The sequence below is a fragment of the Bacillus sp. 3G2 genome, from assembly GCF_044324725.1.
Lineage (GTDB): Bacteria > Bacillota > Bacilli > Bacillales > Bacillaceae_G > Bacillus_A > Bacillus_A mobilis.
In genome coordinates this window covers 5,156,545-5,211,238 of the sequence record NZ_CP172246.1, presented here as the reverse complement: position 1 = coordinate 5,211,238, position 54,694 = coordinate 5,156,545, and the positions used below count along the sequence as shown (strand labels likewise).

General features: G+C 36.0%; 51 protein-coding genes and 4 tRNA genes. 49 read left to right on the top strand and 6 right to left on the bottom strand.

What is annotated here, in order from left to right:
• The first annotated feature begins 508 nt into the window (after positions 1–508).
• The 10 genes from rpmH to spo0J all read left to right on the top strand — a co-directional run bounded on the left by rpmH (position 509) and on the right by spo0J (position 9,554).
• Positions 509–643, top strand: coding sequence for a 50S ribosomal protein L34 (rpmH, locus tag ACHZK0_RS26805; RefSeq protein WP_000831901.1), 135 nt, complete (start codon positions 509–511; stop codon positions 641–643).
• Positions 644–719: 76 nt separating this feature from the next.
• Complete coding sequence (gene rnpA / locus ACHZK0_RS26800; protein WP_000750813.1) at positions 720–1,067, top strand: ribonuclease P protein component; 348 nt, start codon at positions 720–722, stop codon at positions 1,065–1,067.
• 52 nt (positions 1,068–1,119) lie between these two features.
• Complete coding sequence (spoIIIJ, locus tag ACHZK0_RS26795; protein WP_061679591.1) at positions 1,120–1,887, top strand: YidC family membrane integrase SpoIIIJ; 768 nt, start codon at positions 1,120–1,122, stop codon at positions 1,885–1,887.
• Complete coding sequence (jag, locus tag ACHZK0_RS26790) at positions 1,884–2,501, top strand: RNA-binding cell elongation regulator Jag/EloR (protein ID WP_262742581.1); 618 nt, start codon at positions 1,884–1,886, stop codon at positions 2,499–2,501. The genes spoIIIJ and jag overlap by 4 nt, the downstream gene beginning before the upstream one ends.
• A gap of 226 nt (positions 2,502–2,727) precedes the next feature.
• Complete coding sequence (gene mnmE / locus ACHZK0_RS26785; RefSeq protein ID WP_000393765.1) at positions 2,728–4,104, top strand: tRNA uridine-5-carboxymethylaminomethyl(34) synthesis GTPase MnmE; 1,377 nt, start codon at positions 2,728–2,730, stop codon at positions 4,102–4,104.
• A 46-nt stretch (positions 4,105–4,150) separates the two neighbouring features.
• Positions 4,151–6,040, top strand: a complete 1,890-nt coding sequence (gene mnmG, locus ACHZK0_RS26780) for a tRNA uridine-5-carboxymethylaminomethyl(34) synthesis enzyme MnmG (RefSeq protein WP_262742583.1) — start codon at positions 4,151–4,153, stop codon at positions 6,038–6,040.
• Positions 6,041–6,061: 21 nt separating this feature from the next.
• Positions 6,062–6,781 (top strand): 16S rRNA (guanine(527)-N(7))-methyltransferase RsmG, encoded by a 720-nt coding sequence (rsmG, locus tag ACHZK0_RS26775; protein WP_001019622.1) that lies wholly within the window; start codon positions 6,062–6,064, stop codon positions 6,779–6,781.
• 105 nt (positions 6,782–6,886) lie between these two features.
• Entirely contained in the window at positions 6,887–7,759 is an 873-nt protein-coding gene (noc, locus tag ACHZK0_RS26770) for a nucleoid occlusion protein (protein WP_000799026.1), read from the top strand.
• Positions 7,760–7,948: 189 nt separating this feature from the next.
• A complete protein-coding gene (gene soj / locus ACHZK0_RS26765) occupies positions 7,949–8,710 on the top strand; it encodes a sporulation initiation inhibitor protein Soj (RefSeq protein ID WP_000516117.1) in 762 nt (253 codons plus the stop codon).
• Positions 8,703–9,554, top strand: a complete 852-nt coding sequence (spo0J, locus tag ACHZK0_RS26760; protein ID WP_262742585.1) for a stage 0 sporulation protein Spo0J — start codon at positions 8,703–8,705, stop codon at positions 9,552–9,554. The genes soj and spo0J overlap by 8 nt, the downstream gene beginning before the upstream one ends.
• A 20-nt stretch (positions 9,555–9,574) precedes the next feature.
• On the opposite strand, the gene yyaC is transcribed toward spo0J, so the two are convergent.
• A complete protein-coding gene (yyaC, locus tag ACHZK0_RS26755; RefSeq protein ID WP_262742586.1) occupies positions 9,575–10,171 on the bottom strand; it encodes a spore protease YyaC in 597 nt (198 codons plus the stop codon).
• 259 nt (positions 10,172–10,430) lie between these two features.
• Between yyaC and ACHZK0_RS26750 the strand changes: the two genes are divergently transcribed.
• The 30 genes from ACHZK0_RS26750 (at position 10,431) to ACHZK0_RS26605 (ending at position 37,828) form a co-directional block, all read left to right on the top strand.
• On the top strand, positions 10,431–11,312 hold the full coding sequence (locus tag ACHZK0_RS26750; RefSeq protein WP_395761062.1) for a mechanosensitive ion channel family protein: 882 nt from the start codon (positions 10,431–10,433) through the stop codon (positions 11,310–11,312).
• A gap of 29 nt (positions 11,313–11,341) precedes the next feature.
• Positions 11,342–11,539: a DUF951 domain-containing protein gene (locus tag ACHZK0_RS26745; RefSeq protein WP_000436051.1), complete on the top strand. Its 198-nt coding sequence runs from the start codon at positions 11,342–11,344 to the stop codon at positions 11,537–11,539.
• Positions 11,540–11,653: 114 nt separating this feature from the next.
• Complete coding sequence (gene ychF, locus ACHZK0_RS26740) at positions 11,654–12,754, top strand: redox-regulated ATPase YchF (protein ID WP_000524656.1); 1,101 nt, start codon at positions 11,654–11,656, stop codon at positions 12,752–12,754.
• Positions 12,755–12,945: 191 nt separating this feature from the next.
• Positions 12,946–13,236: a 30S ribosomal protein S6 gene (gene rpsF, locus ACHZK0_RS26735; protein WP_001233781.1), complete on the top strand. Its 291-nt coding sequence runs from the start codon at positions 12,946–12,948 to the stop codon at positions 13,234–13,236.
• 26 nt (positions 13,237–13,262) lie between these two features.
• Positions 13,263–13,784 (top strand): single-stranded DNA-binding protein, encoded by a 522-nt coding sequence (gene ssb, locus ACHZK0_RS26730; protein ID WP_395761061.1) that lies wholly within the window; start codon positions 13,263–13,265, stop codon positions 13,782–13,784.
• Between the two features lie 44 nt (positions 13,785–13,828).
• The gene (rpsR, locus tag ACHZK0_RS26725; RefSeq protein WP_000918874.1) at positions 13,829–14,062 is read left to right on the top strand and encodes a 30S ribosomal protein S18; all 234 of its coding nucleotides are present in this window, start codon (positions 13,829–13,831) and stop codon (positions 14,060–14,062) included.
• A gap of 80 nt (positions 14,063–14,142) precedes the next feature.
• On the top strand, positions 14,143–15,078 hold the full coding sequence (locus ACHZK0_RS26720) for a YybS family protein (protein ID WP_395761747.1): 936 nt from the start codon (positions 14,143–14,145) through the stop codon (positions 15,076–15,078).
• 78 nt (positions 15,079–15,156) lie between these two features.
• Entirely contained in the window at positions 15,157–17,130 is a 1,974-nt protein-coding gene (locus ACHZK0_RS26715; RefSeq protein WP_270606925.1) for a DHH family phosphoesterase, read from the top strand.
• On the top strand, positions 17,127–17,573 hold the full coding sequence (rplI, locus tag ACHZK0_RS26710; RefSeq protein WP_061679600.1) for a 50S ribosomal protein L9: 447 nt from the start codon (positions 17,127–17,129) through the stop codon (positions 17,571–17,573). The genes ACHZK0_RS26715 and rplI overlap by 4 nt, the downstream gene beginning before the upstream one ends.
• 27 nt (positions 17,574–17,600) lie before the next feature.
• Positions 17,601–18,962: a replicative DNA helicase gene (gene dnaB, locus ACHZK0_RS26705; protein WP_061679601.1), complete on the top strand. Its 1,362-nt coding sequence runs from the start codon at positions 17,601–17,603 to the stop codon at positions 18,960–18,962.
• A 215-nt stretch (positions 18,963–19,177) separates the two neighbouring features.
• Positions 19,178–20,467: an adenylosuccinate synthase gene (locus tag ACHZK0_RS26700; RefSeq protein WP_000100234.1), complete on the top strand. Its 1,290-nt coding sequence runs from the start codon at positions 19,178–19,180 to the stop codon at positions 20,465–20,467.
• A 142-nt stretch (positions 20,468–20,609) separates the two neighbouring features.
• A tRNA-Lys gene (locus ACHZK0_RS26695) sits at positions 20,610–20,685 on the top strand.
• A 13-nt stretch (positions 20,686–20,698) separates the two neighbouring features.
• Positions 20,699–20,770: transfer RNA gene (locus ACHZK0_RS26690), tRNA-Glu, on the top strand.
• 21 nt (positions 20,771–20,791) lie between these two features.
• Positions 20,792–20,867, top strand: a tRNA-Asp gene (locus ACHZK0_RS26685).
• A gap of 41 nt (positions 20,868–20,908) precedes the next feature.
• Positions 20,909–20,981, top strand: a tRNA-Phe gene (locus ACHZK0_RS26680).
• A gap of 429 nt (positions 20,982–21,410) precedes the next feature.
• Complete coding sequence (gene walR, locus ACHZK0_RS26675; protein ID WP_000971865.1) at positions 21,411–22,118, top strand: cell wall metabolism DNA-binding response regulator WalR; 708 nt, start codon at positions 21,411–21,413, stop codon at positions 22,116–22,118.
• Between the two features lie 3 nt (positions 22,119–22,121).
• Complete coding sequence (gene walK / locus ACHZK0_RS26670) at positions 22,122–23,963, top strand: cell wall metabolism sensor histidine kinase WalK (RefSeq protein WP_000755360.1); 1,842 nt, start codon at positions 22,122–22,124, stop codon at positions 23,961–23,963.
• The gene (locus tag ACHZK0_RS26665) at positions 23,960–25,276 is read left to right on the top strand and encodes a YycH family regulatory protein (protein ID WP_262741945.1); all 1,317 of its coding nucleotides are present in this window, start codon (positions 23,960–23,962) and stop codon (positions 25,274–25,276) included. Before walK ends, ACHZK0_RS26665 begins: the two co-directional genes overlap by 4 nt.
• A complete protein-coding gene (locus ACHZK0_RS26660; protein ID WP_061680119.1) occupies positions 25,257–26,099 on the top strand; it encodes a two-component system regulatory protein YycI in 843 nt (280 codons plus the stop codon). Before ACHZK0_RS26665 ends, ACHZK0_RS26660 begins: the two co-directional genes overlap by 20 nt.
• The gene (locus tag ACHZK0_RS26655) at positions 26,083–26,877 is read left to right on the top strand and encodes an MBL fold metallo-hydrolase (protein WP_000522836.1); all 795 of its coding nucleotides are present in this window, start codon (positions 26,083–26,085) and stop codon (positions 26,875–26,877) included. Before ACHZK0_RS26660 ends, ACHZK0_RS26655 begins: the two co-directional genes overlap by 17 nt.
• A gap of 63 nt (positions 26,878–26,940) precedes the next feature.
• A complete protein-coding gene (locus tag ACHZK0_RS26650; protein ID WP_063262413.1) occupies positions 26,941–28,116 on the top strand; it encodes a S1C family serine protease in 1,176 nt (391 codons plus the stop codon).
• Between the two features lie 53 nt (positions 28,117–28,169).
• Entirely contained in the window at positions 28,170–28,355 is a 186-nt protein-coding gene (locus tag ACHZK0_RS26645) for a CxxH/CxxC protein (RefSeq protein ID WP_144534438.1), read from the top strand.
• A gap of 59 nt (positions 28,356–28,414) precedes the next feature.
• Positions 28,415–28,894: a 23S rRNA (pseudouridine(1915)-N(3))-methyltransferase RlmH gene (gene rlmH, locus ACHZK0_RS26640; protein ID WP_001027003.1), complete on the top strand. Its 480-nt coding sequence runs from the start codon at positions 28,415–28,417 to the stop codon at positions 28,892–28,894.
• 359 nt (positions 28,895–29,253) lie between these two features.
• Complete coding sequence (locus tag ACHZK0_RS26635; protein ID WP_270606928.1) at positions 29,254–29,385, top strand: zinc ribbon domain-containing protein; 132 nt, start codon at positions 29,254–29,256, stop codon at positions 29,383–29,385.
• 977 nt (positions 29,386–30,362) lie between these two features.
• Positions 30,363–31,241: a hypothetical protein gene (locus tag ACHZK0_RS26630; RefSeq protein WP_395761060.1), complete on the top strand. Its 879-nt coding sequence runs from the start codon at positions 30,363–30,365 to the stop codon at positions 31,239–31,241.
• A gap of 52 nt (positions 31,242–31,293) precedes the next feature.
• On the top strand, positions 31,294–32,610 hold the full coding sequence (locus ACHZK0_RS26625; protein WP_270606932.1) for a type IV secretory system conjugative DNA transfer family protein: 1,317 nt from the start codon (positions 31,294–31,296) through the stop codon (positions 32,608–32,610).
• A gap of 31 nt (positions 32,611–32,641) precedes the next feature.
• Positions 32,642–33,241 carry a hypothetical protein gene (locus ACHZK0_RS26620; protein ID WP_395761059.1) on the top strand — a complete coding sequence of 200 codons (600 nt, stop codon included), beginning with the start codon at positions 32,642–32,644 and terminating at the stop codon, positions 33,239–33,241.
• Positions 33,231–33,779 carry a hypothetical protein gene (locus ACHZK0_RS26615; RefSeq protein ID WP_395761058.1) on the top strand — a complete coding sequence of 183 codons (549 nt, stop codon included), beginning with the start codon at positions 33,231–33,233 and terminating at the stop codon, positions 33,777–33,779. Before ACHZK0_RS26620 ends, ACHZK0_RS26615 begins: the two co-directional genes overlap by 11 nt.
• Before the next feature lie 10 nt (positions 33,780–33,789).
• The gene (locus ACHZK0_RS26610; RefSeq protein ID WP_395761057.1) at positions 33,790–36,615 is read left to right on the top strand and encodes a hypothetical protein; all 2,826 of its coding nucleotides are present in this window, start codon (positions 33,790–33,792) and stop codon (positions 36,613–36,615) included.
• A gap of 334 nt (positions 36,616–36,949) precedes the next feature.
• Complete coding sequence (locus ACHZK0_RS26605) at positions 36,950–37,828, top strand: radical SAM/SPASM domain-containing protein (RefSeq protein WP_064472508.1); 879 nt, start codon at positions 36,950–36,952, stop codon at positions 37,826–37,828.
• Positions 37,829–37,865: 37 nt separating this feature from the next.
• Here the strand turns inward: ACHZK0_RS26605 and pepF are convergent, their stop codons facing one another.
• Positions 37,866–39,683 (bottom strand): oligoendopeptidase F, encoded by a 1,818-nt coding sequence (gene pepF, locus ACHZK0_RS26600; RefSeq protein ID WP_395761056.1) that lies wholly within the window; start codon positions 39,681–39,683, stop codon positions 37,866–37,868.
• A gap of 137 nt (positions 39,684–39,820) precedes the next feature.
• The gene (gene guaC, locus ACHZK0_RS26595) at positions 39,821–40,804 is read right to left on the bottom strand and encodes a GMP reductase (RefSeq protein WP_262741936.1); all 984 of its coding nucleotides are present in this window, start codon (positions 40,802–40,804) and stop codon (positions 39,821–39,823) included.
• A gap of 240 nt (positions 40,805–41,044) precedes the next feature.
• On the opposite strand from guaC, the gene ACHZK0_RS26590 reads away from it, so the two are divergent.
• From ACHZK0_RS26590 to ACHZK0_RS26580, 3 genes are all read left to right on the top strand, one after another.
• Entirely contained in the window at positions 41,045–42,076 is a 1,032-nt protein-coding gene (locus ACHZK0_RS26590; protein ID WP_262741934.1) for an acyltransferase, read from the top strand.
• Positions 42,077–42,263: 187 nt separating this feature from the next.
• Positions 42,264–43,709: an ATP-dependent RNA helicase DbpA gene (gene dbpA / locus ACHZK0_RS26585; RefSeq protein WP_395761055.1), complete on the top strand. Its 1,446-nt coding sequence runs from the start codon at positions 42,264–42,266 to the stop codon at positions 43,707–43,709.
• A 242-nt stretch (positions 43,710–43,951) separates the two neighbouring features.
• Positions 43,952–45,190, top strand: coding sequence for a hypothetical protein (locus tag ACHZK0_RS26580; RefSeq protein WP_262741930.1), 1,239 nt, complete (start codon positions 43,952–43,954; stop codon positions 45,188–45,190).
• A 280-nt stretch (positions 45,191–45,470) separates the two neighbouring features.
• Here the strand turns inward: ACHZK0_RS26580 and ACHZK0_RS26575 are convergent, their stop codons facing one another.
• Complete coding sequence (locus tag ACHZK0_RS26575; protein ID WP_262741928.1) at positions 45,471–46,031, bottom strand: DUF1836 domain-containing protein; 561 nt, start codon at positions 46,029–46,031, stop codon at positions 45,471–45,473.
• A gap of 164 nt (positions 46,032–46,195) precedes the next feature.
• Here ACHZK0_RS26575 and trhA point away from each other — a divergent pair, with 164 nt between their 5' ends.
• Together trhA and galE are read left to right on the top strand one after the other, a co-directional pair.
• Positions 46,196–46,843 (top strand): PAQR family membrane homeostasis protein TrhA, encoded by a 648-nt coding sequence (gene trhA / locus ACHZK0_RS26570; protein ID WP_395761054.1) that lies wholly within the window; start codon positions 46,196–46,198, stop codon positions 46,841–46,843.
• 221 nt (positions 46,844–47,064) lie between these two features.
• Positions 47,065–48,081 carry a UDP-glucose 4-epimerase GalE gene (gene galE / locus ACHZK0_RS26565; RefSeq protein ID WP_262741925.1) on the top strand — a complete coding sequence of 339 codons (1,017 nt, stop codon included), beginning with the start codon at positions 47,065–47,067 and terminating at the stop codon, positions 48,079–48,081.
• 204 nt (positions 48,082–48,285) lie between these two features.
• Here galE and ACHZK0_RS26560 read toward each other — a convergent pair whose 3' ends face one another.
• A complete protein-coding gene (locus tag ACHZK0_RS26560) occupies positions 48,286–48,687 on the bottom strand; it encodes a hypothetical protein (protein WP_262741924.1) in 402 nt (133 codons plus the stop codon).
• A gap of 425 nt (positions 48,688–49,112) precedes the next feature.
• Between ACHZK0_RS26560 and ACHZK0_RS26555 the strand changes: the two genes are divergently transcribed.
• Positions 49,113–49,703, top strand: a complete 591-nt coding sequence (locus ACHZK0_RS26555; RefSeq protein ID WP_000542569.1) for an AmiS/UreI family transporter — start codon at positions 49,113–49,115, stop codon at positions 49,701–49,703.
• Positions 49,704–49,808: 105 nt separating this feature from the next.
• Positions 49,809–50,711, top strand: a complete 903-nt coding sequence (locus ACHZK0_RS26550; protein WP_395761053.1) for an NAD-dependent epimerase/dehydratase family protein — start codon at positions 49,809–49,811, stop codon at positions 50,709–50,711.
• 88 nt (positions 50,712–50,799) lie between these two features.
• Here the strand turns inward: ACHZK0_RS26550 and sodA are convergent, their stop codons facing one another.
• A complete protein-coding gene (gene sodA, locus ACHZK0_RS26545) occupies positions 50,800–51,426 on the bottom strand; it encodes a superoxide dismutase [Mn] (RefSeq protein WP_270340358.1) in 627 nt (208 codons plus the stop codon).
• Positions 51,427–51,641: 215 nt separating this feature from the next.
• On the opposite strand from sodA, the gene ACHZK0_RS26540 reads away from it, so the two are divergent.
• Both ACHZK0_RS26540 and ACHZK0_RS26535 read left to right on the top strand, forming a co-directional pair.
• Positions 51,642–52,712, top strand: a complete 1,071-nt coding sequence (locus tag ACHZK0_RS26540; RefSeq protein WP_270340359.1) for a nitric oxide synthase oxygenase — start codon at positions 51,642–51,644, stop codon at positions 52,710–52,712.
• A gap of 361 nt (positions 52,713–53,073) precedes the next feature.
• Positions 53,074–54,642 (top strand): BCCT family transporter, encoded by a 1,569-nt coding sequence (locus ACHZK0_RS26535; RefSeq protein ID WP_262741919.1) that lies wholly within the window; start codon positions 53,074–53,076, stop codon positions 54,640–54,642.
• Positions 54,643–54,694 lie beyond the last annotated feature (52 nt).

Genomic DNA, 54,694 nt, shown 5'->3' with positions numbered 1-54,694 from the left:
CCTAAATAAATATAAAATGTATATTTATACGAAACGTATTTTAAAACCTAAAAACGTCGTTTGTATATGAGATAGGGTTTTCGACAAAAAAAGCAAATGTGGATAATCATTTACCCACATGTGATTAAAACTGTCCACATGTTATACACAAATTGTGGATAAGATAAAGATGTGGAAAACTTATTCAAAGTGAAAACACAACTATAATATCAAAAAAAAGTGGCTATAGCAATGAATTTCAGAAAGTTATCCACAAAATCAATACCTTGTGGAATAAACTTGTCCACAACACGATATACTGTGTAAAAGTGTGGAAAAGGTTTGTGGATATAAAAAACAAGAAAAAACATTTATCCACAAGGAAATATAGGGTCTGTGAAAAAGTATGTGAATAGGTTCAAAATGAATATTTGATGAAAATTTCGAGAACCATTGACATTTTCCTAGTTGATTAACTATAATTTATAGGACTGTCTTTAACAGATATTCCTCAGGGAGGTGTCATATAATGAAAAGAACTTACCAACCAAATAAACGTAAGCGCAGCAAAGTACATGGTTTCCGCAGCCGTATGAGCACAGCGAACGGACGTAAAGTGCTAGCAGCTCGTCGTCGTAAAGGAAGAAAAGTATTATCTGCGTAGACCACTGATCGTTCAGTGGTCTTTTTTTCTAATAATAGTGAATTTCCACTGATGAACTACAGGAGTGTCAATTGATATGAAGAAAACACATCGTATAAAAAAGAATGATGAATTCCAGACGGTTTTTCAAAAAGGAAAATCGAATGCGAATCGTCAGCTTGTTGTCTATCAACTAGATAAGGCAGAGCAGCCAAACTTTCGTATTGGTCTTTCTGTCAGCAAAAAAATAGGAAATGCAGTAGTGCGTAACCGAATTAAACGTATGATTCGCCAGTCAATCACAGAATTAAAAGATGAGATAGATTCTGGAAAAGATTTTGTTATAATAGCAAGGAAGCCTTGTGCAGAGATGACATATGAAGAATTAAAGAAAAGCTTAATTCATGTCTTTAAACGCTCTGGTATGAAAAGAATAAAAAAGTAGCGTAAGGAAATGAATTACACTATATACATACCGAAACAAGGAGGAGCAGGCTTTGAAAAAGAAAATAGGTTTACTAGCCATGGTTATTGCATTAATGGCAATTGCTACTGGCTGTAGTGAAGTGAATCAGCCGATTACGCCGAAAAGTACTGGAATTTGGAATGAATATTTCGTATATCCGCTTTCTCAGTTAATTACGTATTTTGCCAACTTATTTGGTAGTAATTACGGTTTAGCAATCGTCGTTACAACGCTTATCATTCGTTTTGCATTATTACCATTAATGATTAAACAAACGAAGAGTACGAAAGCAATGCAGGCGTTACAACCAGAAATGGTGAAGTTAAAAGAGAAATATAGTTCTAAAGATCAAGCGACACAGCAAAAACTACAACAAGAAATGATGCAGTTATATCAAAAAAATGGTGTAAATCCATTAGCAGGATGTTTACCAATCTTTGTTCAGATGCCTATTTTATTCGCGTTTTACCATGCGATTATGAGAACAGCAGAAATTAGTAAGCATACATTCTTATGGTTCGACTTAGGGCAGGCAGATCCGTTCTATATCTTACCGGTTGTTGCGGCAATTACGACATTTATTCAGCAAAAGCTTGCAATGGCAGGAACAGCTGGTCAAAATCCGCAAATGGCAATGATGATTTGGCTTATGCCAATTATGATTTTAGTCTTTGCAATTAACTTCCCAGCTGCATTATCACTTTACTGGGTTGTTGGTAATATCTTTGGTATCGCTCAAATGTACTTGATCAAGGGGCCAGAAATTAAGGCTAGTAAGGCAGGAGGATCAAGCAAGTGAGTGTAATTACTGCTAAAGGACAAACAGTCGATCTGGCAGTACAAGATGCTTTAAGACAACTAAATGTTTCAAAAGACCGAGTAGATATAAATATTATCGATGAAGGTAAAAGAGGATTCCTAGGTTTATTTGGGAAGCGACCTGCAGTAGTAGAAGTTGTATTGAAGAAAGATCCGATTCAAGAATGTGAAGAATATTTAAAAAATGTGATTCACGATATGGGTGTGGAAGCTGAGATTAGTAAAATTGTAAAAGGACGCGAAGTTGAATTTACAATTTCTGGCGAAAATATAGGTGTTTTGATTGGAAAAAGAGGAAGCACCTTGAATTCTTTACAGTATTTAACAAAGCTTGTGGCGAATCGTAATACGAAGCAGTATATTGGCATCACACTAGATGCTGAAAATTATCGTAGTAAAAGAAAAGGTACATTAGAAGCCCTTTCTTATCGATTAGCAAAACAAGTAGTAAGTACGAAAAAAAGGGTTGTGTTGGAGCCTATGCCATCTTTTGAACGAAAGATTATCCATCAAGCATTATCTAATCATCAAAATATCATTACAACTTCTGAAGGAAAAGAACCACATCGACATGTTGTAATATCTTCCAAGTGACCGGTTACTCAATTGAGTGCCGGTTTTTTTGAGGGGAAAATAGGTGTGGATAACTAAAAAACACTAAACTTATCCACTGTGAATAAGTTTAGTGTTTTTTACATGAGGACATAATAAAATGAGTTATTATTCTTTTGTAGATAGGTTCGTTATGGTATTCTAATAATTTAGTGAAGAAAATAATCATGTTGAAATAGAGATAAATAAGCAAGTGAGGTGAAAGGACATGGAATTTGATACAATTGCCGCGATTTCCACAGCGCTTGGAGAGGGTGCAATTGCCATTGTTCGAGTAAGTGGGGATGATGCGGTTGAAAAAGTTAATCGTATTTTTAAAGGGAAGGATTTAACAGAGGTTCCTTCTCACACAATTCATTATGGTCATATTGTTGATTTAGATACAAATCAAGTTATTGAAGAAGTAATGGTGTCCATTCTGCGTGCACCGAGGACGTTTACACGTGAAAATATAGTAGAAATTAACTGTCACGGTGGACTTGTTTCGGTAAATAAAGTGTTGCAGCTTATTTTAGCACAAGGAGTACGATTAGCGGAGCCTGGTGAATTTACGAAACGTGCTTTTTTAAATGGCCGTATTGATTTATCACAAGCGGAAGCTGTTATGGACTTAATCCGTGCAAAAACGGATCGTGCAATGAACGTAGCGATTAATCAAATGGAAGGACGATTATCTAAATTGATTGGCCGTCTGCGTCAGGACATATTAGAAACGTTAGCTCATGTTGAGGTAAACATAGATTACCCGGAATATGATGATGTGGAAGAAATGACACATAATATTTTAATTGAGAAAGCTACACATGTCCGTGCTGAAATTGCAAAAATATTAGAAACATCGAAGCAAGGAAAAATTTTACGTGAAGGTATTGCTACTGCAATCATCGGTAGACCTAACGTTGGGAAGTCATCGCTATTAAATAGTCTCGTTCAGGAGAAAAAGGCAATTGTAACTGATATTGCAGGAACAACTCGTGATGTTATTGAAGAGTACGTTAATGTGCGTGGTGTACCACTTAAACTTATAGATACAGCCGGAATTCGTGAAACAGAAGATGTTGTTGAAAGAATCGGTGTAGAGCGTTCAAAAGAAATGATGAGCCAAGCTGATCTAGTGTTAGTTGTCGTTAATTATAGCGAGGCTTTAACGAATGAGGATGAAGATTTATTCCGTGCCGTACAAGGAAAAGATTTTATTGTTATTGTAAATAAGACTGATTTACCGCAAACAATTGATATGGAACGTGTTACAGAATTGGCAGCGGGAAATCGTGTTATTACAACATCGTTAATTGAGGAACAAGGAATAGATGAGCTTGAAAAGGCAATAGCTGATTTATTCTTTGAAGGAGCAATCGATTCTGCAGATGTGACATATGTTTCTAATGCAAGACATATTGGATTATTAACACAAGCAGGAAAAACAATTGGGGATGCGATTGAGGCGATAGAAAATGGTGTTCCAATTGATATGGTGCAAATTGATTTAACAAGAACGTGGGAAATACTTGGTGAAATTACTGGTGATACGGTCCATGAAAGCCTAATTGACCAGCTGTTCTCTCAATTTTGTTTAGGAAAATAATATAGTGATGTTTTAGAAAGATAGAGATTATTAGGAGGAATAAACAATGGGATACAATGCCGGTTCATACGATGTCATAGTAATCGGTGCAGGTCATGCAGGATGTGAAGCTGGTCTTGCGGCAGCACGAATGGGCTCCAACACATTAATGTTAACAATTAATTTAGATATGGTAGCGTTTATGCCATGTAACCCTTCTGTTGGTGGACCAGCAAAAGGGATTGTTGTTCGTGAAATTGATGCATTAGGCGGAGAAATGGGACGCAACATTGATAAAACACATATTCAAATGCGTATGTTAAATACGGGTAAAGGACCAGCTGTACGCGCACTTCGAGCGCAAGCAGATAAGTTCGCTTACCAGCATGAACTAAAGAAAACAATTGAAGAAACACCAAATCTAACACTGTTCCAAGGAATGGTAGAGCGTTTAATCGTTGAAGATGGCGAATGTAAAGGGGTAATTACGCAATCTGGTGCTGAATATACAGCAAAGACAGTAGTAATTACGACTGGAACATTTTTACGCGGTGAGATTATTATGGGGGATTTAAAATATTCGAGTGGTCCAAATAATCAACAACCATCTATTACTTTATCTGAACATTTAGAGGAGCTTGGATTTGATCTAGTTAGATTTAAAACAGGTACACCTCCGCGTGTAAATAGTAATACAATTGATTACAGTAAAACAGAAATTCAGCCAGGTGATGATAAACCACGAGCTTTCTCTTTTGAAACGACAAAATTTATTATGGATCAAATTCCATGTTGGTTGACGTATACAAGTACGGAAACACATCGTTTAATAGATGAAAACCTACATCGCTCAGCTATGTATTCTGGTATGATTAAGGGAACAGGTCCTAGATACTGCCCTTCAATTGAAGACAAAGTAGTAAGGTTTAATGATAAACCACGTCATCAAATTTTCTTAGAGCCAGAGGGACGTAATACACAAGAAGTGTATGTGCAAGGTTTATCCACAAGCTTACCAGAAGATGTGCAGCGTGATATGCTTAGAACAATCCCTGGTCTAGAAAACGTTGAAATGATGCGCACAGGTTATGCGATTGAATATGATGCGATTGTACCAACACAACTATGGCCAACACTTGAAACGAAAAAAATTAAGAATTTATATACAGCAGGACAGATTAACGGAACTTCTGGTTATGAAGAGGCCGCAGGACAAGGGCTTATGGCCGGGATTAATGCAGCATGTCGTTCTTTAGGCAAAAAAGAAGTTATTTTAGGCCGCGAGGATGCTTATATTGGTGTCTTAATTGATGATCTTGTAACGAAAGGTACAAATGAACCATATCGTTTATTAACGTCTCGTGCAGAATATCGCCTATTATTACGCCATGATAATGCTGATCTTCGTTTAACTGAAGTTGGTCGTGAAATTGGATTAATTAAAGAAGAGCGCTATGAGCGATTTACAAATAAAAAATTACAAATTGAACAGGAAAAGGAACGTTTAAGCAGCATCATTATTAAGCCACGTCCTGAAGTTCAAGAATTGATTCGTAGCATTGGCGGAAGTGAACTGAAAGATGGAATACGTGCAAGTGACTTATTACGTCGTCCAGAGATGACATATGAGCACATTCATCTTTTAGTACCAAGTGAAGTAGAATTAAGTGATGAAGTGACAGAACAAGTTGAAATTCAGATTAAGTACGAAGGATATATTGAAAAATCTTTACAGCAAGTAGAGCGTATGAAGAAAATGGAAAACAAAAAAATCCCTGTGGATATTGATTATGATGCGATTTCTAGCATTGCCTCAGAAGCTAGACAGAAATTGAAAGATGTTCGTCCACTTTCAATGGGGCAGGCTTCACGTATTTCTGGCGTAAACCCAGCGGATGTTTCCATTTTACTTGTGTATATTGAACAAGGAAAAATTGCGCGAGTATCGAACCAATAAATAGTAAGGAGATATTGCTAGATGAACATAGAACAATTTCAATCTATGCTAGAAGAGAAGGGGATCACCCTCTCTTCTAGACAGTTAGAGCAGTTCGAAATCTACTTCGAAACATTAGTAGAGTGGAATGAAAAAATGAATTTAACGGCTATTACGGAGAAAGAAGAAGTATATTTAAAACACTTTTTTGATTCTATTACAGCTGCTTTTTATTATGATTTTTCAAAACCATTCTCAATTTGTGATGTTGGTGCAGGAGCTGGATTCCCAAGTATTCCTTTAAAAATCTGTTTCCCGCACTTAAAAGTGACAATTGTAGACTCATTGCAAAAACGCATTAATTTCTTAAATCATTTAGCACAAAAGTTGGAATTAAGTGACGTTGCATTTTGTCATGATCGTGCTGAAACATTTGGGAAAAAAGAAGGTGTACGTGAATCGTACGATATTGTAATGGCACGTGCAGTTGCGCGTCTTTCGGTATTGAGTGAGCTATGTTTACCACTTGTAAAAGTTGGAGGAACATTCATTGCAATGAAAGGTGCTGCAGCAAACGAAGAAATTGAAAATGGCAAGTATGCTTTAGAGGTGCTAGGCGGGGATTTAAAAGAAATGTCTACGTTCCAATTACCGTTTGAAGAAAGTGAACGTAATATTTTATTAATCGAGAAAAAGCGCAAGACACCAAAGAAATATCCACGCAAACCGGGAACACCCAATAAATTACCTATTGAAAAATAAATCTTATTAGACGTAAGATTAAATTATATAAATGAAAACGTAAATGTTTCATAGGAAACATTTTATGGAGAATAGTCAATAGGCCTAAAAGGTGGTGGAATATGTATGAAAAATACGTTTTCTCGTTTATTTGGCTTTGGAGATAAAGAGAGCGAATTCGAATTACAAGACGAAAGCCATGAAGAAATAGATAAAAAGGTATATGAAGAAATACAAGAAATTCCGATAGTAAATATTACCCCTAACCGTTATCAACCACGAACAGTTTTTGATGATGCGCGTATTGAGGAGCTAGCATTAACGATTCGTACACATGGACTTATTCAGCCAATTGTTGTGAGGCAATATGAGGATGATAAGTACGAGATTATTGCTGGGGAAAGACGTTTCCGTGCGGCAACAAAGTTAGGCTGGGAAAAGGTTCCTGCAATTATAAAAAACTTAAATGATACAGAGACAGCTTCTGTAGCCTTAATTGAAAACTTGCAACGTGAGGAACTAACAGCAATCGAGGAAGCTGTGGCATATCAAAAGCTAATTGAGTTACATAATTTAACACAAGAAGCATTGGCACAACGACTTGGAAAAGGACAATCCACAATCGCAAATAAGTTGCGATTGTTAAAGTTGCCTGAAGAAATAAAAAGTGCGTTATTAGAAAAAAGTATTACAGAACGCCATGCCCGCGCGCTTATTCCTTTAAAGAATGAGGAATTACAACTGAAGGTTTTACAGGAAATTGTGGAGAAACAGCTGAATGTAAAGCAAACAGAGGAACGAATTGCGAAATTACTAGAGGAAGCAAAACCGAAGCGTAAGGCAAAGCAAAAAGCAGTAAGTCGAGATACGAGAATTGCCATGAATACAATTAGGCAGTCATTACAAATGGTTGCAGACAGTGGTTTAAATGTTAATTCTGAGGAAGAGGAATTTGATGAGTATTATCAAATTACAATTAAAATTCCGAAGAAAAAATAATAATGGCGTGTTAGAGACCTTATCCTATTGGATAGGTCTCTTTTACTATATTTTCTTGTTAGATGAAGAAGGAGTTTACAAATAAATTTTGAAGTTTAATAAGGACGTAAAAGAAAAACTTTTATTTCATGTTACAATAAACGTAATTATTACTAGAATAAGATAGAAAGGTTGAAAGTAGGTGACATCATGGGAAAAATCATTGCTATTGCCAATCAAAAAGGTGGCGTTGGGAAAACAACCACATCTGTTAATTTAGGGGCTGGATTGGCACAAGTAGGTAAAAAGGTCCTTCTTGTAGATATTGATGCTCAAGGAAATGCAACGACTGGTGTGGGAATTGAAAAATCCGAATTAGATCAATGTATTTACAATGTTCTTGTGGAAGATGCAGATGTTCAAGGGGTTATACGTAAAACCGCAACTGAAAACTTAGATGTTCTACCCGCTACAATTCAATTGGCAGGTGCTGAAATTGAATTGGTACCGACTATTTCCCGGGAAGTACGTTTACAAAGGGCATTACAGCCAGTTCGTGATGAATATGACTATATTATTATCGACTGTCCCCCGTCTTTAGGGTTATTAACGATTAATGCATTAACCGCAGCAGATTCTGTTATTATTCCTGTTCAATGCGAGTATTACGCACTAGAAGGATTAAGTCAGCTATTAAATACAGTTCGACTTGTGCAAAAGCACTTAAATAAAAATCTAGCAATTCAAGGTGTATTGCTAACAATGTTGGATGCCCGTACGAATTTAGGGATTCAGGTTATAGATGAAGTGAAAAAATACTTTAGAGATAAAGTATACCGTTCGATTATTCCTCGTAATGTTCGTTTAAGTGAGGCACCAAGTCATGGAAAACCAATTATGCAGTATGACGCTAAATCAAGAGGAGCAGAAGTATATATAGATTTAGCAGAGGAAGTGATTGCAGGTGGCTAAAGGATTAGGAAGAGGAATCAATGTGTTTTTTCCTGATTTAGATGTGAAAGAAGAAGAGGCAATTCAGGAGATTGCGATAACTGAATTAAGACCGAATCCATATCAACCACGTAAACACTTTAATAAAGAGGCAATTCAAGAATTATCGGCTTCTATTAAAGAGCATGGCATACTGCAACCGTTAATTGCTAGGAAGAGTATTAAAGGATATGAAATCGTTGCAGGTGAAAGAAGATATCGTGCTGCCAAAGAGGCGGGGCTCGAAAAGGTACCTGCTGTTGTAAGACAATTAAACGAGCAGCAAATGATGGAGTTTGCATTGCTTGAAAACTTACAACGAGAAGATTTAAATCCAATGGAAGAAGCAATGGCATATCAAATGTTAATGAATGAGCTAAATATAACACAAGAACAATTAGCAAAACGTCTTGGTAAGAGCAGACCTTACATTGCAAACTATACGCGGTTATTAAGCCTCCCTTCTTTCGTGCAAGATATGATTGCAAATGGCCAACTTTCAATGGCTCATGGGAGAACTTTGCTTACGATAAAAGATGAAGAACAATTAAAATCTTTATTAAAACGAATTGAAAAAGAAGGATTAAATGTTCGTCAATTAGAGAAGATTGTTCAGGAGATTAATCAACGCGTTTCACGTGAAACAAAACAAGTGAAAAAAGAGAGAAATATATTTTTTGTAGAGCGCGAAACGTTCTTAAGAGAAAAGTTTGGCACAGATGTGAAGATTAAAGAAACGAAAAAAGAAAAAGGTAAAATCGAAATTGAATTTTTTAATAAGGAAGATTTAAATCGTATTTTAGAATTATTAGCGCAGAAAAACTAAAAAGCAAACCATCTTATTATTTATAGATGGTTTGCTTTTTTTAATACAGATAATTTTTGGTCTGTTTCTTTTATACTTTGTGCAATTACATCAGCCATTTTCATGACTAAACTTAATCTTGTATTTTGCAGGACGAAAAACTCCATAAAACCATTTAGATTCACGATGCCATGAATATGTAAATCGCCAACTGCAGGTAACTTTTTATTCATCGCAGCTCCAGGTTTACTAGGCCCCATTCCGGTAGTGATGGAACCGATACTTTGAGACTTTCCTAAACAGGCATCGACCGCAATTATAAAAGAAGTAGGATTATCTTTCTGTATATTCTGAATTTTTTCTTCTAAATTTAGCGCATGTACTGGCTCATCTAGTGTGCCAAACACTTGGAAGTTTTTAATTCCTACTTGTTCTAGTTTCGTACCGACTAATGGACCGAGGGCATCGCCTGTAGAACGATCTGTTCCAATACAAACGAGAATAATCGGTATATTTGTTTTAATGGGCATATGGGAAAGTAAGAAGTTACTAATGGTCTCGGAGGCTTCTACGTCTTGGTGCATAACATTTTGAGTTTCTTTTTCGAAAAAGGGTAAGCGAAAACTTCCAATATTCATGAAGCATCCATCCTTTTAATAAATTTTCAAAATATGTTATATGGTGAGTAAAATGGAAAACTATAAGTGCGTACTTCTTGTAAAACTCGAGTGAAAACGGAAATAATAGTACTAGTATATATATATTTGTTCCATTTTATACCTGAACGGAAGTTAACAAATGTAATTAAAGTCATAAAATTTTTTCAGCAATTAGGAGACTTCTGATACAATAAGAAGGATAACTAAAAAGAAATTTTGGCTGGAGAGGTAGAGGTACATGGATTTATTAGCAAAGTGGTTTAATGCCACGAAACAGTATTTATTAAATGCTGATCGTTGGGCTGATATTGGAACAGCGACATTGAAAATATGTATTATTTTAATAATTGGTGCGGTTGTTGTACGAGTTGCGCGTGCAATTGTGCGAAATGCGTTTCGTATGGGAAGTCGTTCGCCAATTCAAATTTCAGAACGTCGTACAGTTACAGTAGCGAAGTTACTTGAAAATATTGTGGCATACGTTGTTATGTTCATTATGTTAATTGCGATTTTGGGTGTGTTTAATATTAATGCATCTGGTCTATTAGCGGGTGCTGGGGTAATTGGTTTAGCAGTCGGATTTGGTGCTCAAAGTTTAGTGAAAGATGTTATTACAGGGTTATTTATCTTGCTAGAAGATCAATTTTCAGTAGGTGACTATGTGAAAATTGGTCAGTTTGAAGGTGTCGTTCTAGAAATTGGACTTCGTACAACAAAAGTAAAGAGTTGGACAGGCGAAATTCATACTTTACCAAACGGAAGTATCATCCAAGTTACGAACTATTCAGTTAGTAATAGTGTAGCATTTGTTGATGTATCCATTTCGTATGAGGCTGATATAGCGAAAGCGGAGCAAGTCATTGAAGAGTTATTAGAAGAATTACCTGCAAAGTATACGCAAATGGTAGCAAGGCCTCAGTTATTAGGTGTTCAAACATTGGCTGCATCAGAAGTTATATTACGTGTTATTGCGGAAGTAGAGCCGATGCAACATGCGGTTGTTGCGAGAGCCCTTCGTAAAGAAATTAAAAATCGTCTAGATTTACATGGAATTGAAATTCCATATCCACGTATGGTTTTATATAATCGTGAAGAATTGGTGAGTGGAAAAGCAATTTAGTATGTTTAGTATGGAGAGGGGTTTGGAGAATGGAGCAAAAGCAGTATAACTTGTACGATGTTGTGGAAATGAAGAAAGCCCACCCATGTGGTGAGAATCGCTGGAAGATTATTCGTATGGGAATGGATATCCGCATTAAGTGCGAGGGATGTGACCATTCAGTAATGATTCCTCGAAGAGAATTTGATCGTAAGGTGAAAAAAATACTTGTGAAGCACGAAGAATAGAGAGAAAGTAACAGTTGCAATGGGTAGCTGTTACTTTTTTCGTTTGGAGGAAACTTGTCATTTTTTTCGTTACTATCTATAATGATGAAAGATTGAGACATAGGAGTGAAAAATATGGGATTAACGGCTGGGATTGTTGGATTACCTAACGTAGGGAAGTCCACTTTATTTAATGCAATTACACAAGCAGGAGCAGAATCTGCAAACTATCCATTCTGTACAATCGATCCAAACGTAGGGATTGTAGAAGTACCAGATGAGCGTTTAAATAAATTAACGGAATTAGTAGAACCGAAAAAAACTGTTCCGACTGTATTTGAGTTTACTGATATCGCGGGTATCGTAAAAGGTGCTAGTAAAGGTGAAGGTTTAGGAAATAAATTCTTATCTCACATTCGCCAAGTAGATGCAATTTGCCAAGTTGTTCGTTGTTTTGAAGACGAAAATATTACACACGTTTCAGGTAAAGTAGATCCGATTGATGATATTGAAACAATCAACTTGGAGCTAATCTTAGCGGATTTAGAATCTGTTGATAAACGTATCGAACGTGTTGCGAAATTAGCAAGACAAAAAGATAAAGAAGCAGTATATGAGCATGAAATTTTAGTTCGCTTAAAAGAAGCTTTTGAAGAGGGCAAACCAGCTCGTACTGTCGAATTCACAGAAGAGCAAATGAAGATTGTTAAAGGCCTTCATTTACTTACAACGAAAGAAATGTTATACGTAGCAAACGTAAGTGAGGACGATATTATCGATCCTTCTGAAAACAAATACGTACAAATGGTAAAAGAATTTGCTGCAAATGAAAATTCTCAAGTAATCGTTGTATGTGCAAAAATTGAAGAAGAAATCGCTGAGCTAGACGAGGAAGAGAAAAAAGTATTCCTTGAAGAACTAGGTATTGAAGAATCTGGTTTAGATCAATTAATTCGTGCTGCATATGATTTATTAGGACTTGCTACTTACTTCACAGCAGGTGTACAAGAAGTACGTGCATGGACGTTCAAACAGGGTATGAAAGCACCACAATGTGCTGGCGTAATTCATACAGACTTTGAGCGTGGATTTATTCGTGCGGAAACAGTTTCTTACGAAGACTTAATGACAAACGGTTCTATGACAGCTGCAAAAGAAGCTGGTAAAGTTCGTTTAGAAGGAAAAGAGTATATCGTAAAAGACGGAGACGTTATGCACTTCCGTTTCAACGTTTAATTTAATATTTCCTAGGAAAAATAAAGATATGAGCTTGGCAAATATATTATGTGTTTGCCAAGTTTTTTATGCATGGGTGAGTTGATTCATCTAACTTACTATGATATAATCTAAACTCGTGAGTAATTACTATAAATTAATTGCTCCTTGCCCATTATGGGCCGTTTAGACCAAAAGGAGGTGAAAGTGTAATGAGAAAGTACGAAATTATGTACATCATTCGTCCTGGCGTTGAAGAAGAAGCTCAAAAAGCTTTAGTTGAACGTTTCGCAGGTGTTTTAACAAACAATGGTGCAGAAATCATTAACACGAAAGAGTGGGGTAAGCGTCGTTTAGCTTACGAAATCAACGACTTACGTGAAGGTTTCTACATGATCTTAAACGTGAACTCTAACGCAGAAGCGATTAACGAATTCGACCGTTTAGCTAAGATCAACGAAGACATCCTTCGTCATATCGTTGTTAAAGAAGAAGAAAAATAATTGATATATAAGGGAGAGTGGTTCGATTGATGAATCGTGTTATCCTCGTTGGTCGTTTAACTAAGGACCCTGACTTACGTTACACGCCCAATGGTGTTGCAGTAGCTACTTTTACGTTAGCTGTGAATCGCGCATTTGCGAATCAACAAGGTGAGCGTGAAGCTGACTTTATTAATTGTGTAATATGGCGTAAACAAGCAGAAAACGTAGCAAATTATTTGAAAAAAGGTAGCTTAGCAGGCGTAGATGGACGTCTTCAAACTCGTAATTACGATGGACAAGATGGTAAACGTGTATATGTAACAGAAGTTCTTGCGGAAAGCGTACAATTTTTAGAGCCGCGTAATGGCGGTGGGGAGCAACGTGGTTCATTTAATCAGCAACCATCAGGAGCTGGTTTCGGTAACCAAAGCTCTAACCCATTTGGTCAATCTAGTAATTCAGGCAACCAAGGTAACCAAGGGAACTCTGGATTTACGAAGAATGACGATCCATTTTTAAATGTAGGTCAACCGATCGACATTTCCGACGACGATTTACCGTTCTAATACAGTAAATTAGTTAGTTTTAACAAAGAATGGAGGGAATAGACATGGCAGGACGCAAAGGTGGACGTGCGAAACGTCGTAAGGTGTGTTTCTTCACATCTAACGGCATCACTCGCATTGACTATAAAGATGTTGATTTATTAAAACGTTTCGTTTCTGAGCGTGGTAAAATTTTACCTCGTCGTGTAACAGGGACAAGCGCAAAATACCAACGCAAACTTACAGTTGCAATTAAACGTGCTCGTCAAATGGCACTTTTACCATATGTTGGTGAATAATAGCGTATGAAATGCACAGTAGAGTCGGACTCTACTGTGCATTTTGCTATGCTTTTCTTTTTTGAAAGAGAGGTTAGATGATGAAGAATACGAAATTTATTACTGAGGGTGCAGCACTGTTAGCAATATATGCAATGTTATTGCTTATATCTATGTATGTTCCGATTTTGGGTACAGTTGTAACGTTTGCGTTGCCATTGCCATTTATACTGTTAACGATAAGATATAGATTATCTAACGCCTTTGTAATTTTTACGGCGGCACTTTTTATTACTGTTATTGTCAGTCAACCGATGAACCTAGTAAAGACAACTATGTTTGGATTGATAGGTATCGTTTTAGGATATATGTATAAAAAACGAAAAAAGCCGGTAGAAATTTTGATGGCGGGGGCGCTTGCGTACTTAATTGGTATTATGCTCATTTATGTTGCGAGTATAAAGTTTTTTAACATAGATTTAATGAAGCAAATGCAAAATATGTTTAATGAAAGTATGGCGCAAAGTGAAAAGATAGTTAATGCTGCGGGTATGCCTATTAGTGAAGAACAAAAAGAGTTATTTACACAATTTAATGATGTGTTACAAACTTTATTCCCAAGTTTACTTGTAATGGTCTCGGTATGTTGTTCTTGGATTACAGTCATGATATCGGGTAGTGTTTTGAGGAAACTAAAGCATGACGTTATGCCCTGGCCTGAATTTAAAGATATACAATTACCAAAGAGTATTGTTTGGTATTACGTTATATTTATTCTGCTATCAACCTTTATAAAAGTAGAACCGACATCATATTTACATATGGTATTTTCTAACTTATATGTCATATTTGCTTTACTACTAGTACTGCAAGGTCTGACATTTATCGCCTTTATAGCGCATAGTAAAGGTTTTACGAAAGGGATTCCTATTATTAGTTTTATTGTCTGCATGTTTATTCCGATGCTGTTTCCTCTTGTGACAATCTTAGGTATAATTGATTTAGGGATTTCATTGCGTTCTAAAATAGGAGGATAAAGTAATATTCCTTATACTATTTTAATCTGTTTAACTAACTGGAAGGTGAGTTAGTTTTACTTTATAGGAGTTGTATACATGCCTGAATTTTATAAGAAACAGTGGTTTTTATATCCTGTTTATGTATTGGCATTTTTTGTGTTTGTGCTCATTTCGATCCTTTGTTATTTTCATTTAATGATGGGGATAGCTGCCTTTTTTATCTTTTGTATTGTACTTTTTGTTGTTGTACGATTTGAACTTACCTTTCAAAAGAACTTTGAAAAACATACGACAGAGATGATTACAAGGGTAAAGAAAGTGAGTAATGAGGCATTTAACCAAATGCCGATTGGTATTTTGTTATACAATAAGGATTATGGGATTGATTGGGCGAATCCTTATTTATCTTCATGCCTAGGACAGCATGCATTAGCTGGATGGCACCTTTATGATGTATCAGAAACGTTACTTCTTTTTATTAAAGGAGAAACTTCCGATGATATAGTCTCTTTAAATAATCGAAAGTTTCGCGTTTTTGTAAGGAAAGAAGAAAAGTTAATCTATTTCTTTGATGTAACAGAACAAACTGAGATTGAAAAGATGTACGAGGATCAACGCACTGTTTTAGCTGTCATTTATTTAGATAATTACGATGAAGTTACACAAGGATTAGATGATCAATTACGTACGAATATAACAAGTCTTGTAACGTCACGACTAAATGAATGGGCCGTTAAGTATGGGGCATATTTAAAACGTGCATCTTCAGAAAGATTCTTCGTTGTACTAAATGAAAGTATTTTAGCACAGATGGAGAAAGGAAAATTTAGCATTTTAGATCAGGTGCGTGAAGAAACATCTAAAAGGAATATACCACTTACCTTAAGCGTAGGTGTTGGATCAGGTGATTTACCTTTATCAGAGCTTGGGGCAATGGCTCAGTCCGGCTTAGACCTTGCGCTTGGCCGTGGTGGAGATCAAGTTGCAATTAAACAAGCGACAGGTAAAGTTAAATTTTATGGTGGTAAGACAAATCCGGTTGAAAAACGTACTCGTGTACGTGCTAGAGTTATTTCGCATGCATTAAAGGATTTAGTATTAGAAAGTAGCAATGTCATTATAATGGGGCATAGGGCTCCTGATATGGACGCAATCGGTGCTGCGATTGGTATTTTAAAGGTAGCGCAATTAAATGAGCGCAAAGGATATATTGTCCTAGATGAAAATGATTCTGATAAGGGAATTAAGCGTTTAATGGATAAAGTGAAACAAAACGAAGAGTTATGGTCTCACTTTATTACACCAGAACAAGCGATGGAATTTGCAAATGATGATTCATTACTTGTTGTTGTTGATACGCATAAACCTTCAATGGTGATGGAAGAAAAGCTGTTACACAAAATTGAAAATGTAGTTGTTATTGACCATCATCGCCGAGGAGAAGATTTTATTGAAGATCCATTGCTTGTTTACATGGAGCCATATGCTTCTTCCACGGCAGAACTTGTTACAGAATTACTTGAATACCAACCGAAAAATTTAAAAATGACAATGTTAGAAGCAACAGCATTGTTAGCGGGTATTATTGTTGATACGAAAAGCTTTACATTCCGGACGGGTGCTCGTACGTTTGATGCCGCTTCTTATTTACGCTCACATGGTGCAGATACTGTACTTGTACAAGAGCTTTTAAAAGAAGATATGGATCAGTACCTACGGGTTGCAAAAGCTATTAAAAATGCGTACATTTATACAAATGGAATTGCGATTGCAAAAGTGGATAGTGATGATTACTACGATCAAGTGCTTATTGCGCAATCGGCGGACACATTATTAACAATGACAGGAATTATTGCATCATTTGTTATTGCAAAACGTGGCGAGAATTTCATTGGAATTAGCGGCAGGTCTTTAGGTGAAGTGAATGTGCAGCTAATTATGGAGAATTTAGGTGGTGGTGGGCATTTAACGAATGCAGCCACACAAATGAAAAATGTTACAGTAGATGAAGCTGAGGAGAAGCTTCAATTTGTTATTGATGACTATTTACAGGGAGGCACACAATCATGAAAGTAATTTTTCTAAAAGACGTAAAAGGTAAAGGAAAAAAAGGAGAAGTAAAAAACGTACCAGATGGCTATGCAAATAACTTCTTACTAAAACAAGGATTAGCTGCTGAGGCGACAAATAGCAGTATGAAAACTTTAGAAGCTCAAAAACGAAAAGAAGAAAAAGATGCAGAGGCAGAGCTTGAAAGTGCAAAAGAGTTAAAAGAAACGTTAGAGAAACTAACTGTAGAAGTAAAGGCTAAATCTGGAGAAGGTGGCCGTCTATTTGGTTCAATCACAAGTAAACAAATCGTAGATGCAATGCAAAAATCACACAAGATTAAACTTGATAAGCGTAAATTTGAAATGGATGATGCAATTCGTGCATTAGGCTATACAAACGTTACTGTGAAATTGCATCCGCAAGTAACAGCAACAGTAAAAGTTCATGTTAGTGAACAATAAAAATAAGTTAAGCAAGGAGGATTGCGCATGAGTGATGTAATGGCTGATCGTACCCCTCCGCATAATATAGAGGCTGAGCAGGCTGTTTTAGGGGCCATATTAATTGATCAAGATGCATTAACGGCAGCATCGGAATTATTGGTACCTGACTCATTTTATCGAACGAAACATCAAAAGATTTTTGAAGTCATGCTTGGGTTATCTGATAAGGGAGAACCGATTGACTTAGTAATAATGACATCAGCAATGGCTGATCAAGGATTATTAGAAGAGGTTGGTGGGGTTTCTTACTTAGCAGAATTAGCAGAAGTTGTTCCAACTGCTGCTAACGTAGAATATTATGCACGAATCATCGCTGAAAAGGCGCTCTTACGTCGTTTGATTCGAACGGCGACTCATATCGTGTCTGATGGGTATGAGAGAGAAGATGATGTGGATGGCCTTTTAAATGAGGCTGAGAAAAAAATATTAGAAGTATCTCACCAAACGAATGCAAAAGCATTCCAAAACATTAAAGATGTTCTTGTAGATGCTTACGATAAAATTGAACTTTTGCATAATCAAAAAGGTGAAGTTACTGGGATACCAACTGGGTTTACTGAATTAGATAAGATGACCGCAGGTTTCCAGCGAAATGATTTAATTATCGTAGCGGCACGTCCATCAGTAGGGAAAACCGCATTTTCATTAAATATCGCACAAAACGTAGCGACGAAAACAGATGAAAATGTAGCGATTTTTAGTCTTGAGATGGGTTCTGATCAGCTTGTTATGCGTATGCTTTGTGCAGAAGGAAATATTGATGCACAAAGACTTCGTACCGGTTCATTGACTTCTGATGATTGGGCGAAATTAACGATGGCGATGGGTAGCCTTTCTAATGCTGGTATCTATATTGATGATACACCAGGGATTAAAGTAAATGAGATTCGAGCGAAATGTCGTAGATTAAAACAAGAACAAGGTCTTGGGATGGTTTTGATTGACTATTTACAGCTTATTCAAGGAAGCGGGAAATCAGGAGAAAACCGTCAGCAGGAAGTATCTGAGATCTCTCGTACATTAAAAGGGATTGCGCGTGAATTGCAAGTGCCTGTTATTGCCTTGTCACAGTTATCTCGTGGTGTAGAATCTCGTCAAGATAAACGTCCGATGATGTCTGATATTCGTGAATCGGGAAGTATTGAGCAGGATGCTGATATTGTAGCCTTCTTATATCGTGAGGATTACTATGACCGAGAAACGGAAAATAAAAATACGATTGAAATTATTATTGCAAAGCAGCGTAACGGTCCTGTAGGTTCAGTAGAGCTTGCATTCGTTAAAGAGTTCAATAAGTTCGTTAACTTAGAACGTCGCTTCGAGGATGGACATGCGCCGCCTGCATAAAGATAGTATAAAAAAGAAACGCATTTCTTATAATAAGATGTGTTTCTTTTTTTTTATAGGAAAGATAAGGCTTTCATAATGTAAAAATATAATTCTTACGAACGAAAATGTTTTTTTATAAAAAAATGTTCGCTTTTTGGTTGACTTCTTTTTCGGTTTTGGTACAATTATATTGTTTGAATAGATCGTTTGAAAATCGCGGAGGTGCTTTAATAATGTCTTCAGTAGTAGTTGTAGGAACACAATGGGGCGACGAAGGAAAAGGTAAAATCACTGATTTTCTTTCTGAGCATGCGGAAGTAGTTGCAAGATATCAAGGTGGAAATAACGCGGGACATACAATTGTTTTCGGCGGAGTTAAATATAAATTACACTTAATTCCATCTGGTATTTTCTATAAAGAGAAAATTTGTGTAATCGGAAATGGCTTAGTAGTAGATCCAAAAGCATTACTTGAAGAGTTAAAATACTTACACGATCGTGGTGTAAGTACTGATAATTTACGTGTAAGTAACCGTGCACACGTTATTTTACCTTATCACTTAAAACAAGATGAGTTAGAAGAAGCAAGTAAAGGTGATAACAAAATCGGTACAACGAAAAAAGGTATCGGTCCTGCATATATGGATAAAGCTGCTCGTATTGGTATTCGTATGGCTGATCTTTTAGACCGTGAAGCATTTAAAGAAAAGCTTGAGCGCAATTTAGTAGAAAAAAATCGTTTATTTGAAAAAATGTACGATACAGAAGGTTTCAGTGTAGAAGAAATCTTCGAAGAGTACTTCGAGTACGGACAACAAATCGCGCAATATGTATGTGATACGTCTGTTGTATTAAATGATGCACTAGATAACAATCACCGTGTATTATTTGAAGGTGCACAAGGTGTTATGCTTGATATCGACCACGGTACGTACCCGTTCGTTACATCTTCTAACCCGATTGCTGGTGGTGTAACAGTTGGAACTGGAGTTGGTCCTGCAAAAGTTACTCGCGTTGTAGGTGTATGTAAAGCATATACAAGCCGCGTAGGCGATGGTCCATTCCCTACTGAGCTTAATGATGAAATTGGTCATCAAATTCGTGAAGTTGGTCGTGAGTATGGAACGACAACTGGTCGTCCACGCCGCGTAGGTTGGTTCGATAGCGTTGTTGTAAGACATGCACGTCGTGTTAGTGGTTTAACAGATCTATCATTAAATTCTATCGACGTTCTAACAGGTATTCCGACTCTTAAAATTTGTGTTGCTTACAAATACAATGGCGAAGTTATCGATGAAGTTCCAGCAAACTTAAACATTTTAGCGAAATGTGAGCCTGTATACGAAGAGCTTTCAGGTTGGACAGAAGATATTACTGGTGTAAAATCATTAGACGAGCTTCCTGAAAATGCACGAAAATACGTAGAACGTGTTTCTGAGTTAACAGGAATTCAATTATCTATGTTCTCAGTTGGACCAGATCGTAACCAAACAAATATCGTTCGTAACGTATACGAAGCTTAATTGATATTTTTGAGAAAAAACTCATGTCCGCATGAGTTTTTTCTTATCTTTTATAAAAAAAATAAAAAAAGGTATTGCAAAAAATAAAGAAAACATGTTATGATACATCTTGTCGTCACGAAAATATGACGTTGGTGAGTATGAGCCATTAGCTCAGTTGGTAGAGCATCTGACTTTTAATCAGAGGGTCGAAGGTTCGAATCCTTCATGGCTCACCATTTTATTTTTCGTGGCCCGTTGGTCAAGTGGTTAAGACACCGCCCTTTCACGGCGGTAACACGGGTTCGAATCCCGTACGGGTCATGTTTTTTTATGTTCATTTTTGGTCCCGTGGTGTAGTGGTTAACATGCCTGCCTGTCACGCAGGAGATCGCCGGTTCGACCCCGGTCGGGACCGCCACTTTTGTTTATACCACCATTAGTGGTTTTATATATAGTTTTGGCTCGGTAGCTCAGTCGGTAGAGCAGAGGACTGAAAATCCTCGTGTCGGCGGTTCGATTCCGTCCCGAGCCACTCTCAGGATATTAAGTGGGCCCACTTAATATCCTTTTTATTTGTGTAATTTTACAAAATTGAGTAGTTATTTTAAAATAGAATGAGGAGCCTCTAGCAGTTGAAGCTAGAGGTTTTTCTATAGATCGTAGAGGATTCCGTGTAAAAGTGGATCATACATGAGTCTGTGAGAATAGAGGAGAAAGTACTTAAGCAAAAGATGCGGTCATATAGGGACATACTATGTAGACATCAATGTGTTTAGGGATATTGACCATATTTTTACCCCGCATCAACGGGCAGTAAGACCCTAACTCAAAATTCAGCGATGGTAAAGAAGTTAGGTGCGGGATTAACTCCCCGTAAGTGCCCGATTGGTTCAACTAATAATCGGTGGGGGATGAAACTCCCCACTGATTAAAGTTTCACTTTATAAGGAGGAAATAGACGATGATGGGAAAGAAAATTTTAGTAGTTGATGATGAAAAGCCGATTGCGGATATTTTGAAGTTCAACCTAGAAAAAGAAGGTTTTGAAATTGTAATGGCGCATGATGGTGATGAAGCGATTGAAAAAGCGAATGAAGAGCAGCCAGATATGGTTTTATTAGATATTATGCTACCAGGTAAGGATGGCTTAGAGGTTTGTCGTGAAATACGTAAAAGCTCAGAAATGCCGATTATTATGCTTACAGCAAAGGACTCTGAAATTGATAAAGTATTAGGGCTTGAGCTTGGGGCAGATGATTATGTAACGAAGCCATTTAGTACGAGGGAATTACTTGCTCGTGTGAAGGCGAATTTACGCCGCCATCAACAAGGTGGTGCTGCAGAAAAAGAAGAAAACACGGAAATGGTTATTGGACCAATTGTTATCAATCCAAATGCGTATAGTGTAACGAAACGTGAGGAAAATATTGAACTTACACATCGTGAATTTGAGCTACTACATTATTTAGCAAAACATTTAGGGCAAGTTATGACTCGCGAACATTTATTACAAACAGTTTGGGGTTATGACTATTTTGGAGATGTACGTACAGTAGATGTAACAGTACGTCGTTTACGTGAAAAAATTGAAGATAATCCGAGTCATCCTACTTTAATTGTAACTAGACGTGGAGTAGGGTATTACTTACGTGACCCAGAGCAGGAATAGTATATGAAGAAAGTCGGTTTTTTTCAATCTATTCATTTAAAATTTGTACTCATATATATGCTATTAATATTAATAGCTATGCAAGTTATTGGAGTATATTTCGTAAGGGAGTTAGAAAAGAGTCTTGTACAAGGCTTTAGAGATTCTTTAACGCAGCAAACGAATTTATTAGCATATAACTTGAAACAAGAGTTTAAAAAAAGTCATACAAAAGCAGAAACAGAATCAACAGATGAAACGATTAAAACTTCAATTCGAAAATTTGCCTCTGATCGAAAGAAAGATATTCAAGAGGTAAGTGTATTTGATTCGAATAGAAAGTTACTTGCTATTTCAGATGAGTCAAAGCAAAACAAGGTAAATAGAACCTCAACTGATATTGCTGTTCAACGGGTATTGGTACAAAAAAAGCCAGAAGTGAAAATTGAGAAGGATGGTCGTACAGGCCATCGTGTACAAGTTATGCTTACTCCTATTATAGATGATAACGGCAAGGATCCACTTGGTGTTATTTACATTGTTGCATCTATGGAAGATGTTTATAAACAGATGAAGGATATTAATCAAATTTTTGCGACTGGAACCGTTATTGCATTACTCGTAACAGCTGTACTTGGAATTTTGTTAGCTCAAACGATTACGAGACCAATCTCAGATATGCGAAGACAAGCGATTGAAATGGCAAAAGGAAACTATTCAAGAAAAGTAAAAGTGCATAGCCATGATGAAATTGGACAATTAGCATTATCTTTCAATAATTTATCAAAAAAATTACAACAAGCTCGTTCTTCAACGGAAAGTGAAAGACGTAAATTATCATCCGTTTTATCACATATGACAGATGGAGTAATTGCTACTGACCGAAAAGGGGACATTATTTTATTAAATGATCCTGCGGAAAAGATGCTAAATGTTTCGCGTGAAACGGCGCTCGATCAATCTGTTTTAGAAGTATTAGGGATACAAGAAGAATTTACGCTCGATCATTTATACGAAGAGCCTGATTCCGTGTTATTAGATTTTAGTACGAGAAATGAACCATATATTTTACGTGCTAGTTTCTCTGTTATTCAAAAAGAGACAGGGAAAGCAAATGGTTTAATAGCCGTATTATATGACGTAACTGAACAGGAGCGTATAGAAAGGGAACGCCGTGAGTTTGTGGCAAACGTTTCCCATGAATTAAGAACGCCATTAACAACGATGCGCAGTTACTTAGAGGCACTTACGGACGGCGCATGGCAAGATCCGAATATTGCACCACAATTTTTAACAGTTACACAAGAAGAAACAGAAAGAATGATTAGACTTGTAAATGCATTATTGCAACTTTCTAAACTTGATAGTACAGAACACCGTTTAATGAAAGAATGGGTTGACTTTACTGACTTCTTTAATAACATTATTGATCGTTTTGAAATGTCTAAAGAGCAAAACGTAAGTTTCAAACGATCTTTCTCTAAGAAATCCCGATTTATTGATATGGATACAGATAAAATTACGCAAGTTTTGTATAACATTATTTCGAATGCATTAAAGTATTCACCAGAAGGTGGAACAGTAACATATCGCTTACGTGATCGCGGGGAATTACTAGAGATTAGTGTAAGTGACCAAGGAATGGGTATTCCAAAAGAAAATGTCGATAAAATCTTTGAACGTTTTTATCGCGTAGATAAAGCACGTTCAAGACAAATGGGTGGTACAGGACTTGGATTAGCAATTGCGAAAGAAATGATTGAGGCACATGGTGGCTCGATTTGGGCGAAGAGTGAGGAAGGAAAAGGGACAACTATTTACTTCACATTGCCGATGGCAGCGGATGAAGAGGACGATTGGGAATGAGTATGGAAAATGTTAAAACGATAGTTTTAATTAATTTAGTTGTAATTAGCTTATTTCTTACTTTTAACTTATGGACGTATGTGCCAGATTCCACGTCTATGCAAAACGCAAAATTTGTGCAAGGGAATGAAGGAACTACTCAAACTAAAATCGCTGATGTTGTCCGTCCTACTTCTATCATCGTGCATAAAGATAAAAATCATTACGGGAGCAAAAGAGAGGGAGATATAGAATCAATCTATAAAACTTTGGAAGCAGGGGAGTTATATGATTTCAAAGAGATACCGATTGCTAAAGGTGATTTCCTTTCTTATGTGCATGGTGAAGGGAAAATTGAACTTGTTTTTCCTACCAACATCCCATTTGATGCAGTTAAATCTATGTTTAATATGAAAGAAAAAAGTATAGATAAACCTAAACATTTTAATCGAATTATTCTTGATCCTTCTAGAAGTAGAGATCAAGAAATTAAAATTAATTTTGTTTCTGATGGTGATAACTCTAGAATATATGAAGCAAAATTAAGTGGTGTATATTTAAAAGATGTTGTAAATGCACAAAATCAATTTATAGTATCGGCAAAACCTTATTTTGACTATCAAATTAATGATATGAAAAAGCTATTTTTACCAGATGGAACGACAGAATTAAGTAATATAACATATATTTCATCAAATTTAGCGGTTGATACATTTAAGAATGCTCTTTTTAGTGACCCACGTTATTTAAGCCCTATTACTGAGAAATCAAAAGAAACATTTACAGATGGTATTAGGTCCATGGAGATTGAAAACGACCAGCATATGTTAAAGTATAAAAATTCTTCGGTTTCAAGTGAGAAAACGACAGATAATTTAATGCTTTTACAAAAAAGTTTTGATTTTGTAAATGGTCACAGTGGGAGTTTGGATTCATATCGTTTGGACTATATGAATAAAGGACAGACGGTATTCCGTTTACACGAAGATGGATATTCCGTATTCAATACAGATGGATTAGCTGAATTGAGACAAGTATGGGGATCAGAAGACGTAATGGAATATGAAAGACCGTTGTTGTCTTTAAATACGAAAGGCATAGAACAGAAGGTTACTCTTCCATCAGGTCACGTTGTAATAGCATCCTTAGAAAATAACGCCGCGGTAGATAAAAGATTCATTAAAGACGTTGGTATTGGATACAAATTATCACTAGATGGGCAAGTAGCTAGGCTACAGCCAATTTGGTATGTAAAGTTTGTTGAAGATGAAGCTGGCAAACAAAAAATATATGAGTGGAGTGAAGGAGGACTAAATGGATTGGGATCGGATTAAAACCATATTTATTGTGACCTTTTTTGTTTTGGACCTCTTTCTCATTTTTCAATTCATTCAAAAGCAAGATAGTAATCAATTGGAGCTTATTGCAGAAACAAAGATAGATCAAGAATTAAAAGCAAACAAAATTACTATGGGTAATTTCCCTAAAGAACCGAAAAAAGAGTCATTTATTAGGGCGGAAAACAAGGCATTTAAAGAAGAAGATGTACAGTCTTTAAAAAATCAAACAGCGCATATACAAAATATGTACAAGATAGAAAGTAAGCTAAAAGAGCCCTTTTTGAATACAAAATCATTATCCAAAGATAAGTATAGTGATTTTTTGAAGAACTATGTATTGGATGGACAAAAGTATGAGTATGGGGCGATGAAAGACTCTAAAATTTACTTCTTCCAAAAGTATAAAGATAAGCCTATTTTCTATAACGATCAGGCAATGATTGTTGTGGAATTAAATGAAAAAAATGAACTTGTGTCGTACACACAGACGATGCTAACTGATTTAAAAGAAATGGGCGAAAGTGAAAAAACGAAACAGCAAGAAATTATTACTGCTCAAACGGCTTTAGAGAATCTGTATTTAAAAAATAAAGTTCATGGGAATACACATGTAAAAGAAGCACAAATTGGTTATGCCACCCTTACCGCATCTACTTCTAATAACCAAGTACTTGCTCCAACGTGGAATTTAAAAACGGAGCAGAAGCAGGACTTCTTTGTAAATGCAATTGAAGGACAAGTTATGGAATTAGGGGAAAGGGAAAATCAAGTGGTTGATGAACATACTGGAGTGAGAAAGAATGGGGTTGCATTTTAGCGTACTTGCAAGTGGAAGTACAGGGAATATGCTATATGTAGGAACAGATGAAAAAAAATTACTTGTCGATGCAGGTTTAAGTGGTAAAGCAACAGAGGCTTTATTTAAACAGGCAGAACTAAATATAAATGATGTATCAGGTATTCTTGTAACACATGAACATAGTGACCATATTAAAGGATTAGGTGTATTGGCACGTAAATATGATTTACCTGTTTATGCAAATGAGAAAACATGGAATGCAATGGAACATTTAATTGGAAATATCCCAACTGAGCAAAAGTTTATTTTCTCAGTTGGGGATGTAAAAACATTCGGTGATATTGAGGTCGAGTCATTTGGGGTTTCTCATGATGCGGCAGAGCCGATGTTTTATGCTTTTCATAACAATAATAGAAAGTTAGCCCTTATTACAGATACGGGATACGTGAGTGACCGTATGAAAGGTGTTATTAAGGGTGCTAATGCTTTCGTGTTTGAAAGTAATCATGACGTGGAAATGCTTCGTATGGGACGTTATCCATGGAGTATTAAGCGACGTATTTTAAGTGATGTGGGGCACGTTTGTAATGAAGATGCTGCATTAGCGATGGCGGATGTCATTACAGATGAGACAAAACATATTTATTTAGCCCATTTAAGTTTAGATAATAACATGAAAGAACTAGCACGTATGTCAGTATCACAAGTATTAGAAGAAAAAGGATTTGGAGTGGGAGAAGCCTTCGAAATTCATGATACGGATCCGAAAATGCCTACAAAAATTCAATACGTATAATTCTTCATTTTAGTAAACAATAAAGGTGAATATAGTTGTTTTCAGAAAGATGGGTGAACAAATATGTCCTTTATTGATGAAGAAAATTATCGTATGAAACGTGCAAGAAAAAAGAAGCATAAAGGTATTGTTATTTCTAGCATAGCAGGAACAATTGTAGGAGCTTCGTTATTTGCATTTGGAGCGCCTTTATTTGCGAATGATGCGGGCGCGCTTCCACAAGCTGAAGCAAGTGGAAGTAATATGGCCGAAGCTCAAGGAATTAAACAGATTAGCTTTGTTGATGCTGTTGATCGTGCGTCTGAAGCTGTTGTTGGGGTTATTAATATTCAACGAGATAATTTTTCAGAGGCAGATTCAGAAGCTGGTACAGGATCGGGTGTAATTTATAAAAAAGCAGATGGCCAAGCTTATATTGTAACGAATAATCATGTTGTTGCTGGAGCGAATCGTATTGAAGTAAGTTTAAGTGATGGTAAGAAGGTTCCGGGAAAAGTATTAGGAACGGATGTAGTCACAGATTTGGCTGTACTAGAAATAGATGCAAAGCATGTGAAAAAGGTAATTGAGATTGGCGATTCTAATACTGTTCGTAGAGGAGAACCGGTCATTGCGATTGGAAACCCACTCGGGCTGCAATTTTCTGGAACCGTCACACAAGGCATTATTTCGGCTAAGGAACGTATTGTTCCTGTAGATTTGGATCAAGATGGACATTATGATTGGCAAGTAGAAGTATTGCAAACAGACGCAGCAATTAATCCAGGTAATAGTGGTGGTGCGCTTGTAAATGCGGCAGGTCAATTAATTGGCATTAACTCAATGAAAATTGCAGCAAAAGAAGTAGAAGGAATTGGACTAGCTATTCCAGTTACTAGAGCTGTTCCAATTATGAATGAATTAGAGAAGTACGGAAAAGTAAGGAGACCGTATGTTGGAATTGAACTTAGATCGTTAAATGAGATTCCAAACTATCATTGGTCAAAAACATTGCATTTACCAGGCAATGTAACAGAGGGAGTTTGCATTTTAGATGTGAAAAGTCCTTCGCCAGGTGTAGATGCTGGTTTACGAGAACACGATGTGATTGTAGCAGTAGATGGAAAACCGGTTCGCGATATTATCGGATTCCGTACGGCCTTATATGATAAAAAAATTAATGATAAAATGACTCTTACGTTTTATCGTGGTACAAAACGAGCAACAACAACGGTTAAACTAGGCGTTCAAAAGTATTAAAAACAGGAGGGCCTACCTCCTGTTTTCTATTGTAGAAAAGTGAGGTGAAGAATATGAATTTACCTTGTTGTTTAGAACATGTTGAATTAGCTTTAGATATTATTGTGGATGAGTGTGAAGTTGCGCCGGTTATCAACAATGTGGATAACTCGGAAAAAGAGAAAAAAACATGTGAATTTTGTCAAAACAAGGCGACATATGTTGTATCGAACACAGATTCCCACACAATATGTGGGTAACATTTGTGGATATGTGGATAAGTTATGTGGATAACATGTTTGTAAGGTGGGGAATACGTGTGAATATCTCGATTATTTCAATTGGGAAATTAAAAGAAAAATATTTAAAACAAGGTATAGCAGAATACTTAAAACGATTATCTGCATACGCAAAAGTGGAAGTAATTGAATTGCCAGATGAAAAGGCACCAGAAAATTTAAGTGAAGCAGAAATGTTAATTGTAAAAGAAAAAGAAGGTATACGTATACTGGATAAAATTTCTGACGATACGCATGTCATTGCGTTAGCGATAGAAGGAAAGCAAAAATCATCAGAAGAATTTGCAGTAAGCTTAGATCGTCTTGCTACATATGGAAAGAGTAAAGTTGCATTTGTAATTGGTGGATCACTTGGACTAAGTTCAGAAGTAATGAAGCGTTCAAATGAATCTCTTTCTTTTTCAAAGATGACATTACCACACCAATTAATGCGATTAGTATTGCTTGAGCAAGTGTATAGAGCATTTCGTATTAATCGTGGGGAACCGTATCATAAGTAAGTGAGATTTTAATAAATGACAAAAAATAAGTGTAGGACTATATGAAATCGTAGTCCTACACTTATTTTTATTAAATTGTGAGAGCTAATTATAATATGAAACATAAAACTCACAAACCAAGATATAGAACAAAAACGACATGCTAGGAAATATAACTTGAATCCAATAAAACTTGAGATAAATAGTAATGTATCCGACATAATGGTGTCGGATTAAATGTGATAAATGAGGGATAATCATGTCAGTAGTGAACCTGTTACGAAAAAGAGAAAAATCCCTAACAGCTCCTCAACTAAAAAGATTCAAAAAGATCTATAAACTATTAGAAGCTTAATTGAAGGATATTTGGAGGCGATCGTATGAAAGAATATAAAAAATGTCAAAGTTGTGCCATGCCACTAAAAAAGATTGAAGATCGTGGTACGGAGAAGAATTTAGATCAAAGTAGCATGTACTGTAAGCATTGTTACCAAGTAGGGGAATTTACGTAAAAAGATATTTCTGTAGATGAGATGAAACAATTTGTAAAAGATAAATGCATCGAAATGGGTTTCCCGAAGTTTTTAGCAGGAGTGTTTGTAAAAAACCTTCATAAATTAGAGAGGTGGAAATAGGCACTACAATCCATGCTATATGTAATGCATATCTCATTTTGATCTGTTATGGTGAACCGTATTATAAGTAAAGGCGTTTTTTTCTGAATTAAATATGTATAAAGGTATGTGAGCTGATTTGTTTTGCATACCTTTGTTGGTTAAGTAGGTATCTCAATACAACGCATTGGATATATGTGTTGAATATATGTTTATTCAGTAAAAGGGCAGGATTTATTTAAGAATACAAATAGGCATTTTATGAAAACGAAGCAGCGTAACGAATGAAATTGACACAGAATGATTTTTCATAAATATCTAATCAATACCTAATTTACCTGCATTCTCCTGAAGTAGTGTTCTTAAAAAATATATATATTTTTTACATGTTTTACCTTATAATATGTTTATCGAAATGATAGATGGATAAGGTGGACAGGAATAAGATACGTGAAAATGCATCTTGTCAGGCATCGAATACAATCAATGCAAAATTTTGTGCTACATATGGGGGAAAGTTTGAAAACCCAACATCTAAGCTAAACTAGTTGGATCTTCTGAACCGACTACGCAAAAGCACGAGACCATTGTTAAAAAACCTTGGTTTATTTGGTTTGTCGTAATAATCGCATTATAGCTATAATTGACTTTATTGATAAATCGATGAAATACAATTCAGATTGTCTCGCAAAATCTTTACCGAAAATAACAGAAGCTGGAGATGTAGATGCGTTCTATGAGTAAATTGCTATTATGGAATATATCTGTTTGAGCGTGATAAAAAGTATCGATTAGTCTTTGATGAAAACAAGGGTAGTTGTGTGATTGAAATATTGAATTTCTCAATATAAATAAAACAATAGGAGGTTGTGTTAGTGAAAAGTGTACGTGGAGTTATGCTCGCAGAAGATGAAGTAATGATTCGTGAATATGAAGCGTCATATATTGATAACCCTAAATCAGAAGGGTATGTCATTGCAACAAATCGTCGTTTAATTTTTACAGGTAGCACATCAACAACGACGGGATCAAGTATTTTAGTACGTGATACAAAAATCGATACGATTACAGGTATTTATGGTGGTTTAACAAGAAAGAAAAGCATTATTCAGATTATTATCGGTGTGTTGATTGCAATAGTAAGTTTATACTTCTTAATAAATGAAGGTGGCCTTGTTGCTTTCATCGCTCTTTTATTAGGTGCTTTTATGGCGTATAGAGGATTCAATGCATCAGGTGTTCAAATGTACCTATATGTACTTAGTAGCCAAACTTCGCCTTCTATTAGTGTATCCGTAGAAGCAAGCCGTGGTCTATTTTCTCGTATTAATAATCATGATGCCGCAATGACGGTTGCTGCTTCAGGTCCAGGGAGACATACAGAGCAAATGATTAAAGAAATTAGTGCTCTAATTCAAGACATTCAAATCATGGGTGACTTAGCGATAAACAAATGGAATAATCAACAAATGGTCGATGAACCTGTTCAACCGAAACCGTCTACAAATGAGCAGTTTTCAACAGTTGTAGCTACAGTGAAACAAACAGCTAACAAAGTAAAAGAAACAGCAGTAACAGCTTCTGAGGTTGTATCTGAAGTGTCTAAAAAAGCAAAAGAAAATAAAGAAGAGAAATCAGTTGCTATCAAAAATACAAAAGCATGTAGCTGTGGTACTGTGTGTGCTGCAGATGCAGACTTCTGTACAGAATGTGGTAATAAGTTAGACAGTAAGTCAGAAGTTATTTTCGGATAAATATCAAAGTTGTTCTTCTTAGAGGAACAACTTTTTTTTGGAAGGAGCTATTATGAGTTATTTAAAAAATGAAGTATTAGATGGCCAACAATTATTAACATTACAAGAGGGCGAAGTAAGGTGGTTTGGTAGCGCGAAATATGGTATTCCTGGAAAAAATCTTACAGGAATTACGATTGATCCGTTATTATTACAACGTCATATGCTATTTGTTGGATCGATTGGTAGTGGGAAATCTGTTTCGCTATTTCATTTAATCGACGGTCTACGCAAAAATGCAACAGAAGATGATATGTTTGTGTTTTTTGATGCTAAAGGTGATTACATCGAAAAATTTTACCAAGAAGGGGACTATGTACTGACTAATGAGGCAGAAGTAGTACCTGGTATGGTGCGATGGAATATTTTTGATGATATTATGGCAACAATGCCATCGAAACGTGAAGAAGTCATTTGGGAAATTGCATCATCTTTATTTAAAGAGGATATTGAATCTTCAAGTTCACCTATTTTCGCCACAGGAGCCCGTGATTTATTTGCAGCGATTTTATGTGCGAAAGTTCGAGAAATCGAAAAAGAAGGAACAGTAGAAAACCATGCGACATTTATTTCATGGTTACAAGTTGCCACAGATGTAACGGTACGAAATTTACTATTAAATCACCAAGATTTGAAATGGGTTAAACATTATATTAATAAATCTAATGATCCAAAAACAAATCAATCATTCTTCATGCACCTGTACCAAAATTTATTCAATGTTTTTAATGGAACATTTAGAGAGGCTGGTAATTTTTCATTAACTCGTGCAGTAAAGGAACGGGGTCAACGTGCCGTATTTTTAGAGTATGACATTGCAAGTGCTAATGTAATGAAGCCAATTTATACATTGTTATTAGACATAGCAATGAAAAACGCACTTGGTCAGAAAGAAAAAGAAGCACGGGGCAATATTTTCTTCATTTTAGATGAGTTACCACTAATTCCGAAACTCAACTATATGGACAATGCACTGAACTTTGGTCGTTCTTTAGGAATTCGTGTCATTGCAGGAATCCAAAATGTTGGGCAAGTTCATCATGTATACACAGAAAGGTTAGGGGACAGTATTTTAAGTGGCTTCGGGACTGTTTTCGCATTCCGTTTATTTGATGAGGCAAGTCGCACATTTATTCGAAATCGTCATGGTATGAATAAAAAGATGATTGCTTATTCAGCATCTAATGCAAGCAAAGGTGTGCAAGATGCGATTATTGATGGGCATGTTATCGAAGATTGGGATTTAACAAAACTATCGATTGGCCAATGTATCGTATCACCGTTTAATGGGGGACCATTTAAATTTTATCCAATGAACTACACAAAATAAGTATCTAAATAAACTTAGAGGAGGCCACAATATGACAACAGAATTATTTGTACCTATCGGTCGAGATTTAGGGCTATACGATGAAAAAAATGGGGAACGTTTTTATGCAGTAGGCAGTAGCTTATCTCCAATTATTTTAACGCATGTCGAATATTTTGCATGGTCGAAATTACGCTACTATTCATCAATTTTTCAATGGCAAGAGGAGCTATCAGCGAAACTAAAGCCTAAATTTCCAAAGCTACAGTTTGAAGATATCCTCTTGAAATTATTGCGTTTCAATTTAATCATGCCTTGGTATTTTGAAGATGCTGAAAATAGTTTACTTGTCGAAACGTTTGCGACACGTAATGGTGTGGCTTATGGATGTGAGAATAACAAGTGGCGCATAGGCAGCGCCCTGAAAAGAGACAATCTACATTTAACGAGAGAGCAGTATGCCCTGTGGAATGCTGCAGCTGGTAGTGAAGCTTTAATTGAAATTTTATCAATAACAATGACTCAGCTAGGGATGAATGATACTGAAGTGCTAGCACTTCTAAATGAACAAGGTGCAAAATTAATAAAATTAGGTTTGTGGAATGTCGAATACTTACCATTTATGGCAGAGGGGGCAGACGATGTCGAATAAATATATTGCAATTGGTGAAGGATTAGGTCAGTTCCAAGATCTTTATCAAGCAAATACATATAAATTGAAGTTGCAAGAAATTGTAGAAGTAGATGATTTTTCGTATAGCCTGTGGGAAGTCATTAAGGCGCAACCAAGTACCCTACAGAAGTTGCTCAAAATCAATCCAGCAATAGAGGCGAATGCACTAAAAACAACCTTAGCAAATTTAGAATCAAAAGGGGCTATTGTGAAGTATCCGGATACGTATTCATCAGAGTTTTTTGATCGCTTTTCGCTAGTTCCAAAAGGACAAGCAGGAAAACAAACCGGAAATCTCTATACAGTAATGAGTTTCCCGAAGCATGATCCAGTGGAAATGCCGGTTGTCTCTTATTTGATCTGGTTCCATGCACATCCGATTATGCCATGTTCGAATGTATTACAAGCAGTTCATGATGATTCTGGGATAGCGTTAGGCAGCATTGTTGAAGAGTTTATGAATTGGATTCCGCTTCTAATTACATGCGATGTTCTTTCGCTTCGCCCATTAGGGTAGGGACTAAACGATGAGTCGTATTAAACAAATTGCTGGTAAATTCAAACAAATATACACAGAAAAAAGACAAACAGTCGTTTCAACATATCAAGATACAACTTCAGGAATTCAAGCATTAAAAGGAACATCTTTTGATGAAAAGAAACAATTAGCCTCTGCTTATATAGGCGAGAAATTTGGTATAAACACGGAAAAAAGCATCGCAGCAAAACAAGACCAAATTAAAGATTTAAGTAAAACTGTTGAGGCAAATCTTAATTTTGAACGAAATATAGCAGGGTCTATTGGGAAGTATGGAACCAGGTATGGCATCAAGTATGGCATCAAGGGAGTTAAGTCGATAATTGACATCCCATTTGTCGGGGGTATTGTAGAAACCGCTATTGAAGCAGCTATTGGAGAAGGATTTAAAGCAGGATTAAAAGATAAACTTGAACAGCTAGAAAACAAAGCGGGTGAAGTGACGAAAGAAGGTTACGATAAAATACTAGGTGGTCGGAGAAGAGAAAAGCTGCAAGAGAAATATGACAGTATGACCCCAGATGAAAAAGAGGGGCTTCGGGAAACGTTAAAAGAAAGCGTGGAAAAAGAAACATATAACAAGGGTGTTTTAGAAAAATTCCGAAATCAAAAAGAGCAAATTAAGCAGGAGAAATATGGGGTGGAAAAGGAATTCCCTAGTACAACTCTTATTAATCCAGATGATAATGGTAGTAACGGACCACCATCGCCACCACCAGAAGATGAAGGCATGATAGAAAGTCCAGTACAACAAGAGAAGGATGAGGGAACACGGGGTGCTGACGAATCCATCGCACAAGACGAACAAGAATATAATGATTCAGTAGATGGAGAGGTTGATAATTTAACAGGCCCACAGGAACAACCGGAATCCTTGTTGCGGGAGGACGGTGAGGCAGAGGCCGAGAAAGCCCACGAACAAGAAGTTACAGAAACTGATGTCATGCCACATACGGAAGAAAAGGATTTAGAATCTGAGGGAGACCGAGAGCCGGAGCAAGAAGAACCCGAGGAAGAGCGAGAACGTGAGCAAGAGGACTCAGAGGAAGAATCAGAGGAAGACCGAGAGCCGGAGCAAGAAGATCCAGAAGAAGAATCCGAGGAAATCCCAGAACTGGAGCGAGAAGATCTAGAGGAAGAATCTGAGGGAGACCGAGAGCCGGAGCAAGAGGACTCAGAGGAAGAATCTGAGGAAGAGCGAGAACGAGAGCAAGAGGACTCAGAGGAAGAATCTGAGGAAGAGCGAGAACGAGAGCAAGAGGACTCAGAGGAAGAGCCAGAACGAGAGCAAGAGGACTCAGAGGAAGAATCAGAGGAAGACCGAGAGCCGGAGCAAGAAGATCCAGAAGAAGAATCCGAGGAAATCCCAGAACTGGAGCGAGAAGATCTAGAGGAAGAATCTGAGGGAGACCGAGAACCGGAGCAAGAGGACCCAGAGGAAGAATCAGAGGAAGACCGAGAGCCGGAGCAAGAAGATCCAGAAGAAGAATCCGAGGAAATCCCAGAACTGGAGCGAGAAGATCTAGAGGAAGAATCAGAGGAAGACCGAGAACCGGAGCAAGAAGAACCCGAGGAAGAGCGAGAACGAGAGCAAGAGGACTCAGAGGAAGAGCGAGAACGAGAGCAAGAGGACTCAGAGGAAGAATCAGAGGAAGAGCCAGAACTGGAGCAAGAAGAATCCGAGGAAGAGCCAGAACTGGAGCAAGAAGAATCCGAGGAAGAGCCAGAACTGGAGCAAGAAGAATCAGAGGAAGAGCCAGAACTGGAGCAAGAAGAATCAGAGGAAGAGCCAGAACTGGAGCAAGAAGAATCAGAGGAAGAGCCAGAACTGGAGCAAGAAGAATCAGAGGAAGAGCCAGAACTGGAGCAAGAAGAATCCGAGGAAGAGCCAGAACTGGAGCAAGAAGAATCAGAGGAAGAGCCAGAACTGGAGCAAGAAGAATCCGAGGAAGAGCCAGAACTGGAGCAAGAAGAATCCGAGGAAGAGCCAGAACTGGAGCAAGAAGAATCCGAGGAAGAGCCAGAACTGGAGCAAGAAGAATCAGAGGAAGAGCCAGAACTGGAGCAAGAAGAATCAGAGGAAGAGCCAGAACTGGAGCAAGAAGAATCAGAGGAAGAGCCAGAACTGGAGCAAGAAGAATCAGAAGAAGAGCCAGAACTGGAACAAGAAATGCCAGAGGAAGAACCAGAACTGGAACAAGAAATGCCAGAAGAAGAGCCAGAACTGGAACAAGAAGTGCCAGAGGAAGAGCCAGAACTGGAGCAAGAAGAATTAGAAGAAGAGCCAGAACTGGAACAAGAAATGCCAGAGGAAGAGCCAGAACTGGAGCAAGAAGAATCAGAAGAAGAGCCAGAACTGGAACAAGAAATGCCAGAGGAAGAGCCAGAACTGGAGCAAGAAGAATTAGAAGAAGAGCCAGAACTGGAACAAGAAATGCCAGAGGAAGAGCCAGAACTGGAGCAAGAAGAATCAGAAGAAGAGCCAGAACTGGAACAAGAAATGCCAGAGGAAGAGCCAGAACTGGAGCAAGAAGAATCAGAAGAAGAGCCAGAACTGGAGCAAGAAGAATCAGAGGAAGAGCCAGAACTGGAGCAAGAAGAATCAGAGGAAGAGCCAGAACTGGAGCAAGAAGAATTAGAAGAAGAGCCAGAACTGGAACAAGAAATGCCAGAGGAAGAGCCAGAACTGGAGCAAGAAGAATCAGAAGAAGAGCCAGAACTGGAACAAGAAATGCCAGAGGAAGAACCTGAAACAGAAGAATCTGGAGAATCAGAGACGAACTATTATCAAGAGGATGAAGATGAAGGATACTAGCATATCAAATTGAATAACGAAGTTTTACAAGAGCTATACCTAGGAGTTGGAGAAATGTCTGAGTACATTTCTTCTACTTCTCTTTCTGTTTCAGTGGCAATGTAACAAATAAAATCTCACTTAATGTTATAACAGTGAACCGTATTATAAATAAATTTTTCATTTGTATATAAAGAGTAAAAAAGACCATTGGACAAAAATCACCGATGGTCTTTTACACATTAATAGGTGGTATATAGATTTTCTAAAATAAGTATGTTTCTATTTCTAAAAAAATATGATGTAATATGAAGAGGAAAAAAGTATAAGTAGTCATAGAAGTGAGGAATTAAAGGTGAAGAAGTTTAAAAAGTTTTACTTGGAGATTACGAGTGTATGTAATCTTGCGTGCAGCTTTTGTCCGCCGACGGAAAGGCAGAAGCAATTCATTTCTGTGGAGGATTTTGCGAAAAGATTAGACCAAATTAAACCTCACACAGACTACATTTATTTGCATGTGAAGGGTGAGCCATTGCTCCATCCAAAAATAGATCAATTGTTAGATTTAAGCCATGAAAAAGGGTTTAAAGTTAATATTACAACGAATGGAACGTTAATTAATAAGAGAAGGCATAGGCTGTTAAATAAACCTGCGTTAAGACAAATGAATTTTTCATTACACAGTTTTGATGGACATCCAGGTTCGCAAGATAAAGAGGGTTATGTAAGAAGTATACTTTCTTTTATTAGAGAGGCGACAAGTCAATCGGATTTAATTGTTTCACTACGGTTATGGAATTTAACTCAGGATAATAAAACGAATGCTGAAATCCAGAAAAATAGAGATTTATTATCCATCATTGAAAATGAGTTTGGTCTATCTTACCAAATCGAAGAGAAGCTTACACCAGGAAAAGGTATAAAAATTGCGGAACGTGTCTTTATTAATCAAGACTATGAATTCCAGTGGCCGGCATTACATGAAGAAGAGGATGATGGAAAAGGATTCTGTCATGGTCTTCGAAATCAAGCAGGTATTTTAGCGAACGGAACGGTTATTCCTTGTTGTTTAGATGGTGAAGGGATTATTAACCTTGGGAATATTAATACTGACTCATTTTCTAACATTATAGAAGGTGAAAGAGCAACAAACATTGTAGATGGATTTTCGAAAAGGGTTGCAGTCGAAGAGCTATGCAGGAAATGTGGATACCGTAAAAGATTTGGAAAATAAATAAAAAACAAGCCCTCATCAAGCGAGGGCTTGTTTTTTATTCTTGATAAGAGCGTTCTAATTCATCAATTAAGGAGCCGACGTAAGAAACGGCTTTACGGATTGCATCTGGTTTTGACATATCGACTCCGGCATGTTGCATTAATTCAAGTGGTTTCATCGTACCACCAGCGCGAAGTACATCCAACCAGCGATCAACGGCAGGTTGCCCTTCCTCTTTAATCATTTGAGCTACCGCAGTAGATGCAGTGAGGCCTGCAGAATAGGTGTAAGAATACAAGCCCATATAATAATGAGGTTGACGCATCCAAGTTAAGCCAGCGCCTTCGTCAATTTCTACAGAATTCCCCCAGAATGTCGAAAGTACATTTGTTTTTATTTCAGTTAAGGTTGTAGCTGTAAGTGCTCCTCCTTCTTCTGCTAGTGTGTATACTCTTCTTTGATATTCTCCCTCAAGTAAGTGAGTAACAAAGTTATGATAATATGTGCCGAGTAGTTGCAGAATTACCCATCTGCGCATTCTCTTATCGTCAGTTGTCGCTAATAAATGCTGGGCTAATAGTAATTCGTTCATCGTAGATGGTGCTTCGACAAAGTACATAGATGGACGTACATTCATAATACGCTGGTTTTTATTTGCTAAATAAAAATGACCAGCATGCCCAAATTCATGGGCTAATGTGAAGCATCCACGCATCGTATTTTGCCATGTAATTAAAATGTATGGATGAGAACCATATGGACTTGAGCAAAATGCCCCTGTTGATTTCCCAACATTATCTGCAAGATCGACCCATCTCTCTTTAAATCCTTTTTCGATAATGGAACCATATTCGTCGCCCAATACTTGTAAAGAGTCTTGAATGAGTTTTCCGGCTTCTTTGTATGTGATGGTTGGATTAAATTCGGGATCTAAAGGTGCATGTAAGTCACAGAACAGCATTTGATCGAGTCCTAGTACTTTCTTTTTTAAATCTGCAAAACGGCGCATATGAGGTGCCAATTCTTTGTATATAATATCAAGTTGATTGTCATACATTTCAAGTGGAACTTTTTGAGGTTCCAAAAGCATATGAGTAACAGATTCAAATTTGCGTAAACGAGAGAGTGTTACTTGTTTTTTTACTTCAGTCGCATATGTTGTGGCCACTGTATTTTTATATCGTTTTAAGGTAGAAACAAATGATGAGTACGCTTTTCTACGTATGTCTACGCTTGGAGAGAACTCATATTTACTTTCAAATAATGCAAATGATACAGGGAGTTCGTTCCCTTGTTCGTCTTGTATGGAGGTAAAATCCATATCGGCTAATTTAGTCATACCGTAAATTTTGTATGGAGAACTATGGACTTCACCAAGTGCAGCAAGAGCTTCTTCTGTTTCAGGAGAGAGCGTGTGCGGCCTTTTTTGTAGGATGTCTAGTAATGATTTACGGAAAGGTTCAAGTTTTATTTCTTCAGCTAAATACTTTTCAATTGTGCCTTCGTCGAATGAGAGGATTTCATTATGGATAAAGGATAATGCAGTATGTACTTTCGTCCATAAAGCAGCAATTTTGGAAGAGTGCGCTTGAATAACTGGATTTGTACGGTCAGTAGATTCTTTTAAATTTGCGTAGGAGTATAATTTTGTTAACTTCATTAAAAGCTCTTCTTCTAAAAGTAGGCAATGTAATAAGGTAGTGGAGCTAGTGTGTAATTGTCCTTTAAACGCATCAAGTTTTTTTATATCGTCTGTTAATACACGTAATGCAGTTTCCCACTCTTTATCAGATTCGTATAAATCAGAGAGGTCCCATGTTAGTTCAGTAGGGATTTCTGCGCGAATATGGCGTTTCTCAATTATATTTTTCATTTATTATATCCCCCTTATTATAAGTATCTAAAAACATGATACTAGAAAATTCAGTAAAATAAAAATATTATATATTTCTATATATATAAAAGAAGGACAAGCATAAAAATGCTTGTCCTTCGAGTTAAATTTAAAAATTAATATACTTTATCGCCGTTGAAAATAGAGTTTTTCACGACTACATAATCTACAGTACGAATTGAGTCTAATTTTGTTCCACCAGCGTAAGAGATAGAAGATTGAAGATCTTGTTCCATTTCGATTAAAGTGTCTTCTAAAGAACCTTTATGCTCAACGAACATTTTCTTACCTTCAACGTTTTTCTTCTCGCCTTTTTGGAATTCAGAAGCTGAACCAAAGTACTCTTTATAAAGTTTGCCGTCTTTTTCGATTGTTTCCCCTGGAGACTCTTCATGACCAGCGAATAGAGAACCGATCATAACCATAGTCGCCCCAAATCGAATAGATTTAGCTACGTCGCCGTGTGTACGAATACCACCGTCAGCGATAATTGGCTTACTTGCAGCTTTTGCACACCAGCGAAGTGCAGCTAGTTGCCAACCGCCAGTTCCAAAGCCTGTTTTAATTTTCGTAATACAAACTTTACCAGGTCCAATACCAACTTTTGTTGCGTCAGCACCAGCGTTTTCTAATTCTCTTACCGCTTCTGGAGTTCCAACATTTCCAGCGATAACGAAGCTTTCTGGTAAATGCTTTTTAATATGCTGAATCATGTTGATTACAGCATTAGAATGTCCGTGTGCGATATCAATCGTGATGTATTCAGGCGTAAGTTGCTCAGCAGCTAATTGTTGTACGAATTCATATTCGTCCTCTTTTACACCAACGCTAATAGAAGCGATTAATCCACGTGATTGCATATCTCTAATGAATGAGATACGTTTCTCTGGCTGGAAACGATGCATGATATAGAAGTAATTGTTTTCAGCTAAATAAGTTGCGATTCTTTCATCAATAATCGTTTGCATATTAGCAGGTACGACAGGTAATTTAAATTTATATTTACCTAAAGTGACAGTTGTATCACATTCAGAGCGGCTGTTCACAATACATTTTGCAGGAATTAATTGAATATCTTCATAGTCGAATACGTTTTCCATCATTTACACCCCTAAAATACGAATATTTTATTCATTTTGTTTAAAAATGTTCGTCCAAAGGATAATTTACATTATTTTCACTCATAAGTCAAAGGTTTTCATGTTTATATTTTAAAATTAAAATTTAGCCGCCTATGTTGTAAGTTCATATAACTAAAATGTGTTTAAACATAGCATTATTTGATGTAAAATGATGTTTGGAAAAGAAAAGTTAAATAGGTAAATTTAGGAGGGCTGTTAATGAAGCGCTTAGTATATATGGATTGGTTGCGTGTATTAGCAACAATCGCAGTGGTTACAATTCACGTTTCTGCTGGTTATGCTTCTATGCTAGATGCAAATAATGTATCACGCTGGATGGCTGGTAATCTATTTGAATCGATTTCACGTGCGAGTGTGCCGATTTTTGTAATGATTAGTGGAGCTTTATTGTTAAAAGGAACGAAAGATATTTCGGTTGGAGAATTTTTACAGAAGCGTGCAAGTAAAGTAATTATACCTTTTGTAGCTTGGAGTGCTATATTTTATGCATATGGAGCATATGCAGGATATTTCCCAGCATCTTTAAAGCAAGGGATAAAGCACTTTTTAACGGATACAATTGGAGGACATTTATGGTTCTTATACATGATTGTAGGGATATATTTAATTACACCGTTACTGAAAATCTTTGTGAAGAACGCCAAAAAAAGAGAGATAGAATACTTTTTAATTTTATGGTTATATGCGTCTGTTGTAGTCAATTTAGTTAAATATTATTATCCTATCAACTTTAATATTGAATTATTTTACGTTACAAATTATGTAGGGTATTTCTTACTTGGTTATTATTTATCTAATTTTGATATTTCGAAAAAATGGAGAAGTATTTCTTACATTGGCGGACTTGTAGGATTTATTAGTACATTCTTTATTACTTATTACTATACGGTAAAAGCAAATGGACAGTTAGAGCAGTTTTGGTACGGATATTTTGCACCAGGCGTTGTACTGATGGCGATTGGATTATTTGTATTTTTCAAATATGCTTTCCAAAAATCAGAAAGAGAATTACCATTGTTATTCCGTTTTATAAATCAAGCAAGCCTTGGAATCTATATTCTTCACTTCTTCTTATTAAATAACTTGTTGTACATGGTTTTCCCTAAAGTAAATGAACGTGTACATGCAATATTGGCAATACCTATTAATGTAACGATTACAATTGTTCTTAGTCTGATAATCACGTTAGTATTGCAAAGAATACCAGTTGTGAAAAAATTGGTTCCGTAAAAATGAATACAGTATAGATAGGGCAGACTTAGTATGAAGGCTGCCCTTTACTATTTTAAAATTATACTTAGATAAATTTAGGTTTAAACGAATTAAAAACAGTGGATTAATATAGTATCTTACTATAGTCTAAAGTGAGGTATGAAGAACAGAATAGATTAAATATAAAATCAAATGAGGTTAATATATGAGTAAAAAAAGCTTTAGTAATTATGCATTAAGTAAAGAAGTAAGACGAGCACTTACTGGTTTAGGATATGAGCATCCAACAGAAGTGCAAGGAGAAGTTATTCCAGTTGCATTGCAAAAGAAGGATCTTGTTGTAAAGTCGCAAACGGGAAGTGGAAAAACGGCTTCGTTCGGAATACCACTTTGTGAAATGGTAGAGTGGGAAGAGAATAAACCACAAGCATTAGTTTTAACACCAACGAGGGAACTTGCTGTTCAAGTGAAAGAAGATATTATGAATATAGGACGATTCAAGAGAATTAAAGCTGCTGCAATTTATGGTAAATCTCCATTTGCACGTCAAAAATTAGAGTTAAAACAAAAGACGCATATTGTAGTAGGGACTCCAGGACGTGTGTTGGATCATATTGAAAAAGGGACTCTTTCTTTAGAGCGATTGAAATATTTAGTGATTGATGAAGCAGATGAAATGCTAAATATGGGCTTTATCGATCAAGTAGAGGCAATTATTGATGAATTACCTACAAAAAGAATGACAATGCTATTTTCAGCAACCCTACCGGAAGATGTTGAAAAATTATCCCGTACATATATGAATGCGCCAACTCATATTGAAATTAAAGCAGCTGGGATTACAACAGATAAAATTGAACATACCCTTTTTGAAGTAAGAGAAGAAGAAAAACTTTCACTTCTTAAGGATATAACTATGATTGAAAATCCAGACAGCTGTATTATTTTTTGTCGTACACAAGAAAACGTAGACAATGTATATAGACAGCTAAAACGAGTTAATTATCCTTGTGACAAAATACATGGTGGTATGGTACAGGAAGATCGTTTTGAAGTTATGGATGATTTTAGAAAAGGAAAGTTCCGTTATTTAGTAGCAACTGATGTAGCTGCGAGAGGAATTGATATTGATAATATTACACATGTTGTTAATTACGATATTCCATTAGAAAAAGAAAGCTATGTACATCGTACAGGAAGAACAGGACGAGCTGGTAATAGTGGAAAAGCCATTACATTTATAACGCCTTATGAAAATAGATTTTTAGAAGAGATTGAGGAATATATCGGATTTGAAATTCCAAAGGAACTGGCACCTTCAAAAGAAAAAGTTATAAAAGGGAAAGCAGCATTTGAAGAAAAGATATATGCTAAACCAGTTATAAAGAAAGATAAAAATGCAGACCTAAACAAAGGAATTATGAAATTGTACTTTAATGGCGGAAAGAAAAAGAAAATTAGGGCAGTAGATTTCGTTGGTACAATTGCTAAAATTCAAGGTGTTTCTGCTGATGATATAGGTATTATTACAATACAAGATAATGTTTCTTATGTTGAAATATTAAACGGAAAAGGACCACTTGTTTTAAAGATTATGAGAAATACAACGATAAAAGGTAAACAATTAAAAGTTCATGAGGCAATTAAATAAATGAAAATATCCACTTTAAAGGTGGATATTTTTTTGAGGATTACTTATAGATCGGACAATTTGAATGGACTTTAACTAATACGTGATTGATGATTGTGTTTTTGTATGTTATTATATTTATTTAATTTTTTTGCCATTGAATGGAGAAGTTGTTAATTCATTGAGGGATATATTTTTATATAAGTAAATCAATTTCAATTTAATTGTTGTAAGCTATAAAAAGTAAGGACGGTGTTTATTAAATGAATTTGACTCAAGATAGGTGGAGTTTAAAATGGCTTCATTTTTATTTGATTGTAGTAGTTGTTGCATCTTTGTTATTACGTTTATATTTAGCATTTCATTTAGAAGGATATGAACGAGATCAACTATTTTTTGTGGATTGGATGAATACAGTAGGTAAATATGGACTAGGTGATGTGTATGCACATGGAGATTTAGTAAACTATCCGCCATTTTTCTTAGCTCTTTTAGGTATTTATGGAGGTATATTGTCATTTTTTAATACATCTGTGGAAGCTGCGGGTGTTTTAATTCGGATCCCATCCATTGTATTTGAAGTAGTAGCTATAATCATTTTTGCTATAGTTTCTAAAAGGATGGACAATTCGATTGTGAGAGCAGCGTTAGTAACATTTTTTGCATTTAGTCCAGCCGTTATAGTGGATGGTACTATTTGGGGTCAAGTAGATATGCTACATAGTATATTGATGGTTAGTTCTATTTTATTACTAATGTCTAAGCCAACTTGGTCTGGTGCTATTTATGCTATAGCATTACTAGCTAAATTTCAATCAATCGTAATTGCGCCTGTGTTTGCTATGTATTTCTTAAAAATCATTTGGGAAAAGAAAGAAGGCAAGCAATTAACTAAATTTATAATAGGGTTCGGTATCCCGTTATTAATATTCGGTCTTTATTTCGCAGCTCATGGAACATTTATCACGATGTTAAAGCAAGCATATTTAAATGCGGTGGGGACGTTCCCAACAGTAACTGTATTTGCTATGAACATTTGGTATTACGCAATTGGTACGGATCCTAATACAGTGGATACTATTCAAATTTTACCGCATATTACATTAAAAACAGTTGGATTAATACTCTTGTCTATTGCAGCGGCATTAACTTGTTTGTATGTCTTTTTCCATCGTCATATGAATACGGCAGTTCTATTAAAAGCAGCGACTTTTATAAGCTTTGCGTTCTTTATGTTACCTACGCAAATGCATGAGAGATATGCTTTCCCAGCATTAGTATTTGTTATCTTTTTACTGCTATATGAAATGAAGTGGACAGGAATAGCTTTAGGATTAACGTTAACAATCTTTTTAAATATAGTAATGGTTCTGTATGCGGGCTCTAATACGAATATGGGAATGTTTATCGTTACTATTAATGTTTTTATTTTCTATGCTATGTGTAAATTATTAGTAAAAGAGTATTATGATCGCTTTGGATTGCTAATAAAGAAACAGTAAAAATTATAACTTTAGAGAGAAGTACATTTTGCTAGTATGCAAAATGTACTTTTTTATTTTGGAAGAGTAAAATCCAATAAAAAATAATACAATCATTCGGATAGTTGAAGTTCATTTTTATCCCGCTTTAATGGGCAGTAAGACCCCCCACCTCAAAATTCAGCGAAAGCAAAGAAGTTAGGTGGGGGTCGGGCTGCCCATTAAAGTCCGATTGGTGAGGGCTAATAATCAGTGGGGGATGAAGAAAACCCCCACTGATTAAAGTTTCACTTTATAGTTATTAGGCTTCTTCTAAATCATCAATCAACTTCTCAGCTAAGCGCCTATACATATTACTCATCGACACAAATGATGTTAGTAATAAAAATTTCTCTAGGTTCGGATCTTCTAAAGAAGAAATCTCGCTTACTTCTGAAACACGGTTATTTACGTCTTGTGTAAAGCTTTCGACGTTGTTTTCGGTAAGAGAAAGATAATCTTTATATAGCGTATTTAATTCGAATGAATCATCGCTTAATAAGGATTCATTTATATTTTTTAAGGAGCTTTTTATGTCATTAATGGAAAGGGCCCCTTTTAATTGATAAATTAAGCTAATTAAAATCATATGATCTTTTGAGTATTTTTTATTTTTGATTGGAATAAACAGTTTACCTTTTGCGTAATTGTTAATCATTGTTTTTGTTAATACTTTTTCATCATCGGTTCTTGTTGTATCCGCATAAGTATTTTCAAATAGTTGGACAACCTGGTCTACATACAAGTCGACATTTGGAATATCCTCAAGCGTAATATTTTTTTCTAAATGTAATGCTTCAAGTAATTTGTTTATATTTTCCACGTAGAACCCCTCGCTTTTATAACTTAGTGGAGTATAATGTTTAGTTTATCTTTAAATATGGTATTACGAAACAAATGAATTGTAAATGTTGACCTATAAGATTAATGTGTATATAATTACATGTAGTTATCAAAACTACATGTAATTATATGAGGGGTGTTTATATGAATGCGTATATAAGAGAACCGGTTAATGCTTTTACCCATTTGGGAGGAGCTGTATTATCATTTGTTGCATTATTAGCTATGCTTGTAAAAGTTTCTGTTAAAATGCCATCTTTTGCGTCAATTACAGCTGTTATTTTGTTTGGTATCGGAATGATGGTTCTGTATACAGCATCAGCTGTATACCATAGTGTTGTAGCCAGTGAACGAGTTATTTATTTCTTTCGAAAGCTCGATCACTCTATGATTTTTATATTAATTGCAGGTACATATGCACCATTTTGTTTAATTACATTACATTCCACAAACGGTTTATTATTATTTTGTTTAGTGTATGCAACGGCCATTTGTGGTATTGTTTTTAAAATGTTTTGGTTTAGTTGTCCGAGATGGTTATCAACAGCAATTTATATTATAATGGGCTGGTTAATTGTTCTGTTCTTTGCACCATTAGCTGCTAACTTAAGTGCAGGAGGTATCGTGCTTCTAGTGCTTGGGGGCATTTTTTATACGATTGGTGGATTTATTTATGGAACAAAGCCAAAATGGTTAGAGTTTAAACATATGGGGCATCATGAAATTTTTCACGTGTTCGTGTTATTGGGAAGCCTTGCCCACTTTTTAAGTGTATATTGCTACGTAATTTAACAAGATGAAATTCCCGAGTGATTTTTATTTTTCTTGATTAACAAATAAAGATATAGACACATATGTATGTTAAAGAGTTGCATAACGTAAAGGTTATGCGGCTCTTTTTTTATGAATAATAATTAAAAATGAATTTTAAAAATTATCAGTCTTTTTATGGTAGGATAGATATGTATTAAGGTTATAAAATTTTATAATTAATAATTAGTGGGGGACTATATATGGCGATACTTATAACGGGTGGAGCAGGATATATTGGTAGTCATACGTGTATAGAATTATTAAATAGTAATTATAAAATTATAGTCGTAGATAATCTTTCAAATAGTTCAATCGAGTCTTTAAACCGAGTAAAAGAGATAACAGGAAAACAATTCGAATTTTATAAAGAAAGTGTTTTAAATCGTGAAAAAATGAATGAGATTTTTTTGAGAAATAACATTGAAGCGGTTATACATTTTGCTGGATTTAAAGCGGTGGGGGAATCAACTACAATTCCTCTTGTATATTATTATAATAATATAATAAGTACGATCATACTATGTGATGTGATGCAGAAACATAACGTAAAAAAATTTATTTTTAGTTCATCTGCAACTGTATATGGAATACCAAAAACATCACCAATTACAGAAGAATTTCCGCTCAGTGTGACAAATCCATATGGACAAACAAAATTAATGATTGAGCAAATTATGCGTGATGTAGCAAAAGCTGATGATGAATGGAGTATTGCGTTACTTCGTTATTTCAATCCATTTGGAGCACATAAAAGTGGCCGTATTGGAGAGGATCCAAATGGAGTTCCGAATAATTTAATGCCATATGTAACGCAGGTGGCGGTAGGTAAGTTAAAAGAGCTAAATATATTCGGAAATGATTATCCAACGAAAGATGGGACAGGTGTCCGTGATTATATTCACGTTGTTGATCTTGCAAAAGGACATGTAAAGGCACTTGAGAAAGTACTTGAGACGAAAGGGATTGAGGCATACAATCTTGGCACAGGTAAAGGATATAGTGTATTGGAGATGGTAAAGGCTTTTGAGAGGGTTTCAGGTAAGAAAATACCTTATAAAGTAATAGGGCGTCGTCCTGGTGATGTAGCAATATGTTTTGCTGATGTATCTAAAGCGAAACGAGAATTAGGATGGGAAGCGGAATATGGGTTAGAAGAAATGTGTGTAGATTCTTGGAGATGGCAGGTAAATAATAAAAATGGTTATCAAATGATTTAAGCGAGTTAGTAAAGTATTCTTTTATAGGATACTTTATTTTTATTGTATGTATATAATAAATTCTGTTTTTTATGCTGTTACCTGAGGTCAGTAATATACTCATTTTAGGAAAAAGAAATGAATGAAATATTACTGACCATAGTATTGCAATAGAATCGCTTCTATTGCATATATTTATAGATTATTGATAGGAAAAAGAGACCTTTAATGAATGCGAACAAATTGTTTATGATACACTGTATTACCTTCTTGACTTGTATAGGGTGGGAGGCTTCGGCCGAAGCAATTGGCAATAATGTTAGAATGAGTAGGATAGGAAATACGAATTTCATACAAATTAATAGCTTCATCTAAATTAGCATAAAATACTGCTAGGTTGTTACCTTGTAAAAGGTATGGGAATTCTACTACTGTATCTTCACCAATGAGTACAGGTAATTTTACAGGATTAGAATAGTTAGACCAATCCCAAACCTCTATATTTACATAGTGTGCGTAATATGCATCTAAATTTACAACGTTTATTACTGCCGAAACTGTTGCAGGATCTCTTGTTAATACACCTGTTGAATGAATCACAGATTGATTCGGATAATGATGAGGCATAAATGTCAAACCTTTCAAATTTAATATGATTGTACAATATTCTATGCAGATCATTGATAGAATGAGATAGGGAGGATGCATTATTCTATCAATTTTTTATAGAAATAAAAAATGTAATATGGAAGAGTATTCTAGTACTTGTATCATTGTTAAAGTACGTTTATAATCAAATAATCCTATTAGCTTTTAATTGAGTCACGCATTATTGAAAGCGTTTTTATAACGTGATACATTTTGATTGACATGATTACTGTATGGTATGTATTGAGGGGATTTTTTTATTGTTTTTTAAGGTAGGAAGTCTGACTTATTTGGATGTAAAATTATGTGTGTAGTTTTAAATAGGAAGAAAAATAATATAGGTATCACTTTATAGTGCGGGGAGGTTAAAGGTGTGAAAGGGAAAGATTTTCACACGAATATATATGGGATATGTAGGATTATTACTTTCGGGTGCAGCTTTATTTTTGAATAGCCTTGTTATATTAGGAAAAGCAGAGATGAAAAGTGCGGGTGTTTTTAATTTATTTGTAGGTGCACTACAAATTATTATTCCGTTCTATTTGATCATGATTTCTGACCAAAGCAATTGGACAGTTTATTCATATGCAGCTACTTTCTTATTTGGATTAACCTATTTATATGTAGGTGTTACTTTTATAAAAGGAATGGATAGTAGCGGTTTAGGTTGGTTTTGTATATGGGTAGCAATTATTGCTTTATTCTATATGGTTGTTTCATTTGTTCAATTCCACGATGTTGTGAATGCATTAACGTGGTTTATGTGGGCATTACTTTGGTATTTATTCTTTGTATTAAATACACAAAAAAAGAATATCAATCAATATCTTGGAAGAATTGCCTTCGTACAATCATGGGTAACATTGACGTTGCCTTCACTCTTTTATTTTATGGGAGTATGGGGAGAGGGATTCGTATATGAACTATGGGTTTATGTATCCGTAATTTCTATTTTATATTTCTGTTATTGTATTTATAAATATCGAGTACGTTAATATATTTTCTGTAGAAAAGCATGGAATCGTTAAACGAATTCCATGCTTTTTATATATGAGCATTTATAATAGAGAGGTAGTATTTTACATTTTATCAAAATGGGGATGATGAAATTGAAAAAGGTATTGGTGCTAGGGGGAACAAGATTTTTTGGTAAACATTTAGTAGAAGCACTTTTGCAAGATGGACACGATGTAACGATTGCGACGAGAGGGATTACAGAAGATTCTTTTGGAAGTACAGTAAAAAGACTTATTGTAGATAGAGAAGATGAAAAACAACTAGCAGAGCGTCTAGAAGATAAAAGTTATGATATCGTATACGATAATTTATGCTATAGCTCGAATGCAGCGAAGGTAATATGTAAGGTGTTACGAGGAAAAACGAAGAAATACGTTATGACATCTTCAATGGCTGTTTACGAGCCAGCATTAGGATTGTTAGAAGAGAACTTTAATCCGTATGAGTATGCTATTACGTATGGGGATAGGAAGGATTTTAATTATGGTGAAGGCAAGCGATTAGCTGAAGCTGCTGTATTTCAACAAGCAACATTTCCAGTTGTTGCAGTACGTTTTCCAGTTGTTGCAGTACGTTTTCCAGTTGTTATTGGAGAAAACGATTATACGAAAAGGTTATATTTTTACGTTGAACATATTGTGAAGCAAGAGCCTGTCGCCGTGAAGCATTTAGATGGAGAGTTGTCATTTATACATGAGAAAGAAGCAGGAGAATTTTTAGCTTGGTGCGGGATGAAGGACATAGAAGGGCCAATTAACGCTTGTAGCAACGGGGTAGTTTCTACTAGCGAAGTCATTCATTTTATAGAAGAAAATACGGGAATAAAAGCACTCGTTCAAAAAGAAGGAGAACATGTAGCGCCTTACAATGAAGTGATTAATTGTACATTACATAATGGAAAAGCCAGTGAATTAGGATTCAAGTTCCGAGAGTTGAAAATAGACATAGAACAAGTATTACGGTATTACATACATGCAATGAAATAATCATAAATCCCCCGGTGGCAATCCGGGGGATTCTGGAGGATTTCGACAATACTAATTTTACATTACCAAACTTACCTTATACGCACGACTAATGTTTTTGTGATTGAATGGCTTGTAAATACTTTTCATTTACCTGGTCCCAGTTCACTGTATGCCACCAATTGGTAACAAATTCTGGACGCCGATTTTGATACTTTAAATAATAGGCGTGTTCCCATACATCGATGACGAGTAATGGAATTTTACCTTCTTGCAAAGGTGTATCTTGATTTGGTGTACTCATAACGGAAAGTTCCTCACCGTCCATAACAAGCCACCCGTAGCCACTTCCAAAACGACTAATAGCTGCTTTTGAAAGTTGATCTTTTAAGTTGTCAAAGGTATTGAAATAATAATCAATTACTTTTGCAACGTCTCCATTAGGCTCACCGCCACCTCGTGGGCTCATTACTTCCCAAAAAAGACTATGACAATAGTGACCACCACCGTTATTTCTTACAGCTGTAACAATTTCATTTGGTAAAACGTCTAAATTACATAGTAACTCTTCTAAAGACTTATTATGTAATTCCGTATAGTTTTCTAAAGCGGCATTTAAGTTGTTTACGTATGTCGCATGGTGCTTTCCGTGATGAATGGAAAGCGTGTTGCTATCGATATATGGCTCTAGTTCATCATAGTCATATGAAAGCTTTGGCAATTGAAATGAAGACATAACATTACCTCCTTTCTCTTTAAAAGTTGGTCTAGGTAAAAAAACTTTACCTGAGTCAAAAATACACCTATTTTTTATGTAAGTCAATAGTAATGTCTTTAATTTTCTGAAAAATATTACAATAAAGGTAACACTTTCATTTTCATTTGTGACTCTTATTCTTTTTGCTTATACTGTAAAGTAGAACGTTTTGGTGAAATAGAAGGAGATCGTTTATGAGTAAAACGAAACAATTAATAGAGGAAGCGAGTCAGTTTATTACGATTTGCTATAAAGAGCTAAATAAAGAGCAATTCATAGAAGAGCGTGTGAAAGAAATTCAAGTTGAGATAGAGAAGACGGGGACGTATGAGCATACATTTGAAGAACTTGTTCATGGATCGCGAATGGCATGGCGCAATAGTAATCGATGTATCGGAAGACTATTTTGGAGTAAGATGCACATATTAGATGCACGTGAAGTAAATGATGAGAACGGTGTATATAATGCATTAATTCATCATATTAAATATGCAACGAACGATGGGAAAGTGAAACCAACAATTACGATTTTTAAGCAATATCAAAGTGAAGAAAATAATATACGAATTTATAATCACCAATTGATTCGGTATGCAGGATATAAAACAGAAATGGGAGTGATCGGTGACTCTCATTCCACTGTGTTTACGGATTTTTGCCAGGAACTTGGCTGGCAAGGAGAAGGTACGAATTTTGATGTATTGCCGCTTGTTTTTTCTGTCGATGGAAAGGAACCTGTATATAAAGAAATTCCTAAAAAAGAAGTGAAAGAGGTACCGATTGAACATCCAGAGTACCCAATCTCATCTTTAGGTGTAAAATGGTATGGGGTTCCAATGATTTCAGATATGCGCTTAGAAATTGGCGGTATTTCCTATACAGCTGCTCCGTTCAACGGATGGTATATGGGGACGGAGATTGGGGCTCGTAACTTGGCGGATTATGATCGTTATAATTTACTGCCGGCTGTTGCGGAGATGATGGAGTTAGATACATCGAGAAACGGTACGTTATGGAAAGACAAGGCACTAATTGAGTTGAATATTGCTGTATTACATTCCTTCAAAAAACAAGGAGTTAGTATTGTGGATCACCATACAGCTGCACAACAGTTTCAACAATTTGAGAAGCAAGAAGCAGCATGTGGACGGGTTGTAACAGGCAATTGGGTGTGGCTCATTCCACCGTTGTCGCCAGCTACCACTCATATTTATCATAAACCGTATCCGAATGAAATTTTGAAGCCGAATTTCTTTCATAAATGATATTTAGTATAGTTTTTTTATGAAAAATATAATTTTTTTTAATTACTGTTACGTAGCAAATGGAAGCCTTTACGCTCGGTTATTTTTGGAAGGAGCTTTTTGAACCAAGGAGTTCCTTATGTTATAATCAAATTTCTGTTTCGAAGACCTTATAGAAATATAAGGTCTTTTGTTTTGCTTTTTTATGTAATAGGAATGGAAATTTTCTTTTAAATAAGGGATTTAGCATATTTTTAGGGACAACATAAGTGTGTAGAAAATCGATGAATTATTATGCTTATATAATCATTATGTTTTGGGTGTAAACAATAAAACATAATAAAGTTGTTTTTTTAGATTGCTGAGGAAGGAGGAAGTGTAATTGAGAATGAAGAGTCGAAAAACAGATTGGCCCGTATTTCTTATTAGTGGTGGCTCACTTTTATTATTTGTAATTGCAGTTATTTTAAATAAAAGTTACGTAGAGGGAGTCATTAATAGAAGTTTTGCAGCTTCGATTAAATATTTTGGTGCCTTTTGGCAGGTTTTATTAATTGGTACATTTATTGTGGCAATGTGTATGGCGTTTTCAAAATATGGGAGAGTTAAACTTGGGGGGCTAGAAAAACCTGAGATTAGTACGACAAAATGGCTCGCTATTATTATGTCTACATTACTTGCCGGAGGTGGCGTTTTTTGGGCAGCTGCAGAGCCGATGTACCATTTGATGACGGTGCCACCAATACATGAAGGTATAACTGCTGGAACGAAAGAAGCAGTAATGCCTGCTTTAGCACAAAGTTATATGCATTGGGGTTTCCTCGCTTGGACGATTTTAGGTACAATTAGTGCGGTAGTTATGATGTACGGACACTATCATAAAGGTATGCCGTTAAAGCCTCGAACGCTTTTATATCCTATTTTTGGGGAGAGATTGCGAAAGAGTTGGCTTGGAACAATGATTGACGTATTTGCCATTATTGCGGTTGCTGCAGGGACGATTGGTCCAATCGGATTTTTAGGACTACAAGCAAGTTATGGATTACAAGCATTGTTTAACATTCCTGATGTGTTTACTACTCAATTAGCCATTATTGTTTGTGTAGTAGCTGTTTCTACTATATCTGCGGTAACGGGAATTGATAAAGGGATCCAAATTATAAGTAATTTAAATGTTAGGTTAGCAGTTTTATTAATGGCATTCGTATTACTGTTTGGACCAGGTGGATTTATTATTGATTCATTTGTTTCTTCGTTTGGATTTTATATAAATGAATTTATTCCAATGAGCACATATCGTGGTGATACAGGTTGGTTAGGGTCATGGACAATCTTTTTCTGGGGATGGTTTATTGGATACGGACCGATGATGGCAATTTTAGTCAGCCGTATTTCAAGAGGAAGAACAATCCGAGAAATCATCGTTGCAATTGGAATCATTGCACCTATTATTACAACGTTTTGGTTTACGATTTTGGGAGGATCAGGTGTATTTTATGAGTTAATGAATCCTGGTTCTATCTCGACTGCATTAAGTGAATCTGGTATGCCAGCGGCTATGATTGCAATTACAGAGCAACTGCCACTCTCTCATATTATTGGACCTGCATTTCTTTTATTAACAATTTTATTTGTAGTGACAACAGGAGATTCAATGGCTTATTCGATTTCAATGGCAGTGACTGGAGATGGAGATCCTAGAATTAGCTTGCGAGTGTTTTGGTCGCTTATTATGGGCGCAGTTGCAGCGATTCTTTTATACATGGGTGAGGGAAGTATTAACGCCTTACAATCATTCATCGTAGTAACAGCTGTCCCGGTATCCATTCTGTTATTCCCAATGCTATGGCTAGCGCCTAAAGTTGCAGGGGAATTAGCCTTAAAACAAGGTATTGTAAAAGAAGAAGAGAAAACTTCCTTCTTGTTTCAAAAAGCTAGTAAATCAAAATAAATAATTGTATTTATATAAAAAGAGGAAGCATCTCATTTGAGATGCTTCCTCT

Coding starts and splice junctions, on each gene's coding strand:
- rpmH (WP_000831901.1), top strand. CDS start 509: ATGAAAAGAACTTACCAACCAAATAAACGTAAGCGCAGCAAAGTACAT.
- rnpA (WP_000750813.1), top strand. CDS start 720: ATGAAGAAAACACATCGTATAAAAAAGAATGATGAATTCCAGACGGTT.
- mnmE (WP_000393765.1), top strand. CDS start 2,728: ATGGAATTTGATACAATTGCCGCGATTTCCACAGCGCTTGGAGAGGGT.
- mnmG (WP_262742583.1), top strand. CDS start 4,151: ATGGGATACAATGCCGGTTCATACGATGTCATAGTAATCGGTGCAGGT.
- rsmG (WP_001019622.1), top strand. CDS start 6,062: ATGAACATAGAACAATTTCAATCTATGCTAGAAGAGAAGGGGATCACC.
- noc (WP_000799026.1), top strand. CDS start 6,887: ATGAAAAATACGTTTTCTCGTTTATTTGGCTTTGGAGATAAAGAGAGC.
- soj (WP_000516117.1), top strand. CDS start 7,949: ATGGGAAAAATCATTGCTATTGCCAATCAAAAAGGTGGCGTTGGGAAA.
- yyaC (WP_262742586.1), bottom strand. CDS start 10,171: ATGAATATTGGAAGTTTTCGCTTACCCTTTTTCGAAAAAGAAACTCAA.
- ACHZK0_RS26750 (WP_395761062.1), top strand. CDS start 10,431: ATGGATTTATTAGCAAAGTGGTTTAATGCCACGAAACAGTATTTATTA.
- ACHZK0_RS26745 (WP_000436051.1), top strand. CDS start 11,342: ATGGAGCAAAAGCAGTATAACTTGTACGATGTTGTGGAAATGAAGAAA.
- ychF (WP_000524656.1), top strand. CDS start 11,654: ATGGGATTAACGGCTGGGATTGTTGGATTACCTAACGTAGGGAAGTCC.
- rpsF (WP_001233781.1), top strand. CDS start 12,946: ATGAGAAAGTACGAAATTATGTACATCATTCGTCCTGGCGTTGAAGAA.
- rpsR (WP_000918874.1), top strand. CDS start 13,829: ATGGCAGGACGCAAAGGTGGACGTGCGAAACGTCGTAAGGTGTGTTTC.
- ACHZK0_RS26720 (WP_395761747.1), top strand. CDS start 14,143: ATGAAGAATACGAAATTTATTACTGAGGGTGCAGCACTGTTAGCAATA.
- ACHZK0_RS26715 (WP_270606925.1), top strand. CDS start 15,157: ATGCCTGAATTTTATAAGAAACAGTGGTTTTTATATCCTGTTTATGTA.
- rplI (WP_061679600.1), top strand. CDS start 17,127: ATGAAAGTAATTTTTCTAAAAGACGTAAAAGGTAAAGGAAAAAAAGGA.
- dnaB (WP_061679601.1), top strand. CDS start 17,601: ATGAGTGATGTAATGGCTGATCGTACCCCTCCGCATAATATAGAGGCT.
- ACHZK0_RS26700 (WP_000100234.1), top strand. CDS start 19,178: ATGTCTTCAGTAGTAGTTGTAGGAACACAATGGGGCGACGAAGGAAAA.
- walR (WP_000971865.1), top strand. CDS start 21,411: ATGATGGGAAAGAAAATTTTAGTAGTTGATGATGAAAAGCCGATTGCG.
- walK (WP_000755360.1), top strand. CDS start 22,122: ATGAAGAAAGTCGGTTTTTTTCAATCTATTCATTTAAAATTTGTACTC.
- ACHZK0_RS26665 (WP_262741945.1), top strand. CDS start 23,960: ATGAGTATGGAAAATGTTAAAACGATAGTTTTAATTAATTTAGTTGTA.
- ACHZK0_RS26660 (WP_061680119.1), top strand. CDS start 25,257: ATGGATTGGGATCGGATTAAAACCATATTTATTGTGACCTTTTTTGTT.
- ACHZK0_RS26655 (WP_000522836.1), top strand. CDS start 26,083: ATGGGGTTGCATTTTAGCGTACTTGCAAGTGGAAGTACAGGGAATATG.
- ACHZK0_RS26650 (WP_063262413.1), top strand. CDS start 26,941: ATGTCCTTTATTGATGAAGAAAATTATCGTATGAAACGTGCAAGAAAA.
- ACHZK0_RS26645 (WP_144534438.1), top strand. CDS start 28,170: ATGAATTTACCTTGTTGTTTAGAACATGTTGAATTAGCTTTAGATATT.
- ACHZK0_RS26635 (WP_270606928.1), top strand. CDS start 29,254: ATGAAAGAATATAAAAAATGTCAAAGTTGTGCCATGCCACTAAAAAAG.
- ACHZK0_RS26625 (WP_270606932.1), top strand. CDS start 31,294: ATGAGTTATTTAAAAAATGAAGTATTAGATGGCCAACAATTATTAACA.
- ACHZK0_RS26620 (WP_395761059.1), top strand. CDS start 32,642: ATGACAACAGAATTATTTGTACCTATCGGTCGAGATTTAGGGCTATAC.
- ACHZK0_RS26615 (WP_395761058.1), top strand. CDS start 33,231: ATGTCGAATAAATATATTGCAATTGGTGAAGGATTAGGTCAGTTCCAA.
- ACHZK0_RS26610 (WP_395761057.1), top strand. CDS start 33,790: ATGAGTCGTATTAAACAAATTGCTGGTAAATTCAAACAAATATACACA.
- pepF (WP_395761056.1), bottom strand. CDS start 39,683: ATGAAAAATATAATTGAGAAACGCCATATTCGCGCAGAAATCCCTACT.
- guaC (WP_262741936.1), bottom strand. CDS start 40,804: ATGGAAAACGTATTCGACTATGAAGATATTCAATTAATTCCTGCAAAA.
- ACHZK0_RS26590 (WP_262741934.1), top strand. CDS start 41,045: ATGAAGCGCTTAGTATATATGGATTGGTTGCGTGTATTAGCAACAATC.
- dbpA (WP_395761055.1), top strand. CDS start 42,264: ATGAGTAAAAAAAGCTTTAGTAATTATGCATTAAGTAAAGAAGTAAGA.
- ACHZK0_RS26580 (WP_262741930.1), top strand. CDS start 43,952: ATGAATTTGACTCAAGATAGGTGGAGTTTAAAATGGCTTCATTTTTAT.
- trhA (WP_395761054.1), top strand. CDS start 46,196: ATGAATGCGTATATAAGAGAACCGGTTAATGCTTTTACCCATTTGGGA.
- galE (WP_262741925.1), top strand. CDS start 47,065: ATGGCGATACTTATAACGGGTGGAGCAGGATATATTGGTAGTCATACG.
- ACHZK0_RS26560 (WP_262741924.1), bottom strand. CDS start 48,687: ATGCCTCATCATTATCCGAATCAATCTGTGATTCATTCAACAGGTGTA.
- ACHZK0_RS26555 (WP_000542569.1), top strand. CDS start 49,113: ATGGGATATGTAGGATTATTACTTTCGGGTGCAGCTTTATTTTTGAAT.
- ACHZK0_RS26550 (WP_395761053.1), top strand. CDS start 49,809: ATGATGAAATTGAAAAAGGTATTGGTGCTAGGGGGAACAAGATTTTTT.
- sodA (WP_270340358.1), bottom strand. CDS start 51,426: ATGTCTTCATTTCAATTGCCAAAGCTTTCATATGACTATGATGAACTA.
- ACHZK0_RS26540 (WP_270340359.1), top strand. CDS start 51,642: ATGAGTAAAACGAAACAATTAATAGAGGAAGCGAGTCAGTTTATTACG.